At 60.1% G+C, this 54,554-nt stretch carries 57 protein-coding genes and 1 tRNA gene (2 of these 58 cut by a window edge); 30 read left to right on the top strand and 28 right to left on the bottom strand.

Features of this window, described 5'->3' with window-relative positions:
* From NXC24_RS02760 to NXC24_RS02745, 4 genes are all read left to right on the top strand, one after another.
* Positions 1–513: the final stretch of an ABC transporter permease gene (locus tag NXC24_RS02760; protein ID WP_104821909.1), read on the top strand. Its footprint begins 654 nt before the window's first position; the window shows 513 of its 1,167 coding nt (coding positions 655–1,167); its start codon lies off the left edge, out of view; the stop codon is at positions 511–513.
* A gap of 5 nt (positions 514–518) precedes the next feature.
* Positions 519–1,457: an ABC transporter ATP-binding protein gene (locus NXC24_RS02755; RefSeq protein WP_245463965.1), complete on the top strand. Its 939-nt coding sequence runs from the start codon at positions 519–521 to the stop codon at positions 1,455–1,457.
* Complete coding sequence (locus NXC24_RS02750; RefSeq protein ID WP_104821907.1) at positions 1,454–2,203, top strand: ABC transporter permease; 750 nt, start codon at positions 1,454–1,456, stop codon at positions 2,201–2,203. The genes NXC24_RS02755 and NXC24_RS02750 overlap by 4 nt, the downstream gene beginning before the upstream one ends.
* 61 nt (positions 2,204–2,264) lie before the next feature.
* Positions 2,265–2,660 carry a VOC family protein gene (locus NXC24_RS02745; RefSeq protein ID WP_104821906.1) on the top strand — a complete coding sequence of 132 codons (396 nt, stop codon included), beginning with the start codon at positions 2,265–2,267 and terminating at the stop codon, positions 2,658–2,660.
* A 62-nt stretch (positions 2,661–2,722) separates the two neighbouring features.
* Here the strand turns inward: NXC24_RS02745 and NXC24_RS02740 are convergent, their stop codons facing one another.
* Positions 2,723–3,118, bottom strand: a complete 396-nt coding sequence (locus NXC24_RS02740; protein WP_104821905.1) for a PRC-barrel domain-containing protein — start codon at positions 3,116–3,118, stop codon at positions 2,723–2,725.
* 360 nt (positions 3,119–3,478) lie between these two features.
* Here NXC24_RS02740 and NXC24_RS02735 point away from each other — a divergent pair, with 360 nt between their 5' ends.
* The gene (locus NXC24_RS02735) at positions 3,479–5,176 is read left to right on the top strand and encodes a long-chain fatty acid--CoA ligase (protein WP_104821904.1); all 1,698 of its coding nucleotides are present in this window, start codon (positions 3,479–3,481) and stop codon (positions 5,174–5,176) included.
* A gap of 188 nt (positions 5,177–5,364) precedes the next feature.
* Positions 5,365–6,990 (top strand): glucose-6-phosphate isomerase, encoded by a 1,626-nt coding sequence (pgi, locus tag NXC24_RS02730; RefSeq protein WP_104821903.1) that lies wholly within the window; start codon positions 5,365–5,367, stop codon positions 6,988–6,990.
* Positions 6,991–7,112: 122 nt separating this feature from the next.
* Here pgi and NXC24_RS02725 read toward each other — a convergent pair whose 3' ends face one another.
* The 3 genes from NXC24_RS02725 to NXC24_RS02715 all read right to left on the bottom strand — a co-directional run bounded on the left by NXC24_RS02725 (position 7,113) and on the right by NXC24_RS02715 (position 9,588).
* Positions 7,113–8,039, bottom strand: a complete 927-nt coding sequence (locus NXC24_RS02725) for a carbohydrate kinase (protein WP_104821902.1) — start codon at positions 8,037–8,039, stop codon at positions 7,113–7,115.
* 75 nt (positions 8,040–8,114) lie between these two features.
* Positions 8,115–8,816, bottom strand: coding sequence for an orotate phosphoribosyltransferase (locus tag NXC24_RS02720; RefSeq protein WP_104821901.1), 702 nt, complete (start codon positions 8,814–8,816; stop codon positions 8,115–8,117).
* A 100-nt stretch (positions 8,817–8,916) separates the two neighbouring features.
* Positions 8,917–9,588, bottom strand: a complete 672-nt coding sequence (locus NXC24_RS02715; RefSeq protein ID WP_104821900.1) for a TetR/AcrR family transcriptional regulator — start codon at positions 9,586–9,588, stop codon at positions 8,917–8,919.
* A 158-nt stretch (positions 9,589–9,746) separates the two neighbouring features.
* On the opposite strand from NXC24_RS02715, the gene NXC24_RS02710 reads away from it, so the two are divergent.
* Positions 9,747–10,226, top strand: a complete 480-nt coding sequence (locus NXC24_RS02710) for an anthrone oxygenase family protein (protein ID WP_104821899.1) — start codon at positions 9,747–9,749, stop codon at positions 10,224–10,226.
* A gap of 7 nt (positions 10,227–10,233) precedes the next feature.
* Here the strand turns inward: NXC24_RS02710 and NXC24_RS02705 are convergent, their stop codons facing one another.
* The 6 genes from NXC24_RS02705 to NXC24_RS02680 form a co-directional block, all read right to left on the bottom strand.
* Positions 10,234–11,412: a GGDEF domain-containing protein gene (locus tag NXC24_RS02705; protein ID WP_104821898.1), complete on the bottom strand. Its 1,179-nt coding sequence runs from the start codon at positions 11,410–11,412 to the stop codon at positions 10,234–10,236.
* A 179-nt stretch (positions 11,413–11,591) separates the two neighbouring features.
* A complete protein-coding gene (gene pyrC, locus NXC24_RS02700) occupies positions 11,592–12,632 on the bottom strand; it encodes a dihydroorotase (RefSeq protein WP_104821897.1) in 1,041 nt (346 codons plus the stop codon).
* A 97-nt stretch (positions 12,633–12,729) separates the two neighbouring features.
* A complete protein-coding gene (locus tag NXC24_RS02695) occupies positions 12,730–13,362 on the bottom strand; it encodes a nucleoside triphosphate hydrolase (protein WP_104821896.1) in 633 nt (210 codons plus the stop codon).
* Positions 13,359–14,168: an ATP-binding cassette domain-containing protein gene (locus NXC24_RS02690; RefSeq protein ID WP_199773513.1), complete on the bottom strand. Its 810-nt coding sequence runs from the start codon at positions 14,166–14,168 to the stop codon at positions 13,359–13,361. Before NXC24_RS02690 ends, NXC24_RS02695 begins: the two co-directional genes overlap by 4 nt.
* Positions 14,144–15,208, bottom strand: coding sequence for an ABC transporter permease (locus tag NXC24_RS02685; protein WP_104821895.1), 1,065 nt, complete (start codon positions 15,206–15,208; stop codon positions 14,144–14,146). The genes NXC24_RS02690 and NXC24_RS02685 overlap by 25 nt, the downstream gene beginning before the upstream one ends.
* 174 nt (positions 15,209–15,382) lie before the next feature.
* Positions 15,383–16,408, bottom strand: coding sequence for a sugar ABC transporter substrate-binding protein (locus tag NXC24_RS02680; RefSeq protein ID WP_104821894.1), 1,026 nt, complete (start codon positions 16,406–16,408; stop codon positions 15,383–15,385).
* A 254-nt stretch (positions 16,409–16,662) separates the two neighbouring features.
* On the opposite strand from NXC24_RS02680, the gene NXC24_RS02675 reads away from it, so the two are divergent.
* The 4 genes from NXC24_RS02675 to NXC24_RS02660 all read left to right on the top strand — a co-directional run bounded on the left by NXC24_RS02675 (position 16,663) and on the right by NXC24_RS02660 (position 19,100).
* Positions 16,663–17,910, top strand: coding sequence for an ROK family transcriptional regulator (locus NXC24_RS02675; RefSeq protein WP_104821893.1), 1,248 nt, complete (start codon positions 16,663–16,665; stop codon positions 17,908–17,910).
* Positions 17,894–18,325 carry an RbsD/FucU family protein gene (locus tag NXC24_RS02670; RefSeq protein WP_104821892.1) on the top strand — a complete coding sequence of 144 codons (432 nt, stop codon included), beginning with the start codon at positions 17,894–17,896 and terminating at the stop codon, positions 18,323–18,325. The genes NXC24_RS02675 and NXC24_RS02670 overlap by 17 nt, the downstream gene beginning before the upstream one ends.
* A 155-nt stretch (positions 18,326–18,480) precedes the next feature.
* Positions 18,481–18,708 carry a type II toxin-antitoxin system HigB family toxin gene (locus NXC24_RS02665; RefSeq protein WP_245463921.1) on the top strand — a complete coding sequence of 76 codons (228 nt, stop codon included), beginning with the start codon at positions 18,481–18,483 and terminating at the stop codon, positions 18,706–18,708.
* Between the two features lie 14 nt (positions 18,709–18,722).
* Positions 18,723–19,100 carry a transcriptional regulator gene (locus NXC24_RS02660; RefSeq protein ID WP_245463920.1) on the top strand — a complete coding sequence of 126 codons (378 nt, stop codon included), beginning with the start codon at positions 18,723–18,725 and terminating at the stop codon, positions 19,098–19,100.
* A 46-nt stretch (positions 19,101–19,146) separates the two neighbouring features.
* Here the strand turns inward: NXC24_RS02660 and NXC24_RS02655 are convergent, their stop codons facing one another.
* From NXC24_RS02655 to NXC24_RS02625, 6 genes are all read right to left on the bottom strand, one after another.
* On the bottom strand, positions 19,147–20,190 hold the full coding sequence (locus NXC24_RS02655; protein ID WP_104821889.1) for a 4-hydroxyproline epimerase: 1,044 nt from the start codon (positions 20,188–20,190) through the stop codon (positions 19,147–19,149).
* A gap of 14 nt (positions 20,191–20,204) precedes the next feature.
* Positions 20,205–20,915 carry an SDR family oxidoreductase gene (locus NXC24_RS02650; RefSeq protein ID WP_104821888.1) on the bottom strand — a complete coding sequence of 237 codons (711 nt, stop codon included), beginning with the start codon at positions 20,913–20,915 and terminating at the stop codon, positions 20,205–20,207.
* Between the two features lie 10 nt (positions 20,916–20,925).
* On the bottom strand, positions 20,926–22,173 hold the full coding sequence (locus NXC24_RS02645) for an FAD-dependent oxidoreductase (RefSeq protein WP_104821887.1): 1,248 nt from the start codon (positions 22,171–22,173) through the stop codon (positions 20,926–20,928).
* Positions 22,174–22,313: 140 nt separating this feature from the next.
* Positions 22,314–23,618, bottom strand: coding sequence for an alpha/beta hydrolase (locus tag NXC24_RS02640; protein ID WP_104824969.1), 1,305 nt, complete (start codon positions 23,616–23,618; stop codon positions 22,314–22,316).
* Between the two features lie 682 nt (positions 23,619–24,300).
* Positions 24,301–25,182: an aldo/keto reductase gene (locus NXC24_RS02630; RefSeq protein WP_104821885.1), complete on the bottom strand. Its 882-nt coding sequence runs from the start codon at positions 25,180–25,182 to the stop codon at positions 24,301–24,303.
* Positions 25,183–25,210: 28 nt separating this feature from the next.
* A complete protein-coding gene (locus NXC24_RS02625) occupies positions 25,211–26,059 on the bottom strand; it encodes an oxidoreductase (RefSeq protein ID WP_104821884.1) in 849 nt (282 codons plus the stop codon).
* Positions 26,060–26,193: 134 nt separating this feature from the next.
* Between NXC24_RS02625 and NXC24_RS02620 the strand changes: the two genes are divergently transcribed.
* On the top strand, positions 26,194–27,123 hold the full coding sequence (locus tag NXC24_RS02620) for a LysR family transcriptional regulator (RefSeq protein WP_104821883.1): 930 nt from the start codon (positions 26,194–26,196) through the stop codon (positions 27,121–27,123).
* A 2-nt stretch (positions 27,124–27,125) separates the two neighbouring features.
* Here the strand turns inward: NXC24_RS02620 and NXC24_RS02615 are convergent, their stop codons facing one another.
* Both NXC24_RS02615 and NXC24_RS02610 read right to left on the bottom strand, forming a co-directional pair.
* Positions 27,126–27,779, bottom strand: coding sequence for a TetR family transcriptional regulator (locus NXC24_RS02615; protein ID WP_104821882.1), 654 nt, complete (start codon positions 27,777–27,779; stop codon positions 27,126–27,128).
* Positions 27,780–27,790: 11 nt separating this feature from the next.
* On the bottom strand, positions 27,791–28,483 hold the full coding sequence (locus tag NXC24_RS02610) for a methyltransferase domain-containing protein (RefSeq protein WP_104824968.1): 693 nt from the start codon (positions 28,481–28,483) through the stop codon (positions 27,791–27,793).
* A gap of 294 nt (positions 28,484–28,777) precedes the next feature.
* Between NXC24_RS02610 and NXC24_RS02605 the strand changes: the two genes are divergently transcribed.
* The 6 genes from NXC24_RS02605 to NXC24_RS02580 all read left to right on the top strand — a co-directional run bounded on the left by NXC24_RS02605 (position 28,778) and on the right by NXC24_RS02580 (position 34,844).
* Positions 28,778–29,227 carry a MarR family transcriptional regulator gene (locus NXC24_RS02605; RefSeq protein ID WP_104821881.1) on the top strand — a complete coding sequence of 150 codons (450 nt, stop codon included), beginning with the start codon at positions 28,778–28,780 and terminating at the stop codon, positions 29,225–29,227.
* Positions 29,224–30,774: an MDR family MFS transporter gene (locus NXC24_RS02600; protein WP_104821880.1), complete on the top strand. Its 1,551-nt coding sequence runs from the start codon at positions 29,224–29,226 to the stop codon at positions 30,772–30,774. The genes NXC24_RS02605 and NXC24_RS02600 overlap by 4 nt, the downstream gene beginning before the upstream one ends.
* A 149-nt stretch (positions 30,775–30,923) precedes the next feature.
* Positions 30,924–31,601: a hypothetical protein gene (locus NXC24_RS02595; RefSeq protein ID WP_104821879.1), complete on the top strand. Its 678-nt coding sequence runs from the start codon at positions 30,924–30,926 to the stop codon at positions 31,599–31,601.
* A 323-nt stretch (positions 31,602–31,924) separates the two neighbouring features.
* Complete coding sequence (locus NXC24_RS02590; protein WP_104821878.1) at positions 31,925–32,881, top strand: transcription factor; 957 nt, start codon at positions 31,925–31,927, stop codon at positions 32,879–32,881.
* Between the two features lie 193 nt (positions 32,882–33,074).
* Positions 33,075–33,887 (top strand): class I SAM-dependent methyltransferase, encoded by an 813-nt coding sequence (locus tag NXC24_RS02585; RefSeq protein WP_104821877.1) that lies wholly within the window; start codon positions 33,075–33,077, stop codon positions 33,885–33,887.
* Between the two features lie 54 nt (positions 33,888–33,941).
* On the top strand, positions 33,942–34,844 hold the full coding sequence (locus tag NXC24_RS02580; RefSeq protein WP_104821876.1) for a GNAT family N-acetyltransferase: 903 nt from the start codon (positions 33,942–33,944) through the stop codon (positions 34,842–34,844).
* A gap of 129 nt (positions 34,845–34,973) precedes the next feature.
* Here NXC24_RS02580 and NXC24_RS02575 read toward each other — a convergent pair whose 3' ends face one another.
* Positions 34,974–35,393 (bottom strand): SgcJ/EcaC family oxidoreductase, encoded by a 420-nt coding sequence (locus NXC24_RS02575; protein WP_104821875.1) that lies wholly within the window; start codon positions 35,391–35,393, stop codon positions 34,974–34,976.
* A gap of 61 nt (positions 35,394–35,454) precedes the next feature.
* On the opposite strand from NXC24_RS02575, the gene NXC24_RS02570 reads away from it, so the two are divergent.
* Positions 35,455–35,895: a MarR family winged helix-turn-helix transcriptional regulator gene (locus NXC24_RS02570; RefSeq protein WP_104821874.1), complete on the top strand. Its 441-nt coding sequence runs from the start codon at positions 35,455–35,457 to the stop codon at positions 35,893–35,895.
* A gap of 154 nt (positions 35,896–36,049) precedes the next feature.
* Here the strand turns inward: NXC24_RS02570 and NXC24_RS02565 are convergent.
* The 3 genes from NXC24_RS02565 to NXC24_RS02555 form a co-directional block, all read right to left on the bottom strand.
* Positions 36,050–36,126 (bottom strand) — tRNA-Arg (locus NXC24_RS02565).
* A 125-nt stretch (positions 36,127–36,251) separates the two neighbouring features.
* A complete protein-coding gene (locus tag NXC24_RS02560; protein WP_104821873.1) occupies positions 36,252–37,772 on the bottom strand; it encodes a HAMP domain-containing sensor histidine kinase in 1,521 nt (506 codons plus the stop codon).
* Positions 37,773–37,941: 169 nt separating this feature from the next.
* Positions 37,942–39,951, bottom strand: coding sequence for a methyl-accepting chemotaxis protein (locus tag NXC24_RS02555; protein ID WP_104821872.1), 2,010 nt, complete (start codon positions 39,949–39,951; stop codon positions 37,942–37,944).
* A gap of 430 nt (positions 39,952–40,381) precedes the next feature.
* Here NXC24_RS02555 and rpmH point away from each other — a divergent pair, with 430 nt between their 5' ends.
* Genes rpmH through yidC form a run of 3 tightly spaced genes read left to right on the top strand, consistent with a single transcriptional unit; the run spans position 40,382 to position 42,752 of the window.
* Positions 40,382–40,516 carry a 50S ribosomal protein L34 gene (gene rpmH / locus NXC24_RS02550; protein ID WP_041677194.1) on the top strand — a complete coding sequence of 45 codons (135 nt, stop codon included), beginning with the start codon at positions 40,382–40,384 and terminating at the stop codon, positions 40,514–40,516.
* Positions 40,517–40,536: 20 nt separating this feature from the next.
* Positions 40,537–40,938, top strand: coding sequence for a ribonuclease P protein component (gene rnpA / locus NXC24_RS02545; RefSeq protein WP_104821871.1), 402 nt, complete (start codon positions 40,537–40,539; stop codon positions 40,936–40,938).
* Positions 40,938–42,752 carry a membrane protein insertase YidC gene (yidC, locus tag NXC24_RS02540; protein ID WP_104821870.1) on the top strand — a complete coding sequence of 605 codons (1,815 nt, stop codon included), beginning with the start codon at positions 40,938–40,940 and terminating at the stop codon, positions 42,750–42,752. Before rnpA ends, yidC begins: the two co-directional genes overlap by 1 nt.
* A 178-nt stretch (positions 42,753–42,930) precedes the next feature.
* Here the strand turns inward: yidC and NXC24_RS02535 are convergent, their stop codons facing one another.
* Positions 42,931–43,539 (bottom strand): LysE/ArgO family amino acid transporter, encoded by a 609-nt coding sequence (locus tag NXC24_RS02535; protein ID WP_104821869.1) that lies wholly within the window; start codon positions 43,537–43,539, stop codon positions 42,931–42,933.
* A 98-nt stretch (positions 43,540–43,637) separates the two neighbouring features.
* Here NXC24_RS02535 and NXC24_RS02530 point away from each other — a divergent pair, with 98 nt between their 5' ends.
* The gene (locus NXC24_RS02530) at positions 43,638–44,540 is read left to right on the top strand and encodes a LysR family transcriptional regulator ArgP (RefSeq protein ID WP_104821868.1); all 903 of its coding nucleotides are present in this window, start codon (positions 43,638–43,640) and stop codon (positions 44,538–44,540) included.
* A gap of 110 nt (positions 44,541–44,650) precedes the next feature.
* A complete protein-coding gene (gene yihA / locus NXC24_RS02525) occupies positions 44,651–45,310 on the top strand; it encodes a ribosome biogenesis GTP-binding protein YihA/YsxC (protein ID WP_104821867.1) in 660 nt (219 codons plus the stop codon).
* A 57-nt stretch (positions 45,311–45,367) separates the two neighbouring features.
* Here the strand turns inward: yihA and NXC24_RS02520 are convergent, their stop codons facing one another.
* From NXC24_RS02520 to NXC24_RS02510, 3 genes are all read right to left on the bottom strand, one after another.
* Positions 45,368–45,925, bottom strand: coding sequence for a fasciclin domain-containing protein (locus NXC24_RS02520; protein WP_104821866.1), 558 nt, complete (start codon positions 45,923–45,925; stop codon positions 45,368–45,370).
* Between the two features lie 108 nt (positions 45,926–46,033).
* On the bottom strand, positions 46,034–46,744 hold the full coding sequence (locus NXC24_RS02515) for an anti-sigma factor (protein ID WP_104821865.1): 711 nt from the start codon (positions 46,742–46,744) through the stop codon (positions 46,034–46,036).
* On the bottom strand, positions 46,741–47,280 hold the full coding sequence (locus NXC24_RS02510) for a sigma-70 family RNA polymerase sigma factor (protein ID WP_104821864.1): 540 nt from the start codon (positions 47,278–47,280) through the stop codon (positions 46,741–46,743). Before NXC24_RS02510 ends, NXC24_RS02515 begins: the two co-directional genes overlap by 4 nt.
* Before the next feature lie 182 nt (positions 47,281–47,462).
* Between NXC24_RS02510 and argB the strand changes: the two genes are divergently transcribed.
* Positions 47,463–48,350 (top strand): acetylglutamate kinase, encoded by an 888-nt coding sequence (gene argB, locus NXC24_RS02505; RefSeq protein WP_104821863.1) that lies wholly within the window; start codon positions 47,463–47,465, stop codon positions 48,348–48,350.
* Between the two features lie 111 nt (positions 48,351–48,461).
* Here the strand turns inward: argB and NXC24_RS02500 are convergent, their stop codons facing one another.
* Complete coding sequence (locus NXC24_RS02500) at positions 48,462–49,232, bottom strand: isocitrate lyase/phosphoenolpyruvate mutase family protein (RefSeq protein WP_104821862.1); 771 nt, start codon at positions 49,230–49,232, stop codon at positions 48,462–48,464.
* 215 nt (positions 49,233–49,447) lie between these two features.
* On the opposite strand from NXC24_RS02500, the gene NXC24_RS02495 reads away from it, so the two are divergent.
* Both NXC24_RS02495 and NXC24_RS02490 read left to right on the top strand, forming a co-directional pair.
* Positions 49,448–50,152, top strand: coding sequence for a pyrimidine 5'-nucleotidase (locus NXC24_RS02495; protein WP_104821861.1), 705 nt, complete (start codon positions 49,448–49,450; stop codon positions 50,150–50,152).
* Positions 50,153–50,265: 113 nt separating this feature from the next.
* Positions 50,266–50,937 carry an EF-hand domain-containing protein gene (locus tag NXC24_RS02490; RefSeq protein ID WP_104821860.1) on the top strand — a complete coding sequence of 224 codons (672 nt, stop codon included), beginning with the start codon at positions 50,266–50,268 and terminating at the stop codon, positions 50,935–50,937.
* A 117-nt stretch (positions 50,938–51,054) separates the two neighbouring features.
* Here NXC24_RS02490 and NXC24_RS02485 read toward each other — a convergent pair whose 3' ends face one another.
* Entirely contained in the window at positions 51,055–51,927 is an 873-nt protein-coding gene (locus NXC24_RS02485; RefSeq protein ID WP_104821859.1) for an LOG family protein, read from the bottom strand.
* Between the two features lie 210 nt (positions 51,928–52,137).
* Here NXC24_RS02485 and dapD point away from each other — a divergent pair, with 210 nt between their 5' ends.
* From dapD to NXC24_RS02470, 3 genes are all read left to right on the top strand, one after another.
* Positions 52,138–52,995: a 2,3,4,5-tetrahydropyridine-2,6-dicarboxylate N-succinyltransferase gene (dapD, locus tag NXC24_RS02480; RefSeq protein WP_104821858.1), complete on the top strand. Its 858-nt coding sequence runs from the start codon at positions 52,138–52,140 to the stop codon at positions 52,993–52,995.
* A gap of 158 nt (positions 52,996–53,153) precedes the next feature.
* On the top strand, positions 53,154–54,347 hold the full coding sequence (gene dapE, locus NXC24_RS02475) for a succinyl-diaminopimelate desuccinylase (RefSeq protein ID WP_104821857.1): 1,194 nt from the start codon (positions 53,154–53,156) through the stop codon (positions 54,345–54,347).
* Positions 54,334–54,554, top strand: the start of a protein-coding gene (locus NXC24_RS02470) for a hypothetical protein (protein ID WP_104821856.1). It continues 379 nt past the right edge of the window; 221 of the gene's 600 nt are visible here — the first part of the coding sequence; it begins with the start codon at positions 54,334–54,336; its stop codon lies off the right edge, out of view. The genes dapE and NXC24_RS02470 overlap by 14 nt, the downstream gene beginning before the upstream one ends.

Below are 54,554 nucleotides of genomic sequence, written 5' to 3'. Positions count from 1 at the left end.
GGCCTGAGCCTGGTGCAGACCATTCCTAGCCTCGCTTTGTTCGGCATTCTTATGCTGCCGCTCGGCTATATCGCGGCGCACGTCCCTTTCGCGGCCGCGATCGGCGTTCAAGGCATCGGCACCGCGCCGGCGCTGGTGGCGCTGGTGATCTATTCGCTGCTGCCGATCGTCGCCAACACCGTCGTCGGGCTTGCCGGCGTCGACCCGTCGGTGCGCGATGCCGCTGCCGGCATGGGGCTGACACGCCGGCAGATCCTGACCGGCATCGACCTGCCGCTCGCCTTCCCGGTCATCCTGACGGGTATCCGCATCGTGCTGGTGCAGGCGATCGGCCTCGTCACCGTCGCGGCGTTGATCGGCGGTGGCGGTTTCGGTCTCTTCATTTTCCAGGGCATCGGCCAGACGGCCAATGATCTGGTGCTGCTCGGCGCCGTGCCGACGGTCTTTCTCGCATTCTCATCGGCCGTCATCCTCGATGCGGTCATCGACAGCATCCGAGGGCAACACGCATGACCGCCATGATCGAGCTGAAGGACGTAACCAAGCGCTATGGCAACGCCACCGTGGTCGATAATGTCAGCATGAGCATGGAAAAAGGCACGATCACCGTCATTGTCGGCACCTCCGGCTCCGGCAAGTCGACGCTGGTGCGCATGATCAACCGGCTGGTGCCGATCTCCCTCGGCCAGATTTTGGTCGACGGCCGGGATGTCATGAGCGTGCCGGCGACCGAGCTTCGCCGCCGCATCGGCTATGCCATCCAGGGCCACGGCCTGTTTCCGCATCGCACCGTGGCGCAGAACATCGCAACCGTGCCGCAACTGCTCGGCTGGGACAAGGCGCGCATCGACCGGCGCGTCGAGGAGCTGCTCAATCTCTTCCATCTCGATCCCGGCACCTTCGCGGCGAAATATCCGAGCCAGCTTTCCGGGGGCCAGCAACAGCGCGTCGGTGTTGCTCGTGCGCTTGCGGCCGAACCGGAAGTCCTGCTGATGGACGAACCCTTCGGCGCACTCGATCCCGTCATCCGCGGCAAGGCCCAGGACGACCTTCTGGCCATCCAGAAACAGTTCGGCACGACCATCGTGCTCGTCACCCACGATATGGACGAAGCCTTCCATCTCGGCGACCAGATCGCGGTGATGAGCGAAGGCAAGCTGCTGCAATGTTCGGAACCGGGGAAGATCCTCACCGAGCCCGCCGATCCCTTCGTGCAGCAACTGACCGGTACCTCCGACCGGGCGCTGAAGCTGATGTCGCTGCTGCCGCTCAAGGAAAGCATGCAGCCGCTGCGACCGGGCATTGGCTACAGCCTGCCGCAGACGCTCAATCTGCGCGATGCACTGGCCGAGATGATCTGGCAGGGCGCGGACGAGGCGACCGTCGAAGACGACAGCAAGGTCCCAGTCGGCTCGATCTCCATGCGGCATTTGATCGAACTGGGCCGCAAAGCATGAAGTTTCTGACCGCCAACATCTTCCGGTTTTTGGCGCTGGCGTTGCTGCTGGTGCTGCTATTCCGGCCGGAATGGCTGATGCCGATCCTGGCACCGCTCACCAAATTCGGAGCATCGCCGATCTATACGCAGAACAGCCTGGTCGGTCTCGCGATCAGCCATATGGAGCTGATCCTCGTCTCGATCGCCGCCAGCGGCATTCTCGCCGTGCTCGGCGGCATCTTCGTCACCCGCAAGAGCGGCGCCGATTTCCTGCCGCTATCGCGGGCGATCGCCAATGCCGGCCAGACCTTTCCTCCTGTCGCAGTATTGGCGCTCGCCATCTCCACCACCGGCTTCGGCGCGGTGCCGACACTGATCGCGCTTTTCCTCTATGCGCTGCTGCCGATCTTCGAAAATACCGTCGCCGGCCTGCAGCAGGTGCCGGCCTCCGTGCTCGACGCCGCCGACGGCATGGGCATGAACGGCTGGCAGCGGCTGTTTCGGGTCGAGCTGCCGCTCGCTCTGCCGCTGATCATCGAAGGGCTGAAGATCGCCACGGTCATCAATATCGGCACGGCGACGATCGGCTCGACCGTTGCGGCGAAGGGGCTTGGAGAAGTCATCATCGCCGGCCTGATCAACGACAACACCGCCTTCATCCTGCAGGGCGGCTTGATCGTCGGCTTGATGGCGGTGCTGATCTATGACGGCATGGAATTGATCGAAACCGCAGTCACGCGCAAAATCGGCTTGCAGCCGCACTGATTTAGCCTTGGCGGCTCCGGAGCATGATCTTGGCCCCGCCTTTAACGACAGGGAGGCGCACATGGCGAAAATGATCCATTCGATGATCCGAGTGCTCGATGAAGCGCGCGCGGTCGATTTCTACGGCAAGGCTTTCGGGCTCGCGGTCGCCGACCGCGTCACCTTTCCGACCTTTACACTGATCTATCTCAGCAATGCCGAGACCGGTTTCGAATTGGAATTGACCGTCAATCAGGGCCGCATCGAACCCTATGCACTCGGGGAAGGCTATGGCCATCTTGCTGTTTCGGTCGATGAACTCCGGGACGAGCACGCGCGCTTCACCGAGCTTGGTCTCAATCCCGGCAAGATCGTTGAACTCAATCGCGATGGAAGACTTTTCGCCCTCTTCTTCTTCGTCAGCGATCCCGATGGCTACAGGATCGAAGTCATGCAAAGGAACGGGCGGTTTCAGTAAAAGCCGCATAAACCAAAGCCCCGTGAAAACGGGGCCAGTTTCTGGCTTTCCTATATGTGTGCCTACATCCAGTAGGGTGGCACGCCGAAATAGTCATGGCTCTTATGGCCATTATCCTTGTGGGCGACGATGTCGTCCTTGCTGGCGAAACGGCGGGCTTTTTCGATGTCATTCTTGGTCATATTGATACGATAGCCATCGATGCGAGCATCATAGCGTAGCTTTTCCCACGGCAGCCGGTAGTGATCCTGGCCGATGCCGAAAAAGCCGCCGAAGCTCAGAATGATGAAAGCGATGCGACCATCGCTTTTTTCCAGCATCAGGCGCTCAATATGACCGATCTGCTTGCCATCGGACCCGAAGACCTTGGACCCCTCGACCCGGTCGCATGCGACCAGCATCGACATGTCCTTGACATAGAGTTCGCGGCTAATCGTCTCGGCACTCTCTTTATGCATGTGCGCACCTCCTCTTGGATACGCTTCACATAAAACTCTTGAGCATCCGACCCCGCCCCGGAGTACCGTGCGGGCAGCACGATGCGTTCGGTGAGGCCCTCGCTCACCGCGCATTAACGCGCTGTTGTCACAAAAGTTCCAGTACTTTTTTCAAACTTATTAAAAAATAGTTAACGCTCAGGTATTATTGACGTTTACGTCAAAGTCAGTATAGCTTTCTTTGTTGCTCTACGTCTTTAGGTGAGGGCAAAAGCGGCAGCGGTGCGAAAAGCGGGAGACTTTTCCACCAAGCAGTGCCACGCTACAAAGCCGCGGCTCGCCGAAGGCGGGGCGTGATGATGCGTCAAGGAGGAAGTACGCATGAATTCAGTTTCCGCTCCTTCGGATAGACCGCTGGTCAAAAAGATTTGGCTCGCATCTTACCCGGATATCGTGCCGGCCGAACTGCCGCCGTTGGAGCATGCATCGCTCGTTGAATTGCTGGAGGAAAGCTGCGCGCGCTATGGCGACAAGCTCGCCTTCACCAGCATGGGCAAATCGATCACCTATCGCGATCTCGATACGCAAACGCGCAAGATCGCCGCATGGCTGCAAAGCCTCGGCCTTCAGAAGGGCGACCGCGTCGCCGTCATGATGCCGAACGTGCTGCAAAACCCGATCACCGTTTATGGCATACTTCGTGCCGGTCTTGTCGTCGTCAATGTCAATCCGCTCTACACGCCGCGCGAGCTGGAACACCAGCTTCGCGATTGCGGCGCCAGGGCGATCTTCGTGCTTGAAAACTTCGCCCATACGGTGGAGCAGGTTCTGGCGCATACGGATGTGCGCCATGTCGTGGTCACCGCACTTGGCGACATGCTCGGCATCAAGGGCCACATCGTCAACTTCATCGTTCGCAAGGTGAAGAAACTCGTACCGGCATGGTCCATTCCCGGCCATCGCAGCTTCAAGGGCGTGCTCTCCGAAGGGGCGCGGCTGCCGTTGAAGCCATCCGAGCTCACCAGAAGCGACATCGCCTTCCTGCAATATACCGGCGGCACGACCGGCGTTGCCAAGGGCGCGATCCTGACGCATTCCAACCTGCTCGCCAACCAGCAGCAATTGCTGCTCTGGCTGCAATCGGCCTATATCAACAAGCCGCGTCCCGAGCAGCTCACCTTCGTCTGCGCCTTGCCGCTCTATCACATCTTCGCGCTCACGGTGAATTCGCTGATGGGCATGTCGCTCGGCGGACATAATGTCCTGATCGCCAATCCGCGCGACATACCCGCCTTCATCAAGGAGCTGGGCAAGTACAAGTTCGACATGTTCCCCGGCCTCAACACACTGTTCAATGCGCTGATGAACAATCCGGAATTTGCCAAGCTCGATCTCTCCAACACAGCGACTCTCGCCGGCGGCATGGCGGTGCAGCGGCCGGTCGCCGAGCGCTGGCAGAAGATGACGGGGGCCTGGATCACCGAGGGCTACGGTCTTTCCGAGACATCGCCGGTCGCAAGCGCCAATCGTTTCGACAGCCCGGAATTCACCGGCACGATCGGCCTGCCGATAACAGGAACCGATTTCGACATTCGCGACGAGAACGGCAAATCGCTGCCGCTCGGTGAGGTCGGCGAGATCTGCATCCGCGGGCCGCAGGTCATGGCGGGCTATTGGAAACAGCCGGCCGAAACCGCGCGCGTGATGACATCGGACGGCTTCTTCCGCAGCGGCGACATGGGCTTCATGAACGAGCACGGCTACACCAAGATCGTCGACCGCAAGAAGGACATGATCCTGGTTTCGGGCTTCAACGTCTATCCGAACGAGATCGAAGAAGTCGCCGCCATGCATCCCGGCATTCTCGAAGCCGCCGCCATTGGCGTGCCGGACGAACATTCGGGCGAAGCCGTCAAGCTTTTCATCGTCAAGAAGGACCAGGCGTTGACCGAGGCCGATGTCAAGGCGCATTGCGTTGCAAACCTCACCAACTACAAGCGGCCACGCTTCATCGAATTCCGCAGCGAACTGCCGAAATCGAATGTCGGCAAAATCTTGCGCAAGGAATTGCGCAACTGACATAATTCGATGTCATTATTCCCTGCCATTCGGGAAGCCGCCCGCCTTCATCCGCGGGCGGCTTTTTTCGCTTTTACGTGCGCGCGAACTTGATTTACCCCTCACAAAGCGAATAGTTTCCGCGACTAACTCAGAGTGCCCCCGCCCTCGCCAGACGGCCAGCGGCGCGAACCGCAAGGAGCCCCTCCATGAACGCCCTCGTCGAACAACTGAAGAGCACCGCAGCGGCCACCAAGGCCACCGATATCCGCGCCGCCTTCGCCGCCGACGCCCAACGTTTCTCCCGCTTCAGCACCTCGCTTGACGACCTGCTGATGGACTATTCCAAGACCGCGGTGAACGACGAGATCTTCGCGCTTCTCGAGAAGCTCGCAACCGAAGGCGGCATCGCAGCCAAGCGCGACGAGATGTTCTCGGGCGTTGCCATCAACTTCACCGAAAACCGCGCCGTTCTGCACACCGCGCTGCGCAATCGCTCCAACACGCCTGTTCTCGTCGACGGCAAGGATGTGATGCCCGACGTCAACGGCGTCTTGGCGGCCATGGGCAAATTTGCCGACGGCATCCGCTCTGGCACGCTAAAGGGCGCGACCGGCAAGGCGATCACTGACGTCATCAATATCGGCATCGGCGGCTCCGACCTCGGTCCGGTCATGGCGACCTTGGCGCTAGCTCCCTTCCATGACGGCCCGCGCGCGCATTTCGTCTCCAACATCGACGGCGCCCATATCGCCGACATCCTGAAGCTCGTTTCGCCGGAAACGACGCTGTTCATCATTGCGTCCAAGACCTTCACCACCATCGAGACGATGACGAACGCCCAGACGGCGCGCAACTTCATCGCCAAGGCGCTTGGCGAAGCAGCCGTTCAGCATCACTTCGCCGCCGTTTCGACCGCGCTCGACAAGGTTGCCGCCTTCGGCATCGACAGCGAGCGCGTCTTCGGCTTCTGGGATTGGGTTGGCGGCCGCTACTCGATCTGGTCAGCCATCGGCCTGCCGCTGATGATCGCCGTCGGTCCGGAGAACTTCGGCAAGTTTCTCGACGGCGCGCATGCGATGGACAACCATTTTCGCAAGGCGCCCTTCAAGGAAAACCTGCCGATGCTGCTTGGCCTCATCGGCTTCTACCATCGCAACGTGCTGGGCTACACCACCCGCGCCATCCTGCCCTATGACCAGCGCCTGTCGCGCTTCCCGGCCTATCTGCAGCAGCTCGACATGGAATCGAACGGCAAGGGGGTCACCATCGACGGCACGCCGGTCGAGGGCAATTCCGGTCCCGTCGTCTGGGGCGAGCCGGGCACCAACGGCCAGCATGCCTTCTACCAGCTCATCCACCAGGGCACGAGCATCATCCCGGCCGAATTCATGATTGCCGCCAATGCCTTCGAACCGGATCTGCGTCACCAGCACCAATTGCTGATGGCGAACTGCGTGGCACAGTCGGAAGCCCTGATGAAGGGCCGCACCTTCGCGGAAGCCAAGGCCCAGCTCACCGCCAAGGGCATGGACGACAAGAAGGCCGATTTCATCGCGCCGCATCGCGTCTTCACCGGCAACCGTCCGTCGATCACCTTTGTCTACGACAAGCTGACGCCTTATGCGCTCGGCCGCCTGATCGCTCTCTATGAACACCGCGTTTTTGTCGAAGGCGTGCTGTTCCGCATCAACTCCTTCGACCAGTGGGGCGTCGAGCTCGGCAAGGAGCTGGCAACCGGCCTGCTGCCGGTCATCGAAGGCAAGGAAAGCGCTGCCGGCCATGATTCGTCGACACAGGGCCTGGTGGCTGCGCTGGCAAGCCGGGCGAAGTAACTCTCTTCGACCAAAAATAAGATGGCCCCGTCTGCTGCGTCAGGCGGGGCTTTTTTGTTGGTGATAGACTTACGCGGCAATCGCGATGGTTATCCCGCCCGCCAGGGGCGGGATAGGACCCCTTACAGCCCAATCTCACTCGCCCAGGGCGGATTTGCCCCTGCCCTGGAAACCGTAACGGCTGCCGCCTTGGCGCCCAAAGCGAGTGCGTCGCGAAGCGCCTTCTCATCCAGCGAAGCGACCTGCGCCTTGGTCAGCAGATCATTCATCTTCAGCGATGCCAGGATGCCTGCGTCGAACGTGTCGCCTGCTCCCACGGTATCGACCACGGTGACGCGTTCGCTCGGGACCGTAACCTTCAACGACTTCGTGTACCCTGTCGCGCCCTCGGCGCCCTTGGTAACGACGATCAGCTTGGCGCCCTGGTTCAGCCAGTGAGCAGCAAGCTCGTCATGGTTTCCGGGGATGCCGAACCATTCCAGGTCCTCGTCCGAGAATTTCAGGATATCGGACATGGCGGCCATGCGGCTGATACGGCCCATATGCGCGGCCTTGTCCTTGATGAAACCGGGCCGGATGTTCGGATCGAGCGAAATGACGCGGCTTTGGTGCTCGCGCTTCATCAGCGCTTCATAGGTCGCGCCGCAAGGGTTGGGGATTAGGCTGATGGCGCCGAAATGCAGGGCTTCGCAGTCGTCCCCCAAGGTCGGGAGATCGGCCTCGGTGATCATGCGGCCGGCGGAACCTTCGTCGTAGAAGGCATAGGTCGCCTGACCATTGACGAGCTTGACGAAAGCGATCGTGCTCGGACGGGGAGCGATGGCGCAATAGCTGTAATCCACCTTGGCCGCCGAGAGCGTCTCGCGCAGGATATCGCCCATCATGTCGTCGGCAATGCCGGTGAAGAAACCGGTCGGCACGCCCAGGCGGCCAAGCGCAATCGCAGTGTTGAAGATCGCACCGCCGGCATAGGGCGCAAAGGCCTTTTCACCCAGCGTCGTATCTCGCGGCAGCATGTCGATCAAAGCTTCGCCACAGCACAATATCATTCCGGCCTCCTCGAGCGCACGTCTGTCGTCTAGTTCCGTAAATCGATTAGATAACTTTGCGGCAAAAGCAAAGCGTCACTTTGTTGCCAGTTCCGATACACCGCCGTTGCGGCCGGACCAGGCGAGTGGAGCGTCGAGAAAAGCTTCAACTTCTTCGAGCGTTTTGTCGTCGAACAGCTTTTGCGCCTTGGCGACGGCAAGCGCGTCACGCCAGGTGGCGATATGGTGAAGCCGAACCTTGCGATTGGCAAACCGCTCCTCGGCTTCCGGGAAAATGCCGTAGTAAAACAGCGCCATGCCGTGGTCGACGATGCCGCCGGCGGCGCGGATGGCGTCGATGAACGTGAACATGCTGCCGCCCGCCGTCGTCAGATCCTCGATGACCAGCACGCGCGCCCCCTCAGGCATATGGCCCTCGATCTGCGCATTGCGGCCATGGCCCTTCGGCTGCTTGCGGACATAGATCATTGGCAAGTCGAGGCGTTCGGCGAGGAAGGCGGCGAAGGGAATGCCCGCTGTTTCACCGCCGGCGACGCAATCGAACTGCTCGAAACCGGCATCGCGCATGACGATGCTGGCGGCGAAATCCATCACGGTGGAGCGGATGCGCGGGTAGGAAATCAGCTTGCGGCAATCGATATAGACTGGACTCGCCATGCCCGAAGCGAGCTTATATGGTTTGTCGGCGCTGAAATGCACCGCCTTGATCTCCCAAAGCATCTTCGCCACCAATTCGGCCATAACGGCGCGATCGGAAAATGTCATCTGGGTGGTCATGCGGGCCTCCTTCGCTATTTAAGACATTCCTGCGGCAATAGCAGCAAGTGGCCGAGGTTTCCAGACGGATCGCGGGTTTTATGCCCCCCTCCCGAGGCTGCTATTTCATCGAGTTCGGTCTCTCCGAAACGGCGCCGATATCGGCGGGCAGCATTGCCTTGAACAGGGCGATCGCCCTATCGCCCTCCTCTTTCCCGATCGAAATCGCGTAGCGCACGGCGGCTGCAACCAGTTGCATGGTCAGTCGAGCGACCCGAGCCAGCTCCGCGGAATCGCGCGCAGGCCAGAGACGATGGAGAACAGCCAGAAAAGCCTGGGAATGCCACTCCATATCCTCGGCATCGATCTCCTGCAGAAGCTTGTCGGCCTGCGTCGCATGCCAGATATCCCGCATCACCGGCTCATCGCGGAACATCGCATAGTAACCGTCGACGATGCTGCCAAGAGCGCCTTGAAGATCGGCGGTGCTTTTCACGCGAGCCAGTTCGCTTTCCACACATTGCCGCCCCTGTTCATTGAAGCGTTCGGCTAGGACGCGGATGATGGCGGTCTTGTCGGGAAAATATTGATAGAGCGAACCGAAGGATACGCCGGCCTTTTCGACGATCTCGCCCATACGCAACGCGTCGCTGCCGTTCTTTTCGATCAGCTCCATGGCAACGGACAATATCCGCTCGACACGCTCGCGGCCGCGCTGCTGGCTGGGGATTCGGCGCGGCGTCCCCGCCTCCTCCTTGCTGCGCCTGCGCTTAACAACCGGTTCCTGCTTCATGTCACGACTCGTCCAACATTCTTGACAGACGATATAAGAGAGTTTATCACATTTCGCAAATAAGATAATTTATCACATTCCGAGTAGGAAAAGGCCCGATAGGGATTTTCCGATTATGCCCGTGAAACCGCCGCACCCGGCATCTGGAGTGTCCCGTCATGACCTATCCGATCACGAATATCGCTCTCATTACTGCCGCGCTCGGCAGCGGTCTTCTCGCCGGCGTCTACTTTGCCTTCTCGACGTTCATTATGCAGGCCTTTGCCCGTCTTACCGTCGATCAGGGCGTCGCCGCCATGCAATCGATCAATACGACGATTGTGCGTTCACCCTTTATCGTACTGTTCCTGTTGACGGCGGCGCTCTCGGTGTTCATAGCGGTCCTGGCCATCGTGTATTGGCGGGGCGGCGTCAGCATCCTGATGATTGCTGGCGCGGCGCTCTACCTCGTCGCCAGCCTTCTTTCGACCATGGTATTCAACGTTCCTTTGAATGACGCTTTGGATAAGCTCGATGGCCGTACGGCGGAAGCAGCTCAGCTATGGAGCACCTATCTCACCGATTGGACGAGATGGAACCATGTGCGCACCGTGGCGTCGCTGCTTGCTTCCTGCGCCTTCGTCCGGGCTCTCTTTTAGCTGACCATCAGGACGCCGTGCGGGAAACGTCCGGCGAGACGGCGTGCAGATAGGCCGTAACCTCGACGCGGTTGCGGCCATTACGCTTGGCGGCATAAAGCGCCTTGTCGGCGGCACTGAGGACGCTGTCGAAGCCCATGCCCTCGGGGGTGCCGAGCGCAATGCCGGCGCTGACCGTGCAGGCGAAAGACTTGCCGTCCACGGTGAACTCGCGGGCCGCAAAAGCATCGCGCACCCGTTCGGCGATCTGCTCGGCCCGGCCCGGCAAGGCATTGTCGAGGACAAGCGCGAATTCTTCGCCGCCGAGACGGGCCACCGTGTCGGAGGCCCGCAGTCCACCCGACAATTCCTTGGCAAAAAGCTTTAGCACTATGTCGCCGGTGGCATGGCCATACTGATCGTTGACGGACTTGAAGCGATCGATGTCGAAGACGATCACCGCCATGGAAGGGCCGAAAGAGCGGTGGCCATAGAGATCGAACAGAGCCCGCCGGTTGAGCAGGCCGGTCAGCGGATCGGTGATGGCCTGCTGACGATGATGCGCCGCCTGACGCCATTGGTGTAGCGCCAGCGACAGGGCGCCGATGCCGGTCATGCCGGCAATGCAGATGGCAAGGCTGACATCTTCGGCCCAATTGTCCGGCGCATGGCCAAGCACGAGTTTGCCGTCCCAGATCAAGACTCCTGCACACAGCGCGAAGGAAATAGCAGTCAATGTGTAAAGCGCGGTGATGCCGTAGAGCGGCGTCGGCGCCTCCTGACGGCTTAGCCAATATTCGCGCGCCGTTAGCAGGAGGAGCACTGCGACGACGATATTGTCGCACATGAAAGCGAGGCCATCATAACCGGCGAGCATGGCCGGCACGGAAGCGGCAATACCGGTCAGGCTTCCCAACAGAGCGCGGGCCTTGGAAAACCGGCGCGTGCGGAACTGATATCCCGCCGCCCAGATGACCGAAAAGCCGATGAAAAACAGCACGAAGGTAATAATGGCGAGCGTCGGTCGCGGCTGGTCGACATAAGCACCATAGGTGAAAATCCCGACGACGATTGGTACAAGACCGGCAGAACAGGTCAGCAGGAATGTCTCCGGCCGACGGGAAAACCAGCTTCCACCCAGCGTCACCGCAAGACAGGAGGCGGAAACGCCAAGGGCCAGCAGAAGAGAATTATAATCAAGCTCCATGCTCTTCCTTCGACGGTTTCATTCCACACCGTTAGGGATCGGCATAACGCTACCCCTCAAGGGGTATCAAATTGGTTACGGGATCCGATAAAGATCATGTATTTCAATGAAATATGCCTTTGATATTACGAAAGCAGTTTTCGAACAAAATATTTTCATCGGCGCGCAGAGTTATTTTCTCAGCCCTCGACATCCCAGTGCAAGGGGAACATCGGATCGAAGACGGTAATGGGGCCGGCTCCAGTTTCGATCCTGTCGGGAAAGGCAACCGATTCCGCGCGGCGGATCAGGGTAATGCGATCCTCGTTCGCCGCAAGCCCATACCAGGCGGGACCGTTCAGCGAAGCGAAAGCCTCGAGCTTGTCGAGCGCGCCTTCTTGTTCAAAAACATGCGCCAGGCAGCTCATGGTGTTGAGCGACGTATAGATGCCGGCGCAGCCACAGGCGCATTCCTTCAGCGGATCGACATGCGGGGCGGAATCGGTGCCGAGGAAGAATTTAGCGTCGCCGCTCGTGGCGGCCGCACGCAGCGCCAGGCGGTGGCTTTCGCGCTTGGCGACCGGCAGGCAGTAATAATGCGGCCGGATGCCGCCGACGAGGATGGCGTTGCGGTTGATGATCAGGTGATGCGTGGTGATCGAGCCGGCGAGATTGGCCTTTGCCGACTTGATGTAGTCGATGCCATCAGATGTCGTCACGTGCTCCATGGTGACTTTCAGTTCCGGCAGGCGCTGACGCAGCGGATCGAGCACGGTCTCGATGAAAACGGCCTCGCGGTCGAAAATATCGACATCCGGCGACGTCACCTCGCCATGCACGCAGAGCGGCAGGCCGATCTTGGCCATGCGCTCCAGCACCGGCATGGCCTTGTCCATATTCCGAACGCCGCCATGGGAGTTGGTCGTCGCACCGGCGGGATAAAGTTTGACGGCGGTAATGAGGCCGCTTTTCTTGCCTTCCTCGACATCGTCGGGATCGGTGTGCTCGGTGAGATAAAGCGTCATCAGCGGCTGGAAGCGGTCGCCTGCCGGCAATGCCTTCAGAATGCGCTCACGATAGGCAGCCGCATCCGCCGTGGTGACAACCGGCGGCACAAGGTTCGGCATGATGATGGCGCGGGCGAAATGCCTCGAGGTATCGCCGATCACGCCTTCCAGCACGGCGCCATCCCGCAGATGCAGATGCCAATCGTCGGGGCGGCGGATGGTGAGCTTTTGCATGGCGCGAACCTCTGAATGGTCTCAATTTGTCGCGCTTTCGATAGCACCATAAGCCACCGCAAAACAATCAGCGATGACGTGTAAATGACAGCGGAGTTCAGCCCTGCACGATATCGATGGTAAAATCGGCCGGACGGCGGTTCTCGAGGATCAGCCGGCCGTTCGGCAGGTCGTTGCCGTAGACCTTGGCACCGGCGGCCTCGTCGTCGAGGTCATAGCCCCTCCAACGCTCCCAGAGCCGTTGCTCCAAGACCTCGATCGGCGGCGCCAGCATGATCGAATAGTCGAACATGCCTTCCAGCTCCGCCCATTTGCCCTGGCTGAAGAGCAGGTAGTTGCCCTCGATGACGATGAAACGGTGATCGGGGGAGACGATGCGGGCCGACGCGATGGCGATCTCACGTGAGCGATCGAAGACCGGTACCAGCACCTCCTGATCGGCCGCTCGCACCGCTTTGACGATATCGAGAAAGGCGCGGACGTCGAAGCTTTCGGGAACACCCTTGCGCTTCAGCAGACCCTTTTCGATCAGGACGGCATTGTCCATGTGGAAGCCGTCCATCGGCAGGACCTCGGCGCTCTCACCCTTGGCTTTGAGCGCCTTGGCCACATTGTCCGCCAGCGTCGATTTGCCGGCGCCGGGCGGGCCGGCAATCGCGACGAGAAACCGTTTTGCGCCAGCGGCGCGCCCGATAATCTCGTCGGCGATTCCCTCAAGCACCGAACTCATGCGGCGACTGTCTCTGCCGGCGGCGCCTTGGCGCCGGTCATGAAGGCAACGGCATCCGACATGGAATATTCCTTGGGATTGATCACGGTCAGACGACGCCCGAGGCGATGGATATGGATGCGATCCGCCACCTCGAAGACATGCGGCATATTGTGCGAGATCAACACGATCGGCAAGCCACGGGCACGCACGTCCAGAATAAGCTCCAGCACCTTGCGGCTTTCCTTGACGCCAAGAGCGGCCGTCGGCTCGTCCATGATGACGACCTTGGAACCGAAGGCAGCGGCGCGTGCCACCGCCACACCCTGGCGCTGGCCGCCTGAGAGCGTTTCCACCGCCTGGTTGATGTTCTGGATCGTCATCAGGCCGAGCTCGGTGAGCTTGTCGCGGGCGCGCTTTTCCATCGCCGGCCGGTCCAGCATGCGGAACCAGGAGCCAAGGATACCGGGCTTCCGGATCTCGCGGCCGAGGAACATATTGTCCGCGATCGAGAGCGCCGGCGACAGCGCCAGGTTCTGGTACACCGTCTCGATGCCGGCCTCGCGCGCTTCCATCGGCGATCTGAAGTGGACGGGTTTCCCCTCCAGCCTGATCTCGCCTTCATCGGGCGTGGTCGCGCCGGAAATCGCCTTGATCAGCGAGGATTTGCCGGCGCCGTTATCGCCGATGACGGCAAGGATTTCGCCGGGATAGAGGTCGAAATCGGCATTGTCGAGGGCGGTCACGCGTCCATAACGCTTGATGAGGCCGCGGGCTGTGAGAAGGGGTTCGCCAGTCGTGGTCATGCCGACACCTTTCTGATCCATTGATCGATCGCGACGGCGCCGATGATCAGCACGCCAGTCAGAAGAACCTTCCACTGCGGGTCAGCTCCGAGCATGTTGAGGCCCATGGACACCACGCCGACGATCATCGCGCCGAACAGCGTGCCGAGGATCGAACCGCGGCCACCGAAGAGCGAGATGCCGCCGATCACGGTCGCGGTAATTGCCTGAAGATTGAAATCCGTCACGGCCGAGGATGGCGAGATCGAACCGTTGCGGCCGATCGAGACCCAAGCGGCAAACGCTGCGATCAGTCCCGAAACACCATAGACGGCAAGCAGCACCTTCTTGGTCTGGATACCGGACAATTTTGCCGCTTCCGGATCGTCGCCGACGGCATAGACATGCCGGCCCCAAGCCGTGTGATTGAGCACATACCATAGGCCCACTACCAGGAGCACCATGGCGATGACGCCGAGCGTCAGCACCGCGCCGCCAAGGCGGAAGCTGATGGCGAAGAAATGCAGGAGCGGCGCTTGTTCGTCGACATCGGTGTCGCGAATGGTCTCATTGGCGGAATAGATGAAATTCGTCGCCATGACGATGTTCCAGGTGCCGAGCGTCACGATGAACGGCGGCAGCTTCATGGTGGCGACAAGGAAACCGTTGAGCAACCCGCACACGCCGCCCGCGAGCATGCCGGCAAGAACGGCAATCGGCGTCGGCATGCCATAGGTTATGGCGCAGTTGCCCATGATGACAGCGGAAATGACCATGATCACGCCGATCGACAGATCGATGCCGGCGGTCAGGATGACCAGCGTCTGCGCCGCGCCGAGAATACCGACGACAGCGATCTGCTGCAGGACGAGAGTCAGCGTGTAGGCGGAGAAGAAGCGCCCGCCGATGGCAATGCCGAAGACGATGATTGCCACCACCAATACGATCAATGGCACCGCGGCCGGCGTCGAATGCAAGAAATGCTGTGTGCGTTTGAGAATAGTGACATCCTGGTGCTCGAACGAGGCAACGTTCTTGTCGCTGCCGTCGAGAACACGCTCGAATTCCTGTGCTCCGGTCATTGTTTTCCTCCGCAACCGCGCCGAACTACGCGGAAACCGCCGGGTGTTGAAACCGGCCGAAGCTCAAGCCCGGCCGGCGTTGGTATGACGAAGGCATAGCCCCAATCCGAAGAGCCGCATCAGTGGATGTGAAAACGGCCTTCGGACAGGATCATGCCAAACCCAGGACGAGGCTTAGCCCCAGCACTTCGCGGTGCCTTCCTTGGTGTCGATGGATTTCAGGCCGGTAACCGGCTTGTCCGTCACCAGCGAAACGCCGGTGTCGAAGAAGGACTTGCCTGGGGTCGGCTTCGGCTTCTCGCCGGTGTCGGCGAACTTCTTGATCGCTTCGACGCCGAGAGCGGCCATCATCAGCGGATACTGCTGCGAAGTCGCACCGATCACGCCATCCTTGACCGACTTGACGCCCGGGCAACCGCCGTCAACCGAGACGATCAGGACCTGCTTTTCCAGGCCAACGGCCTTCAGCGCCTGATAGGCACCGATAGCGGCCGGCTCGTTGATCGTGTGGATGACGTTGATGCTGGAGTCCTTCTGCAGAAGGTTTTCCATGGCCTTGCGGCCGCCTTCTTCGTTGCCGTTGGTGACGTCATGACCGACGATACGCGGATCATTCTCGTCGCCGATCTTGTTCGGGTCCTTCGGGTCGATGCCGAAGCCGATCATGAAGCCCTGGTCGCGCAGGACGTCGACGGTCGGCTGCGACGGCGTCAGGTCGAGGAAGCCGATCTTGGCGTCCTTGGCCTTAGCGCCGAGGGTCTTGTTGGCCCACTCGCCAATCAGCTTGCCGGCGAGAAGATTGTCGGTGGCGAAAGTCGCGTCGGCGGCGTCAGCCGGATCCAGCGGCGTGTCGAGCGCGATGACCAGGAGGCCCGCGTCACGCGCCTTCTTGACCGTCGGTACGATGCCCTTGGTATCGGAAGCGGCGATCAGAATGCCCTTGGCGCCTTCGGCGATGCAGCTTTCGACCGCAGCGACCTGGCTTTCGCTGTCACCGTCGATCTTGCCGGCATAGGACTTCAGCGTCACGCCGAGTTCCTTGGCCTTGGCGGTAGCACCTTCCTTCATCTTAACGAAGAAGGGGTTCGTGTCCGTCTTGGTGATGAGGCAGGCGGAAACGTTGGCAGCGTTGGCCGGCGCGGCAAAGACGACACCGATCGCCAGAGCGGCGAATGCTGCGGAAACAACTGATTTCTTCATTCAATCCTCCCAAAATTTGAATAGACCGGAACTTTTCCGGTTGCCCCGGCTCGCTCGGAGTCCGGATAAAGACGCACCATGCCTGCTTAGATTTCTTCCAGATTGGCCGCCTCCAAGGCCATGGCACGTCCTCCAACGCCCACATCTGAACCTAAAGATTTCGTCCTGTCAATAAATAAATCGGATTGAATTATTAATTGGATGTGGCATGTTGCTGAAAAATGCGGCATGGCCATGATGGAAGGAGCGGGCCAATGTCTCCCCTGCAAGACCCGGCGGATACACCGACATCACCCTCGATTCTCGACCCCAGCGGGGGCGCGAACCAGGTGCGCGTGCGCGCGCATAACGAACGGCTGGTGTTGTCGCTGGTGCGCCGTCACGGCGCGCTGTCGAAGGCGGAGATTGCGCGGCGCAGCGGGCTGTCGGCGCAGACGGTCTCCGTCATTATGCGGGCGCTGGAGAAAGACGGGCTGCTGTCGCGCGGTGATCCCGTGCGCGGGCGCGTGGGGCAACCTTCCATTCCGATGCGGCTCAATCCGGATGCAGTGCTCTCCTTCGGCGTCAAGATCGGCAGGCGCAGCGCCGATCTCGTGCTGATGGATTTCGTCGGCCACATACGAATGCAGCTTCACCAGATCTACCCTTACCCACTGCCGCAGGACATTATGTCCTTCGTCACGTCAGGCATTGCGGAACTTGAAGCGCGCCTCAGCAGCGAGGAGCGTCGCCGGCTTGCCGGAGTCGGCATCGCTGCCCCCTTCGAACTCTGGAACTGGGCGGAAGAAGTCGGTGCACCCGATGGAGCGATGGAGGCCTGGCGCGGGTTCGACCTGCAGGCGGAGGTCGCCGCCCGCGTGCCCTATCTCGTCTATCTGCAGAACGACGCCACCAGCGCCTGCGGCGCCGAACTCGTCTTCGGCGTCGGCCCGCGCTATCCGGATTTCGTCTATCTTTTCATCGGTTCCTTCCTCGGCGGCGGCATCGTTCTGAACTCCTCGATTTTCGTGGGGCGGACCGGAACGGCGGGTGCGCTCGGCCCCCTGCCTGTGCGAGGGCGCAATGGCGAAACTCGGCAGTTGCTCGACATCGCCTCGATCTTCGTGCTCGAAAACCTGCTGAGGGATCGCGGCTTCGATCCGAGGCCGCTCTGGTATTCGGCGGACAACTGGATCGACTTCGGCGAGCCGCTGGAAACCTGGATCCAGGACACCGCCAAGGCGCTGGCGCAGGCGATCGTCGCCGCCGCATCCATTATCGATTTCAGCGCTGCCATCATCGACGGCGGCTTTCCCGACTGGGTGCGCGAACGGGTCGTGCGCGCCACCATCAAAGCGGCCTCGGACCTCGACCTGCAAGGCGTCGTCATGCCGGAAATTATCGAAGGCGCAGTGGGGCCGCAGGCGCGTGCCATCGGCGGCGCCAGCCTGCCGATTTTCGCGCGCTATCTCATCGACCAAAACATACTTTTCAAGGAGATAGACCATGTTGAAGGGCATTGACCCACTATTGAGCCCCGACCTCCTGGCGACGCTGCGCGCCATGGGACACGGCGATGAAATCGCCCTCGTCGACGGCAATTATCCGGGTCTCGAACATGCCCGCCGCCTGATCCGCCTCGATGGCCACGACGTCGTCCGGGTGCTCGATGCCGTGCTGAGCGTGCTGCCGATCGACGATTTCGTACCGCAGGCGATTTTCCGCGCGACGGTCAAGCAGGACCGCGATGCCCTCGATCCCGTGCATGTGGAAATGGTCGACGTTTGCGCGCGGCATGTTCCCGACATCAAGGTGGTGCCGCTGCTGCCGGCTGAATTCTACGAGCGGGTGAAGCAGGCGCATGCGCTGGTGCAGACCAGCGAGCCGCGGCTTTATGGAAATATCATTCTGCGCAAGGGTGTGATCTATCCCCGCTAAACTCGGCTATAGTCATGATTCCCAAAATGGAAACTACTCTTGTTTCCATTTTGGGAACACTCTATAGATGAACAATGCGAGTCATTGCCAAATCCGCACTGATCAAATTTTGCGCGCGGCTTCCGAAAGGGCAGCAAGCGACCGCAGAGGCGGCAATGGCAGATTGGCATACGACGACATCGGACGCCGACTGGAACAACTTCTCCGAGTTGAAGGCGACATTCAATTCCGCCGACTATGTGACGAATGGCAAAATCGTCTTCGATGTGGGCGGCAATAAGTATCGGATCGTTGGTCTTGTCGGATTTCGCACAAAGCGCGTGTTTATCCTGTTCGTTGGAACACATGCTGAATATGACGCCATAGACGTGGCAAAATTGTAAGGGAGGCCGCTATGATGGATCTCGGTGCCCTTCGCACCTTGCAGACTGAAGAGGAATATGAAGCCGCGCTGAAGGCGGTACGGCCATATTTCGAAAATGAACCTGAAGCCGATACTCCTGAAGCCGCACATTTCGATGCGCTCGTGCTGTTTATCGAAGAATACGAGGCAAAGCATTATCCAATCCCACGCGCCTCGCCGGTCGATGTGATCAAATCCGTAATGATGACAAACAACTACACCCGCGCGGATCTCGTCGAAATCATTGGCTCAAAGGCCAGGGTTGCCGACCTCCTGAACGGCCGTCGGGAAATCAACCTCGATCAGATCAAGAAGATTAGCCGTGCCTGGCATATTCCAGTGGGCGCGCTTGTGGGCGATCTGGTCGCGTGAGGTGATCCAAAGCGGATCGCTTCGGATCACCGGATATCCAGATATATTATCCCTTGATATCCCCCGCCGACGGCCCCCAGACGTCCGTCATGGCAAAACCGTTCGCCATTGGATCGAAGGGATCGAGCGCCACCTGGCTGAGACCGAAGGTGAAGCCGCGGCCGGTGATGGTGGGGATGATGGCAGGTTTGCCGGCAACTTCCGTGACCGCGTGCAAGCCGACCTCGAATTCCGAGCCGATGATCGAGCGGGATTTGAAGATATCGCCGACCTTGGCCTTGCCGCGGGCATGCAGCGTGGCGAGGTTGGCGGAACTGCCCGTGCCGCAGGGCGAACGGTCGGCGCGGCCGGGCCACATGGTCGTGCAGGTGCGGACCGCGCCATCGGCATCGACATCCCGGAACATGACATAGGCGACGCCGGAGATCGCCGGAATTTCCGGATGCACCACTGGGATTGCGCGATTGATCAGGTCCTTCAGGATCATGCCGGCCTGCACGAGCGATGCGGCGTTGGCCTTCTCGATCGTCAGATTGACCTGACCGACATCGACCAGCGCGTAAAAAATGCCGCCATAGCAGAGGTCGAGCTCGATCCTGCCCCAATGCGGCGTGTCGATCTGCACGTCCAGCTCATGCACAAAGGACGGAACCATGGTAAGCCGCACCTTCTCGCAGCGGCCTTCACAGCAGGTGGCGGTCGCCCGCACCAGGCCAGCGGCGGTGTCGAGCGTAACCACAGTTTCCGGTTCTTTCATCTCGACGATGCCGGATTCGAGCAGCGCCGTCGTCACGCAGATTGAATTGGAGCCGGAGCTCGCATGTGCCTGATCTGGCTGCAGGATGATGAAGCCGGCATCAGCATCGGGATGCTTGGCTGACAGCAGCAGGTTGACGGAGCCGATCGGTGCGCCGCGCGGCTCCAGCACCAGGAAGCGGCGCAATTCCTCGCCCTTCGGATCGGTGTTCAACCATTGTAGCTGCTCGGCGATCGTATTGCCGGGGATCTTCGGCACGCCGCCGATCGCGACCTTGCCGATTTCACCTTCGCAATGAACGTCGAGCAACTGGATCGTGCGCTTCCATCTCATGTCGGTAACTCCAATCAGACGTGACGGGTGATGCCGCCATCGACGCGGATATTCTGGCCGGTGATATAGCCGGCGCCGTCGGAAAGCAGGAAGGCCGCGGTCTTGGCGATCTCGCTCATCAGGCCGATACGCTTCATCGGCACCTTGTCGGCGGTTTCCGGCTTGTGATTCAGGCTGTCGATGTAGCCGGGCAGAATGCAGTTCATGCGGATATTATCGGCCGCATACCGATCCGAATAAAGCTTGGTGAAGGCGCCGGCCGCGGCGCGGTAGGTGCAGGAGACCGGGAAAATCAAAGAGGGTTCGTAGGCCGCGAACGTGGTAATGTTGACGAAAGCGCCCTTGCCCTGCTTCAGCATGACCGGCGTGACCAGCCTCGCCATACGCACTAGCGACAGGATCATCATATCGGAACCAAGCGTCCAGCTCTCGTCCGAGATATCGAGCAGATCGCCCTTCGGCGGGTGGCCGGTATGGTTGACCACGGCGTCGATGCGGCCGTAGCTCTTCATCGTCAGGTCGAAGATCGCCTGGATATCCTCGGCTTTTTCGGCGACGCCGCGCGAGGCGACACCGCCGAGTTCAGAGGCCAGCTTCTCGCAGCTTTCCGAGGGCGACATCAACGCGAGACGATAGCCGCTCGCCGAGAGTTCGCGAGCGATGGCTTCGCCCATGCCGCGGCCGCCGCCGGTGATTAGCGCAACAGGCTTTTCGGTTTCGGACATCTGTTTCCTCCTAATAGCGATTGATACGGAACGGGGTCATGTCGACCTCGGGCGTGACGCCTGTCATCATATCGGCCATCAACCTTGCTGTCGTCGCCGAAAAGGTCAGTCCCAGATGGCCGTGGCCGGTGGCATACCAGACGCCGGGAATGCGCGAGGACGGCGAGATGATCGGGATCGTGTCGGGCAGCGCCGGGCGATGGCCCATCCAGTCCTTGGCATCCTCCACCTGCAGCCCCGGCAGCGCCCGCTGGGCGTGACGGACGAGGATGCGCGGGCGGCGAAAATCCGGGGGCGCGTCAAGGCCCGCCAATTCGACATTGCCGCCGACGCGAATGCCGCCGGCCGTTGGGGTCACCATGAAGGCGCGGTGCGGCCAGATGATCGAATAGCGCATGGCAATGCCAGGCTTCATAATCTGCGTGTGATAGCCGCGTTCTGTCTCGAGCGGGATCGGCTCGCCAAGCGCCGACGCGATAAAGCGCGTATGGACACCGGCGGCGAGTACGACATCATTGGCCTCCAGCCGACGCCCGCCTTCGAGAAGCACCGAGACCGCGCCATTTGCCTGGCGCTCGGCGGTCTGGACCGCGCCGGAGGTGAAGGTGACACCGAGCGCCTTTGCGGCATCCACCAGCTTGAGGACGAGCTGATAGGGATCGCGGATCGACTTGTTATCCGGCAGCAGCACCGCCTTGGCGATCTTCGGCGACAGAGCCGGTTCATAGCCGCGGATTTCCGTGCCGGAGAGAACCTTGTGCTCGAAACCATAACGCCGCATTAGCTCGATATGGCCACGGTCGCCGGCAAACTCCGATTCGGTCTCGTAGATGGCCAGGCAGCCTTCTTCCGTCATCAGGTCCAGGGCACCGATGGCATCGAGCATCGTCCTGAAATCGCCGAGAGCGTGGCGAGACAGGCTCATGCCGGCATCTTCGATCTCCCTCAACCGAGAGGGCCGACCGGCGGCGACGAAGCGCAGGAACCAGGGTAGCATCTTCAGCGCATAGGACGGCCTCAGCCAAACCGGACCTTCCGGGTCCAGCAGCCAGCCCGGAATTTTCGCCCAAGTGGACGGGCCGGAACTGGCAGCGAAATCGAGGGCGATGCTCGCCATATTGCCGAAGGAGGCGCCCTCACCTGGCTCGCCCTTGTCCACGAGCGTCACCTGCCGGCCGCGCCGCTGCAATTCGAAGGCGATCGCCACGCCAATAATGCCGGCGCCGACAACGACGACCGCCCGCCTGTTTTCGTCCATTCCTCAAATCCACCCGCAGAGCGTCAGCTCGATTTGACGCGATTCCGTGATATATCAGATCAGGAGGTGTGGCTATGAGGTTTTTGCTGGAGAACGACCGGCCACGCGCAAATCCATGGCCGGTGGATACACGAGAATAACTATTGGCCGATCACCGTGCCGACGCTGCTGCCGGTCGTCTCAACGCTGTCGCCGACAGAGCCGACGGTATTGCCGGCGGATGCGCCAAGGCGGCGGATCTGCTCGCCGTAATTCTGGCGGGTGCGCGGATCGAAGATGGCGATCGGCGCACTGACGGCGACGCTGGCCGCGCTACCGACCGTCTGCGCCGCACCGATGGCAACCGCGCCGACCGCTTCGCCGATGCCGACATCGGAATCGGTGATGGTCTGTCCCTCGATCAGCCGGTCGCCGATCAGCTTGACCACTTCCGGGCTCTCGGCGAATTTGCCGTGGTTCAGACTGTCGCCGGTCTTGAGCTTGGTGAGATCGAGCACGGTGATGCCCTCTTTTTCCAGAGCGCTGCGATAGGGCTCGGCGCTCGGGTCGATCTGGCCAAGGCGGTCGACATTGCCGGAGATGCGGCGCGACAGCGAGAGCGCCCGGTCATCGCGCGAGACGAATAGGGTAAAATGCGGCCTGTCCTTGCCGAGCGCCCTAAATTGCTGGCCGAAGACATCAACGTCGAGGTCGGGAGACGCGAGGATGACATTCTTGATCTTCGGCGCGACACGGCCGTCGCGGATCGCCATCTGCCTCAAGGCCTCGACAGCGAGCCAGGTGCCCATGGAGTGGGCCATGACGGTGATATCGCCGACAGAGGGATTGGAGGAGGCGCGACGCAGCAGTTCTTCCAGCGCGTCGCGGGAATAATTGGCGCTTTCCTTGTCGTAGGCATAGTCGAAAATGCTGGCCCGCGACGGCCAGGTGAAAACGACCGGCGCGACATCGGCATGAGAGTCATGGACGATCTGAGCGAAGCGATAGACCGAATCCTCATAGCGGTTGTTGAATCCGTGCACGAAAATCAGCACGCGCTTGTTCTTCGGCAGATGCGTGCGCAGCCAGGCCTGATTGTCGGCCACACTCATCAGCGGCTGGACGGAGGTGGTGACGAAATTCTTTAGGGGATTGCCGGGCAGACGGCTCGGCCATTGTACCTGACCGACCTTGCGATTGGCCTCCGGCGGGATAGAGACGCTGACCGCATCCACCTTCAAGCCAGGGCCGCGCTCTCCTGAAAACAAGATCGCCGGATCCTCATCCGGCAGGCGCGTGGTGGCGACTAGCAGATCGACCTTTGAGGTGCCCGGAATATTGTCGGCGACCGGCTGCATGACGCCGATCGGACGGCCGCCGCAGGCGGTCAGAGACAGCGCCGCAATGACGGCGATCGCCCGGAAGAGGGCCTTCCCCCATTGGCCAGCATCTTCCATGCGCTGCATCGCGCCAACCCTCTTCATCGCAGCTCCAATATCGCCGTTAACATACCTATGGAAGGTAACGGTGCAAGCGGCGTTCGCTGTCTTTGCAACGTGACGAGGCGCTAATTCACAACAGCGAGGCAAAGGCGCAACGGTGGGTTGGAAAGATTGCGGCCGTCAAGACGTCGGCGGGAACCCGAGAAACCCGGAAAATAAAAAGAGCCCGATGCGGGAGGAGGATGCATCGGGCTCTTGATCCTGATTGGCAACTGGGAGGAGGAGGAGTGTTGCCAATCGATGAAGGAGCGCTGGGAGGAGGAGGTGCGCTGCCTTCGAGGTAGTAGATATAACCGTCTGGCAGGCATTAACAGACCGGCTTTCGCAATGCAGCAATGCGCCGAACGCAAAGCTTTTATCCAGAAGGCCCGGAAATGCCGCATATCATGTGCAATTTCGCATTTCTCCGCCTATTTTGCAGTCGTAAAATGGGAACGCATGACATTCACATCGTCGTGATTCGTCATCTTACGGCACGCGCTGCCGAATCTGGTGGCATCGTCGCCGCTGAAATAGCGCGGGCGATCGCTCTCATCCGTCACTGATTCGCGGCGATGGAGCGGCGAGTTTCTACGTCGGGTCGATATGATCAAAAAAGAGCGGCCGCTTCGTCAGCGGCCGCTCTTTCATTCAGTCCAGGCAGCCATCAAGCAGCGGCAAATGCCTTCTTGCCTTCGGCATCCAGCGCCGAAAACTCTTCATACGACAGCGTGATATTTACCGCCGCCGTGTTCTCTTCTAGATGTTTGACCTTGCCGGTGCCGGGGATAGGCAGCATGACCGGGCTGCGCTTCAGGACCCAGGCGAGCGCGATCTGGCTCGGAGCAGCGCCATGCTTCTTTGCGATGATGTCGAGCAGCGAGCCTTCCTTGGCGAGGTCGCCAGCGGCAAGCGGGAACCAGGGGATGAAGCCGATATTGTGCCTTGTGCAATAATCGAGCACGTCTTCGCTGGTGCGGTCGACGAGATTGTAGCGGTTCTGGACCGTCGCCACCTTGAAACGCTTCGAAGCGGCTTCGATGTCGGCGACCGACACTTCGCTGAGGCCCGCATGACGGATGATCTTGGCATCGAGCAGCGACTTGACGGCGTCGAACTGTTCGGCGGCGGGCACCTTGGGGTCGATGCGGTGAAGCTGCCAGAGATCAATCTGTTCGACACCGAGATTGCGCAGGCTCTTATGCGCCTGCTGAATCAGATATTCCGGGCGGCCCAGAGGAATCCACACGTCGGGGCCGGTGCGGGTCAGACCTCCCTTGGTGGCGATGACTACCTTGTCGCCATAGGGGTGGAGGGCTTCCTTGATCAGACGTTCGGAGACGTCAGGGCCATAGGAATCAGCCGTATCGATGAAGTCTATGCCGAGTTCCGGTAGGCGCTTCAGGGTGCGTATGGATTCATCGTGGTCCGCCGGCTCGCCCCATATGCCGGAACCGGTGATGCGCATAGCGCCGAAACCGAGACGATTGACGGTGAGGTCGCCGCCGATCTTGAATTGACCGGACTTGGCTGCGTTTAAATCTGTCATGATTTTCGTCCCTATAGTCTGGTTGACGTTATTCGAAATCCGTGGAAGCCGAGACCTGTTCCCAGGCGTCGAACTCGGTCTTGAGCAGGCCGAGCTTTTCGCGAACGAGACTGATGGCGTCGCGACCTAACAGAAGATGGGTCGGTGGGTTTTCCGATGCAATGAGCTGCAGCATAACTTGTGCCGCCTTCTTCGGGTCACCGGGCTGCTTGCCGCTGCGTTCGAGGCGGCGCTGGCGCAGCGGTTCGAAGATTTCGTCGTAATCGGGGATCGAGCGCTCGGCACGCACCATCGAGCGGCCGGCCCAATCGGTGCGGAAGCCGCCCGGCTCGATGGCAGTTACATGGATGCCGAAACTCTTGACCTCTTTGCCGAGGCTTTCGGAAATTCCTTCCAAAGCGAATTTGCTGCCATGATAGAAGGAAATGCCGGGTAGCGTGATGAGGCCGCCCATCGAGGTGATGTTAAGGATACGGCCGGCCCGGCGCTTGCGCATATAGGGCAGCACCGCCTGGATGACGGCGACAGGACCGAAGACGTTGACCTCGAACTGACGGCGCAGCTCATCGATCGTCGATTCCTCGACCAGACCCTCATGCCCATAGCCGGCATTGTTGACGAGAACGTCGATTGCGCCGATCTCCTTCTCGACCTCAGCGATGACGGGCGCAATGGCGGCGGTGTCGGTGACGTCGAGCAGTTTGCCGAAGGCGAAGCCCGGCTTCAGCGCTTCGAATGCCGCGCGGTCGGCTTCCTTGCGCAGCGTGCCGACGACCTTATGGCCGGCGGCAAGGGCGGCTTCGGCCAGCGCCCGGCCGAAACCGGAGGAAACGCCGGTGATGAAAAGTATTTGGGTATCGGACTTTGTATCGGACATGGCGATATCTCCGTGCTGAGTGCGATCAAGATAGGCCGAGATGACATTTTCGATAATCTCATCAATCCAAGATGACCCTTTTAGAAAAACTGATTAATCTCGGAGGAAAACGAGGCGTCGTTCGGAGAGCGCATATGCGTCAGGACGTGTTGGACGGGCTGGTGACCTTCGTCATCGTCGCGGAGGAAAAGAGCTTTTCGGCAGCCGCCGTGCGGCTCGGCGTGTCGCCCTCGGCGGTCAGCCAGTCGATCAGCAAACTGGAAGGCCGAATGCGGCTTGCACTTTTCAATCGCACCACCCGCAGCGTTAGCCTGACCGAGGCAGGCCAGCGCTATCTCGAACGCGTCGTCCCCGCCGTGCACGATCTGACGGCGGCCGCCCAGGAACTTGGCGACTCGGTCGACAGGCCCGCCGGACTGCTGCGCATCAATATGGCGCGCGCCGGCTATATGATCGCGCTTCAACCGATCCTAAGGGATTTCCTCGATGCCTATCCGGAAATCGAGCTGGAGGTGCGCATCGAGGGTTCCTTGGTCGATATAGTCGGCCAGGGCTTCGACGCCGGCATCCGCTTCGGCGATCTGGTGCAGCGCGACATGGTAGCCGTGAAGATCGGGCCGGCGATATCAGCCCATATCATTGCCGCGCCCAGCTATCTCGGACGATACGGAATTCCGAAACATCCGCACGATCTGCTCAACCACAATTGCATCGGCTTTCGCCATTCCTCCAGCGGGCAGGTCGAGCGCTGGGAATTCGAGAAGAATGGCGAGAAGATCGAACTTGCGGTCAACGGCCGGCTGATCCTCAACGATTCCGCCGCGCTGACGCAGGCAGCATTGGACGGTATCGGCATCGCTTATATGATCAACGGCTATATCGACCGCTTTCTGGACGACGGGCGGCTGGTGCGCATCTTGTCCGATTGGAGCCCGGCGCTTGCCGGCTTGACGCTATACTACGCCGACCGCCGCCGCGTACCGGCAAAGCTCAGGGCGCTCATCGACTTCCTGCGTCAACGGCGGCAGGTCGAACCGCCGCAGACGGCGGGCGCTCTGACCTGAAATCAGCGATCGGGATTGCGTTGCCGCAACAGCGTGCCGAACTCGGCAAGCGCGGTCCAGAGCTCTTCGAACACGCGATGGGCGTAATCCTGCAGTGACAGCTCCTGCGGCCGCTCATTCCAGCGCTCCCCGCCGACGCGCAACGTGCTGACCACGATCGCCGACAGCAGGCGCAGACGGAACTGCTCCTCATCGCCGCCGCCGAAGCGGGCACAAAGCGCATCCGTCAGCTTTTGTTCAAGCTTGGCATATTTCAACTGGTCGCGGGCACAAAGCGCCGGCGTCTCGCGGATCAAGGCGGCTATGGCGAAGTTCTGCTGATCCGACGAGGCGGCAAGCACTGCCGAGGTTAAAGCGCCTTCAATGACCTCGACGATCGACGCGTTCTTAGGCTGTGCGGCGATGGCATCGGCCAGTTCATCCGAGAAGCTGTCTTGCCAGGCGAAGACCACCTCTTCCTTGCTCGGGAAATAATCGAAGAAGCTGCGCTTGGAGACATCGGCCGCCTCTGTGATGTCCTCGATCGTCGTGCCGTCGAAGCCGCGCTGGAGGAACAGCGACAACGCCGCCGCTTCGATGCGCTCGCGCGTCTGGCGGCGCTTGCGTTCGCGCCGGCCTTCCTTCACTTCGCCGTCGATCCCGTTCGCGTCCGCCATGAACTACCCCGCTATGCACCCGCTTCCGGCCGTCCCAGATCGGCCGCGCCGGTTTCGGCAGCATAGGCTGCGAGCCCGGCATTACCGCTCTGACATTTGGAGCGGTCGATCGAGATCTCCAACGGTTTTCTACGTGAAATCCGGTAGACGCCCGCTGGCGGAATGTTACGCACCGTGCTGCCGATGCGCACCGCTTTCAGGCCGAGACGATCGAGGATCGACCGCGACACCGGGCAACGCGGGCCGTAGGTGAATTGATAGAAAGCGCCGCCGGACCTCATAGTGGCAAAGGCGCCGCCGACGATTGCGGCGATCTTGTCGGGGGACATGGAGAGCAACGGCAGGCCGCTGATGACGGCGCCGAAGGGCGCGTCGGCAAACAGGCCGCATTGGTCAAGCTGCGCCGCATCCATTTGCACCACGCGCGTCTCGGGAAAGCGGCCGCGCAATCGAGCGGCAAATTCTTCGCCAAACTCAATCAGCGTCAAGTCACTCTCGGAAAGGCCGCGGGCGAGCAGCGCGCGCGTGAAGACGCCGGTGCCGGGGCCGAGCTCGAGGATCGGTCCGTCGAGCGGTTCGATCTCCTGCGTCATCAGCCGGGCCAACCGCTCGCCGGACGGCGCAATCGCTGCGACGCGCATGGGATCGCTTACCCAGGACCGGAAGAACTGCACGAAATCAGCGCATGTCGTCTTTGTCGTCATCCCAGGAATCCAATCTAAAGCAAAGAAATCGAATATGCCGCGATTCAGGTCCGAGCAGAGTGGCAATTCGAAGGCACAGCCAGCAATTGCGCGGCCAATATTGCCGATACGCAAACCACAATTGCGATCCCAGGGCAATGCATTTTTTTAATTATTGTATTTTTGCGTTTAGTGCAAATTTATCTGGCGGCGCCTTTAAGAAGTGAAAAAGCTCGAAAGGACTCGACCGCTTGCGCAAGTAGAAAGCGTGGGTTATGTATATAGATAGGAAGCCTATCTATCTTTTGGATCGTCATGCGCGACAGCGGACATCTTCAGGAACTTGAAGAGGCAATGGCGCTTGCCGAAGCGCTGCGGCCTGCCCTTCATCGCCTTTATCGACAATTACGACGCGAAAACGACGAGCCCGGCATCTCGCCGCTGCAGGCGCTTCTTCTCGTCGCCATCCTCCAGCAGCCGGGCATTGGCGTCGCGGAGCTGGCGCGGCTGGAGAAGCTGCGCGGGCCGACGATATCGGGACATATCAAGGCAATGGAACGTGAGGGCCTCGTCACCCGCTCCGCGCCCGATCCGGAAGACCGGCGGCGCAGCGGTCTAATCGCCACGGACAAAGGGCGGGCGCTGATTCAAGGCATAAAGCAGCGGCGGACCGATTGGCTCGCCTTCGAACTTGCCAAATTATCACCTGAGGCGCGCGCTGCCATCCGTGCCGCCATCGGCCCGCTCGGAGACATCGGACAATGACCCAACACGTTCAACAGGTCGCGCCGCGGCCGGCAGCCACCGAAGGCGATACGCCTGACCGCCGTGAAATCCGTGCTGTCATCCTTGGCCTGATGATCGTGCTTGGCCTCGGCGCCATCGATCAGAGCATCGTCGCCACCGCCCTGCCGCGCATCGTCAGCGATCTCGGTGGCGTCACGCATCTCTCCTGGGTGGTCAGCGCCTATGTGCTGGCCTCGACCAGTACCATGCCGCTCTACGGCAAGCTCAGCGACCAATATGGCCGCAAGCCGATGATCTACGCGGCAATCCTCATCTTCCTTCTCGGCTCGGTGTTGAGCGGCATGGCGCAAACGCTGCTGCAGCTCATCATCTTCCGGGCCATTCAGGGCCTTGGCGCCGGCGGGCTGCTGCCCCTGGCACAAATCATCATCGGCGACCTCGTGCCGCCGGCCAGGCGCGGCCGCAATCAAGGCTCCATCGCCGCCGTCTTCGCCGTCTGCAGCGTGATCGGCCCGATCCTTGGCGGTATCATCACCGACCTCCTCTCCTGGCATTGGATCTTCTACGTCAACCTGCCGATCGGCGCAGTGGCGCTCGTCATGATCGGCCGCGCCTTGAAGCGGCGGCATCAAACCCGCAGCCGCCGCATCGACTATCTTGGCGCCATGCTGCTGACCGCCTGCACCACCAGCTTCCTGCTGGCGCTCGCGCTCGGCGGCAATGAATGGCCGTGGGATTCGCCGCAAATTCTCGGTCTTTGCGCCGCGGCCCTTATCCTCGGAATTCTCTTCGTCCTCCACATCAGGCATGAGCCGGAGCCGGTGCTGCCACCCGATCTCTTCCGCAACCGACTGTTTGTCATCGCCTGCCTCGTACTGGCCCTGACCTTCATGGGCATGCTCGGCGCGACCCTGTTCTTCCCGTTGTTCTTCCAGTTGGTGATGGGCGTCACCCCCTCGCATTCCGGCTTCCTGACGGGACCGCTGATGATCGGCTTCGTCATCTCCTCCATGCTCAACGGCCGCGTGCTGCTGCAGCGTTCCGGTCGCTACAAGCCGGCCCAGCTTTGCGGCCTCGGCCTTGCGACGGCGGCCTTCGCCACGCTCTCTTGGGCCATTGCGACCAGCAAGGGATTCGCGATCATCGAGCCGCCGATCTTCGCGCTCGGCCTGGGGCTCGGGCTGGTGATGCCGACCATGACGGTGGCGGTGCAGAATGCGCTGCCCCTTGCCCATCGCGGCGTCGGCACGGCAACGCTTGCCTTCTTCCGTTCGCTCGGCGGCCTCATTGGTGTCACCGGCTCCGGTGCGATCCTCGCCTATCGCGTGCGGCAGGCGACGGGCTCGTCCGACGGTCTATCGTCGCTGACCGAAGGCGGCCTCAAGCAGCTCGCCACCGCATCGCCGGAAGCCCACACCGCGGCCATAGCGCTTTACCGCCACGCCATCGCCATGACCTTCGCCACCGGAACCGCCATCGTCGCGCTGGCCTTGATTGCGCTGCTGTTCCTGCCGGAATTGCCGCTGAAGGCGCATCACGGCGATGGCGCCCAGCCGCCGCGCTGAAACCGACGCACAAGCCCCGGGTAAGTCCTTCGTCCTACAGTCGGCGGCATCTCTGATGCGCCGCCGGTCCGGCGTGCGTTCACCGACCGTCAAAGGCAGCTTCCGGCGCGATGGCCGCCGGAACCAGCCATATTGGGAAGGAACGACCTATGGTCTCCGCATTGACCACGACCCGCTTGCTCTCATCGCAAATGGCGCTGCAATTGCTGCAGACACCAGACGCTTCGCAGGATTCGAGCGACGATCCCCTTTTGGACGACAGCAGTAGCAGCAGCGATCTCTCCAGCCTGCCGTCGCAATCACAGGCATCGCTTACAAGCATGCTCAACGGCCTGTCGGCAAATCAAACCGACAGTTCCGCGGCAACGCAATCCGATCCGGACATGACCAGCAGCTCGTTCATGGATATTCTGAAACAAAACCTGCAGGACGCCGTCAAAAACGAAGGCAAGGGAGGCCAGGCTCAGGCCATGCTCGACGCCCTCGACAACGGCACGCTGACGGTTTCCGATCCGACGAAAGGCGTTTCGATCCAGGCGTGGGATGTCGATGCCGATAGCGAGCAGGGCACGACCAGCAAGACTGCCGACACGATCCCCACCACCGATTGGAACGACTTCCTGAAGGCTCATCTTGAGCGCGGCTCCGACGCAACCTTCGTGAAGAACGCCGACGGCAGTTTCGTCGACAAGACCACCGGCAACGAGGCCTATTTCGGCCAGGTCGGATCGCAGTACTACTACATCACCTGGCCGTCGGCATCAGCCGCTTCGGACACGAGTGCGTCGAACTCGGAAGTATCCGCGTCCGAAGAGACGAGCGCCTAAGCGTCCTTGAGGCAGGGGCGGCGTGATCCAAGGCGCATGGGGTGACCATGCCGCCGGCCATCAGCGGCGGGGGCACCGAGGACCGGGTAAGGACAAGCCTACCTTAGCCACGCCACAGAACTATTCCCCTCCCCGATCATCCGCCTGATATTCTTTAGAAAAATCGAAATGATTGTGTCAGCGCATGGCCTACACCCGATTGGGAATGAGGTGATCCAATCGAAGGATATCCGTCGCCTATTGGACTAGATGACAAAAATGTGAAGGACAATCACAGTTTTGTGAGATTTCCGAGACCTCTGTCATCCCGAAGGATTCCGATCATGCCTACAGCCGTCGTGACGAAGCCCGCTTCCCTCGATACCCGCAATATCGAGGTGAAACCGAACGCTTTCAGAGATGATTTCAATAAAAGGTCATTTCAATTCAGCCACAACTTGGTCGGTCATCGGTTGTTCTCGCTTCCGCGCCTTGCTGAACTTGCGAAATCGTTGCTTGCCGATACGAGCACGAGAAGTGTGCGCTGGCAGGCGGGCGGAGCACCGGTGGATGCCGGCTGGGCCGTGCCGCTGCACGACAAAGTGGAGAGCGTCAACGAAGCGATCTCGAATCTGGCGGAATCAGGTTCGTGGGTGCTGCTCTACAGCGTTCAGCGCGATCCCGAATATCGGGCGTTGCTTGATCAGCTCATGACGGAAATCCTCGCCGACACGGGTTGCTCGCGGGAGGAAGTCACCTGGGAAGACGCCTACATCTTCCTGGCCTCGCCTGAGGCTGTAACACCCTATCACATCGACCATGAAGCAACGTTTCTGTTCCAGATTCACGGCAACCGAACCGCCAACATATGGGACGCAAACGACCGTTCCGTCTTGCCCGACAACGAAATCGAAAAATACTACATCGGCGATCTCAACGCCGCCAAATATACCATCGAGAAACAAAGCAAGGCGACGGTCTATGCCTTGAACCAGGGCACCGGCGTCCACCACCCCTCGAAAGCGCCGCATGCTTTCAAGAACGGTGATATCTATTCGATCGCTCTCGGCATTCATTTCTGCGTGCGCGATTGCGACAGGCAAGCGGCCGTCTACCAGATGAACTATCTCCTACGGCGCTGCGGCCTGAAGCCGACATCGCCCGGCAAGTCCCAATGGCGCGACAAATTGAAGACCTCGATCATCGGAATGTTTTCCGACAAGAACCCTAAGACCAAGCACGACATGCTGCGCTCCGGCTTCAAGAAGCTGACCGCGCCGCTGCGCATCGTTCTGAAGTAAAGGTGGAGGGGCTGGGGAGCGCCGAACAGTTTTCGGCGCTTCCCAGCCATTCATTTCCGATGGGGTATGACGAAGGGGAATTGAATGCGGGATGAGGTCGCCGCCGCCGACTTCATCCGTTCATGGTTAAGCGGGCACAATCGCAGTATGCTGAAGCGCATCTTTATTCCTCAACGGCTTTGTGAGGTGCCCCATGAGCGAAGATACGGCCCGTTTCGTCGGCGATATTCCGCAGCACTACGATACCGGCCTTGGGCCGGTTATCTTTACCGATTATGCGGCCGATACCGCGCGACGCACCGCCGCCTGCAATCCACAGCGGGTTCTTGAGATCGCCGCAGGCACCGGGATCGTCACACGCTGCCTGCGCGATGCCTTGCCCGCCGGCGTGTCCCTGACCGCGACTGATTTCAATGCGCCGATGCTGGACATCGCCCGCACCAAATTCGGCGCTGCCGACCAGGTAGACTTCCAGACCGCCGACGCCACGCAGCTCCCCTTTGCAGACGACAGCTTTGACGCGGTCGTATGCCAATTCGGCCTGATGTTTTTTCCCGACAAGGACAAGGCCCACCGCGAAGCGCATCGTGTTCTTTCCTCCGGCGGCACCTATCTGCTCAACGTCTGGGACCGGATGGACTATAATCCCTACTCCGTCATCGCCCACGGGGTCCTCGGGCGCTTTTTCCCCGCCGATCCGCCACAGTTTTACACCGTGCCGTTTTCCTGTGCGCAAATCGACCCGATCAAGGAATCGCTCATCAACGCCGGTTTCTCCGACATCACGATTTCCGTCATAAGAGTGGAAAAGGAAATCGCCGATACCGCTGCCTTCGCCCGCGGCCTCGTCTATGGCAATCCCGCTGCCGAACAGATCCGCTCGCGCCAGGGCGCCGAACCCGAACAGGTCTTCGAGGCGATCCTGCAGGAACTTCGCCGCAGCTTCGGCAATAGCCAGCGGCGCATGCCTATGCAGTCCATTATGTTTTCGGCGAGGAAATTGTGATTTGGGCTGCGTTGCGGCTCGCATTCTCCCGTAAACCTTTGCCGGAGTTATCCGATGTCGCTTGTTTACAGACCTGCTCGGGCGGAGGATTTGCCAGCGACCGATGCTCTGGTGGTTGCCAGCATCAATGATCTTACCGTTCGGCACGGCTTCGGCCCGATGGCGGCAGCAAGTCCTCCCAGCTTTCAGATATTTTCGCTCAAGGATGACCCTGATGGCCTGTGGGTCGCAGAAGATGGCGGGGAAATTCTCGGCTTTGCCTGGAGTTGGGTTTGCGGCAATGTCTGGTTCCTCGCCCAACTGTTCGTCGATCCCGCCCGACAAGGCCAAGGCATCGGAAATGAACTATTGGAACGAACCATGGAGCATGCCCGGAAATCGGGGGCGACTGACAAGGCGCTGATTACTTTCACCTTCAATCGTGTCTCGCAGGGCCTCTACATGCGGCACGGCCTCTTTCCCAACATGCCGATTTACTTTTTCAGTGTGGCACGCGAACGGGTGAGGCAGACGCTGCCGGAACCGCCATTGCGTGCCATCGCGATCGACAACAGCACCGCGACCATGGAAGACCTTGTCGAGATCGATTCGCGTGCCATAGGCGTCTCGCGGGAGAAACACCACCGCTACTTGCTCGACGACCCGGCGACTACGGGGGTTTTGCTCTGCGCCGGCAGCGATCCTGTCGGCTACAGCTATATTGCCTCCAATGGGCACATCGGGCCGCTCGCGGTCACGCGGCCCGACTTTCTTCATGATGCCTTTGCGACTGCGTTGAAGCTGGCGGCAGATGGTTCCGCTGAGAATATATCGGCGTTCCTTCCAGGCACATGCGACAGCGCCTTGAGCCTTGCGGTCAAGCAAGGCATGCGGATCACCTTTCCGATGCTGTTGATGGCTTCGCCCGGCTATGGAGACTGGACGCAGTATCTGCCGCGAAATCCTGGCTTTATGTGATCCGACATCTGCCGGCAGCGCAACGGATTCGATTGCTGGCGGGCAGCTCGCCACCATCATCGTGGCTCGCCGCACGTAGCCCACATCTTGGCTGTGAAGAGCGCGTCAACTCTGCAGCTTACGCTGAGCTTACGCTTTGCCGTCCGCGGGCAAGTCCATGTTGTGCATGACAGCAATTGACCAGACGTCTTGTTCGCGCACGATCACCATGTTGATCAGCCCGTGGCGCTCTGGCCATTCATTCCCTCTCGGATCACGCGCGCCCGTCATGCTCCAGTGAATGTCGAGCGCGACAACATCGGGCCGGATAGGACGAATTTGCGTTTCGGTTGCTTCGAGCTGACTATCCTTGAACATCGTCTCGAATATGGGCCTGTGAAACTGCTCGATCGATGACCGGCCTCTTGCCTTCATTCCAAATACGTTCGTGAAATCAGCATCTTGCGCAAATATCGCGGAAAAGGCCCTGGCATCGTGGCTATTCCATGCGGCGACGAACGCATCAACGATCTGTTGCGCGGCTTGTCCAACGTCAGGATACAGTGACATCTCAAGTCCCCTATCTTAATATGGCTTCCATACTATATGGCAACCGGAATTAATTGGAAATATGGTAACGCCTTACACGCAGTCACTTCTGCTCTATGCCTATCAGGCCTCCGCACACGCGCTCACCGAGACGCTGCACAAGCGCGGCCATCCAGCCATTCGGCCGAAGCATGGCGCAATCTTTGCCAATATTGATGAAGAAGGAACCCGAGCCAGTCTGCTTGCCGAGAGGGCAGGTATGGGCAAGGCCGCGATGGGCGAACTGATTGATGATCTGGAACGCCTTGGCTATGTCGAGCGGGCGCCCGACCCTACGGACAGGCGCGCTAAGCTCGTCACCGCCGGTCCGAAGGCGCGACAGGTGATGCAGATCGTTCACGAATTTAACGACGGGAACGAACGACGATATCGTGAGCTTTTGGGAGAGCAAGCCTATCAGATATTGCGCACCGCCCTGCGGACCATCGCGGCAAAGGATGACATGCAGCCGAGGATGGGTTGAGGCAAAGCAGCAAGGGATGCCGGAAAGTGTGGGCGGTTTTCGGCGGAGTCCCGCTCCAACTACGTGATCGAGATCAGGCTGATTTTGGGCCGATCGGGCTTAAAATCATCTCGATCGAGATTGATGCCCGGCTGTTCCGGAATGATGGAGAAAATGGCGCACCCGAAGAGATTCGAACTCCTGACCCCCAGATTCGTAGTCTGGTGCTCTATCCAGCTGAGCTACGGGTGCGTGGCCGAAACGGAAGGAACCGTTGGCGTGGGCGGTTCTCTAAAGCGTCCTTCCGGGGAATGCAAGTGGATTTGTGAAAAAGATTGCGATTTTCGCTACGAGTATCGCGAAGAGGCTGAAAACGCTCAGTTTTCGTGAAAGCTGCGGCTGCGGTAGTCGTCGAGCGAAACCGGGCGGTCGGGAATTTCGATGCGGAATTGGGTGCCGGCGGCGGGTTTTTCCACCAGCGCGATGGTACCGCCATGGGCAAGCACCAGTTCGCGGGCGATCGCCAGCCCCAAACCGGTGCCGCCGGAGCGGGCGGAGCCGCGGAAGGCAGTGAAGAGGTTTTCCCGCGCCTTCTGCGGCATGCCCGGGCCGGTATCGTCGACGGTGATGCTGACGACGCTGCCAATGCGACGCGCAGACACCGTGATTCGTCGGATGCTGTCGGGCGCGGTCTCGGCAAAGGCGACCAGGGCCTGATGGGCGTTGCGGCAGAGATTGTGGATGATGCGGAACAGTTGCTCGCTGTCGGCATCGACCTCCAGATCCGGGCTCATCTGCACGACGAATTCGATGCCGCTATCAGGGTCGATTGCCAAGATATCGCGCACCTCGTCGATGAGTTCGAGCAGATGCACGCGGCGGCGGCGCGGGGCGGATTCGGAGGTCTGGCCGAAGGACAGCACCTCGGTCGTATAGCCGACGGCGCGGTCGATAGTGCGCAGCAGCTTTGGCGCAAAGCGCTTGACCATCGGGTCGTCGACATCGACCAGGCGGTCGGACATCAGTTGCGCGGCCGACAGGATGTTGCGCATGTCGTGATTGATCTTCGACACGGCGAGACCGAGAGCGGCGAGGTTCTTCTGCTGCTTCAGCGTCTTCTGCAACTGCGACTGCATGGAGGCGAGATGGCGGCCGGCCACGGCCAATTCGTCGCGTCCACCGTCCGGCACCAACACGCGGGCGGGGTCTTCTGGATCATCCGAATAGGTTTGCATGCTGTCGGTCAGGCGCCGGATTGGGCGGATCATCATGCGATTGATGGCAAAGAAGATCAGGGTCGCGGTGAACAGCGAAATCAGGATCGAGACGAAAAGGACACTGCCGGAATAGGCAAGCATGGCGCTGCGCAGCCTTGTGTCCTTCAGCACCACTTCGATGCCGGTGCCGGTGTCGCCGCCAACCGGACCGAAGACGCGGATGATGCGGTTGCCGCCGAACAGCAGCGTGTCCAGCGCATCGCGCATCGCTGTCGGCAGCGAGACGTCGCTCAAATCATATTGCTCGTCGACGGAAGCCGGCATCTCGGCGGTCGCCAACAGCCGCGAGGTGCCGTCCTTGCGCAACACGATGGCACGCGTACCCGTCGCCATCAGCGTTTCCTTCTGAAGCGCGCGGGGCAGTTCGACCGGTTGCAAGCCATCGATGACAATGGCGGCGGCGGCGGCCGTGTTCAGCCGGTCCTCCAGCCAGCGCAAGCGCATGTTGGCGACGGAGGGAACAAAGATCAGCACTTCGGCAAGCAGGATGAAAACGACCGTGAGCATCAGGAGCTTGCCGGAAAGGCCGCCGAAAATGCCAGTGGGGCGGTAGAAACGCGAGTGACCCCGAGCCTCGGCCTTGCTGCCTTCGCCGACGTTGCTGTCTTGCTCACTATCCATTTCGGCTGTCCCGCTTTGTTTCAAAGCGATCTGATGACGACATATCGAAGCAGATAATAGGAGATTGTGACAGTTTTTCCAATCGCCTCTATGGCAGCACGGCGGATTGGTTATGTCAAAAGACAGGAAAGGCGCGTCGCCGCGCCCTTCCGTCAGAACCCGGGCCGGATCAGAATTCCTCCCAGCCCTGCGCTGCCGGTGCTGCTGCCGTAGCGGCACCGCCCGCAAAGGCGCCAGCGACCTTGCCGAGCATTCGGCGTGCCGGCGATGCGACGGGACGATGCGTTTCGGTGCGCGCAGCCACCGGAGCGGAGGTAGCGCCCGTGTCGACCTTGAAGCGGGCAACGAGGCTGACGAGACCATCGGCCTCGGCCGAGAGGCGATGGGTAGCTGCGGAGGTTTCCTCGACCATGGCAGCGTTGCGCTGCGTCACTTCGTCCATCTGATTGACGGCTTTATTCACTTCCGTCAGGCCAGTCGATTGTTCGCGGGCGGCCGTTGCGATCGAATGGATATGATCGTTGATCTTCAAGACCCGCGCCTCAATCGCCGCCAGCGCCTCGCCCGTTGCCTGCACCAGCTTGACGCCCACTTGCACCTGATCGCCCGACTTGCTGATCAGCGCCTTGATATCCTTGGCGGCGGTGGCGGAGCGCTGCGCCAATTCCCGCACTTCCTGGGCGACGACGGCGAAGCCCTTACCGGCTTCACCGGCACGGGCAGCCTCAACGCCGGCATTCAACGCCAGCAGATTGGTCTGGAAGGCGATCTCGTCGATGACGCCGATGATCTGGCTGATCTCGCCGGATGCTTGTTCGATGCGGCCCATGGCCTCGACGGCGTTGCGAACCACCATGCCGGAATGAGCGGCGTTCTCCTTGGCTTCCGTCACCATGACGCTCGCCTCCTGTGCCCGCTCGGTCGAGCTTTGCACAACGGCGGTGATCTGGTCGAGCGCCGCCGAGGTCTCTTCCAGGGCAGCGGCCTGCTGTTCGGTGCGCTTGGAGAGATCGTCGCTGGCGCTGCGCAGTTCGTTGGTATTGGTGTTGATGGAGCCGGTCGTCTCGCGCACTTCGCGCATGGTGCTCTTAAGGGTCGCAAAGGTACTGTTGACGTTCTGCTGCAGCTCGGCGAAGGCACCGTGGAACTCGCCTCGCATCGTCTGGGTCAGATCGCCTTCGGCAAGGCTCGCAAGGACGCGGCGGACCTCGCCGACACCGGTGTCGACACTCGTCAGAAGTTCGTTGATGTTGCCGGCAAAACGATTGAGGTTGACGTCGCCATAATCCTTTTCGATGCGGCGGCTGAAATCGCCGGCCGCGGCAGCGGAAACGACGAGCGACATGCTGGACTGCAGGTCGTCGCTCTTGGCGCGCATCGCGGTCTCCTCGGCATTCATGCGGCGCACGGCATTGCCGTTCTGCTTGAATACGTCGACGGCGGCGGCCATCTCGCCGATTTCGTCGGCGCGTCCGGCAAAAGGAACCTCGATATCGAAATTGCCGTCAGCCACTTGCTTGATGGTCTCGGTCACCTTGCGGATCGGCCGGCTGAGATGCGCGGTGCCAATGTACATGCCGAGGCCGGCGCCGGCGCCGATCCCCGCCACCATCATGCCGAGCACGGCCCACATGACCGTCTGGCGGAAAGCCGTGACCTCGTCATCGACAACATCAAGCGCTGCCTTGTCGGTCTGAACGACCGCATCGATCTCAGCCTGGAATGCCTTGCGATTGGCGCGGTTGGCGTCGTTGTTGCCCTGTTTGTTGGCGGCCTCCGGACTTTCCGCTACACCGAGCCGAGCGGTCTCGGTTCTAAATGTGCGGAATTCCTTCGCGCGATCCTGCAATTTGGTGAATTCGGCTTTCTGCTCTTCGGGGACCAACGGCGACCAGGCGGCAATCACCTTGTCGATCTCGTCAAGATCTTTCATCAATCCGTCGGCGAAGTTCTTGGCATCCTTGGTGGTACTGGAAGCATAGATGCCGCGCGATTCCATCACGACCGCGGTGACGTAGCGGTTCAGGCGCTCGCCCATATAGGCGCGGCTTGACGCAAGCTCATAGGCATCGAGCTGCCCGTCATATTGATCGACCGCATAAAGAGCGGTTGCGCCGATCAAAAGCGCGGCACCAGCCATCACGGATACGAGCAGATTGATTTTACCACGAATCTTCAACGATATGCTCCCTAGAAGCGGAAGACCCCCAAAAAGCCAGGGCTTTTCCCGACATATCTCTAGATATCGACTAAAATCATTAATGTTGTCTTGCGATATCTTTAATATAAATTTCGAAACACTTTCAATGAGCTAGCAAACTCCTAGCAACAACCACGTTTAATATTGGAAACTTATTAGTTAATCCGGTTGCCTGCGACTTTCATCGCGCTCACGCACTGGTTGAGCAAAGTATCTTTTGACGAGAGAAGCCGGATTCTGAGAATCTGCGCCGGTATAATTGACTTCCGGGGCCTTGATCCTTATAAGCCCGCGCACGTCCGGTCATGGAGCCTGCCTTTGCAGGCCAAGCCCGTTCGCCATAATCAACAACGCTCCTTGCTTTTAAAGCAAAGCTCAAGAAGGGCCGCACTCCGCGGTGTTTAAATAAATGAAGCGTACCTATCAACCATCCAAGCTTGTCCGCAAGCGTCGTCACGGTTTCCGTGCGCGCATGGCTACCAAGGGCGGCCGCGCGGTTCTCTCCGCTCGCCGTAACCGCGGTCGCAAGCGTCTTTCGGCCTAAGGGCCGGAATGCCCGATAAGATGGCGGGCGAATTGACGAATGAACGACCCAAAAAGACTGTCGGGCGGCTGAAAAGCCGGCCGCAGTTTCTTGTAGTCCGTGAAGGCGAAAAACGCAGGGGAAGCCTCTTCCTCATTGAAGTGCTGGACCGCAAGCTCACCGACGCCGAACCTCGCGTTGGTTTTACCGTCACCAAAAAACATGGCAACGCGGTCGAACGCAACCGCATGCGGCGCAGGCTGAAAGAAGCCGTGCGGCTTCATGCGGGGTTTGCAATGCAGCCCGGACACGACTATGTGGTTGTCGCGCGGCGCGATGTGCTGACCGCACCTTTCGAGAAACTGGCGAGCGAACTCGTCAGCCGCATCGAAACCAGGCCGAAACACCGGCGGCCGGAAACGGACCGCTCCAGGAAAGTATGATGGAAAACAACCGCAATTACTTCATAGCAATTGCCCTGTCTGTGCTGATTGTTCTCGCCTGGCAGTTTTTCTACATGAACCCGCGTCTCGACGCGCAGCGCCAGGCCGAGCAGGCCGCCAAGCTGCAGCAGCAGACGCAGCAGGCTCAGTCGACGCAGACGCAGACGCAGGCCCCGGCCGCAGGCACCCCCGTGAACGGCTCGTTGCCCGCGAACGACCAGACCGCACCGACGACCCTCAACCGCGATCAATCGGTTGCCAAAACGTCGTCCTCGCGCGTCGCCATCGACACCGCCGCGCTTGCCGGTTCCATCAATCTGGAAGGTGCACGCCTCGACGATCTGCAGCTCAAGACCTATCACGAGACGGTCGACAAGAGCAGCCCGATCATCACGCTGTTCAGCCCGGCCGACACCAAGGACGGCTATTTCACCGAGCTCGGCTATATCGGCAGCGACGCGACCGGCGCCGTTCCAGGCCCCTCGACGATCTGGACCCTTTCCGGCGGCGACAAGCTGACTGAGAAGACGCCGGTGACGCTCTCCTACACCAACGACAAGGGCATCACCTTTACCCGCACCATTTCGGTCGACGATCATTACATGTTCACGATCACCGACAAGGTCGCCAATGCCGGTCAGGCGCCGGTGTCGCTGTCGAGCTATGGCCGCGTGACCCGCTACAACAAGCCGACCACGCCGACGGCCTATGTCCTGCATGAAGGCTTCATCGGCGTCATCGGCGATGACGGGCTGATCGAGACCAAATATACCGCCGCTGAAAAGGAAGCCGTCAATCCTGCGAAGGCGACCGGCGGCTGGCTCGGCATCACGGACAAGTACTGGGCCGCAACGATCGTGCCGCCGCAGTCGACCGCCTACGATGCTCACTTCTCGCATTTCACCGACGGTCAGCCGCGCTACCAGGCCGACTATAAGCAGGATGCCATCACCATCGCTCCTGGCCAGTCGCAGGAACTGAAGAGCCTGGTCTTCGCCGGCGCCAAGGAAGTGCCCGTCATCGACCGCTACGAGACGAGCTATTCGATCCCGCGTTTCGACCGCCTGATCGACTGGGGCTGGTTCTATTTCATCACCAAGCCGATGTTCAAGTTGATGGATTTCTTCTTCCACTTCTTCGGCAATTTCGGTGTCGCGATCCTCTGCACGACCATCGTCGTCAAGGCGCTGTTCTTCCCGCTCGCCAGCAAGCAATATGCCTCGATGGCGAACATGAAGCGCATGCAGCCGAAGATGGAAGAGCTGAAGGCCAAGTTCGGCGACGATCGCATGGGGCTGCAGCAGGCAACGATGCAGCTCTACAAGGAAGAGAAGATCAACCCGATCGCGGGCTGCTGGCCCGTGCTCTTGCAGATCCCGATCTTCTTCTCGCTGTACAAGGTGATCTACATCACCATCGAGATGCGCCACGCGCCGTTCTTTGGCTGGATCCAGGATCTTTCCGCTCCCGATCCGACCTCGATCGTCAACCTGTTCGGCCTGCTGCCGTTCGCCGCTCCGACTATCCTGCATCTCGGCGTCTGGCCGCTGATCATGGGCGTTACCATGTTCCTGCAGATGCGCATGAACCCGACGCCGCCCGACCCGACGCAGGCGATGATCTTCAACTGGATGCCGCTGGTATTCATGTTCATGCTGTCGAGCTTCCCGGCCGGCCTCGTGATCTACTGGGCCTGGAACAACACGCTCTCGGTCATCCAGCAGTCGATCATCATGAAGCGCCATGGCGTGAAAGTGGAACTCTTCGACAATCTGAAGGGCCTGTTCAAACGAAAACCGGCGCCCTCGAAATGACGATACAAGCCCCGCTCCGGCGGGGCTTTTTCGTTATTGGGTGGCAAGTGCCGTCAACTGCGATCGCCGAGAGGGCGAAAGCGTACGAGAAAGCGCCGCGCTGGGGCAGTTTATGCAGTAAAAAGCCGATGCACGTCATACAAGATGGCGCTCTTCTCGTCCGCCATCCCGGCGAACTTCACATCCCGCCGAGAAGTTTGAAAGCGATCAGCCACATGACGCAGGCAATGATTGCCTCGAGAATGCGCCATGATGCCGGCCGCGAAAAGATGGGCTTCAGTCGGGTCGCGCCGTATCCCAGTGAAAAGAAGAACAGGAACGACCCTGTCGTGGCCCCTGCGGCAAACTCCGCCTGATGACCTGGAAAGCGCGTCGCGATCGTTCCGAGAAGCACAACGGTGTCGAGGTAAACGTGAGGATTGAGCCAAGTCAGTGCAAGGCACATGGCCATGGTCTTACCGAAGCTCGCCGAATTGCTCTTCGCCACCGACAGAGCGCCGGTGGATCGCAGCGCGGATAACAGGCTTTTCGCCCCATACCAGACCAAGAACGCGGTCCCGCCGTAGCGCATGAGGGGATCGAGCCATGGCAGCACGTCGACGACCTGCTTTAAACTCGTGACCCCGATCACGATGAGGACAGCGTCCGACAGTGCGCAGGCAAGGCAGACCGCGAAGACGTACTCGTGGCGCAAACCTTGGCGAAGGATGAACGCATTCTGCGCGCCAATGGCGACGATGAGACTTAGCCCCATCGTCATTCCGGTAAAATATGTCGAGAAATCCATGCCGATATTGCCCGCCTCAAAAGCCTCGCGGCTCCATAGACCCGATCGCCGATTTAGGATACTTAAACCTCCTTACACTGATTAAGCGTAGCTTATCCATGATAGACTACCCGGCTCTTCGCGTTCTCTCCGCCGTTGTTCAAACCGGCAGCTTCGAAAAAGCGGCTGCGGTACTGAACGTTTCGCCGTCGGCCATTTCTCAGCGGATCAAGCAACTCGAAGAACGGGTCGGCACTGCGCTCGTCATCAGGGGGACGCCTTGTATCGCCACGGAACAGGGCGACTGGCTTTGCCGGCACATGGAAAACGTCGGCATTCTGGAAAGCGAATTGCTCGAACATCTCCCCTCTCTCAGCGAGCGTGGAAAACCTCAGCAGCGGGTCACGCTTCAGGTCGCGACGAACGCCGATAGTCTTGGAACCTGGTTTCTGGAAGCGACGGCGCGCTTCGCCAACACGTCGGATTATCTTCTCAATATCTCGGTTGATGATCAGGATTACACCGCGGACTGGCTTCAGCGCGGAAGGGTCATTGCTGCCGTCACCAGCATGGAACAACCGATTTCCGGGTGCCGCCGCTATTCCTTGGGTGCTATGCGCTACCATGCCACAGCAAGCCCCGACTTTGTTCGACGGTATTTTCCCCATGGCGTGACACCGGAGGCCATAGCCGTCGCGCCTTCATTGATCTTCAGTCAGAAGGATCGCCTCCAAATCGATTGGCTCCAACGTGTGTTCGGAGTCCACAGTAACGTGCCAACACACTGGTTGCCCTCTACACAAGGCTTCGTCGAAGCCAGCCTGCTGGGGATGGGATGGGGAATGAACCCGGTTCATCTCATTGAAGACCATGTTCGGGCTGGGCGGCTGGTCGAACTGGTGCCGGACACGCCTCTGGATGTGACCCTCTACTGGCAGATTAGCCGTCTCGCCGCAGACCGGCTTGCCCTGCTTACCCAAACCGTTATCGATGTTGCAAAAAGATCGCTTATTCCGTCCTGACGACTGCTTTGGAACGCCAGCCGCCAACGAAGAGCTGACGATCAAAACTTGACTTTCCCAGCCAAAACCCCGAAGCCAGTCAGCCAGTTGAACCGGAAGACCGCGAGCGCATGGCAGATCAGACGATAAAAGACGACAAGCCGCTTTTCGGGCGCCCATGGATCTTCATCCGCGGCGTGCCGGCGATGAAATTCCTGCCGCCCGAGGGGCCGCTGGAAGTGGCTTTCGCCGGGCGCTCGAATGTCGGCAAGTCGTCGCTGATCAATGCGCTGGTCGGCCAGAAGGGTCTGGCACGCACCTCGAATACGCCGGGCCGCACGCAGGAACTCAACTATTTCGTTCCCGACGGTTTTTCCGGCGAAGGAACCGACCTGCCGCCGATGGCCTTGGTGGACATGCCCGGCTACGGCTATGCCGAAGCGCCGAAGGAGCAGGTGGATGCCTGGACGAAACTGGTTTTCGACTATCTGCGCGGAAGGTCGACGCTGAAGCGTGTCTATGTGCTGATCGACAGCCGCCACGGCATCAAGAAAAATGACGAAGAGGTTCTGTCGCTGCTCGACAAGGCCGCGGTTTCCTATCAGATCGTCTTGACCAAAACCGACAAGATCAAGGCTGCGGGCCTGCCGAAGCTGGTGGCCGATACGGCCGAAAAGATCCGCAAGCGCCCCGCCGCCTATCCCGGCATCCTCGCCACCTCCTCGGAGAAGGCCGAGGGCCTACAGGAGTTGCGTCAGGCGATCGGCCTGACGGTCGGCATCGCCGTCTGACAAAAGAGGCCGCCACCCTCGACGTTAGAAAAGTGGCGGCCATGCTGCCGATGGTCGTTACATTTTCGGCAATAACACCTTGTCGACCACGTGGATCACGCCGTTCGACTGCTTAACGTCGGCAATGGTGATGTGAGCGGTGCCGCCGGCCTCGTCGGTCAACGTCAGCTTGCCGCCCATTTCCGTGGCCTTGATCGTGCAGCCGCCGACCGTTTTCAGATCATATTCGCCGCCATTGCCCATCGACATTTTCCTGATGGCGGCGGCCATGTCATCGCCGGCGACGACATGGCAGGTCAGGATCTTCGTCAGCATCGCCTTGTTCTCCGGCTTCAGCAGCGTCTCGACCGTGCCGGGCGGCAGCTTCTTGAAGGCTTCATTGGTGGGCGCAAAGACGGTGAAGGGGCCTTTGCCCTCCAGCGTATCGACAAGGCCGGCGGCCTTGACGGCGGCGACCAGCGTCGTGTGGTCCTTCGAGTTGACGGCATTTTCGATGATGTTCTTGCTGGCGAACATCGGCGCGCCACCGACGGTCGGGTTCTTCGCATAGGCGAGGCCGGTCGCGGCCGAAAGCGTTACGGCCACTGCGGCGATGCGGATTGCGGTCTTCATCATGGCTTGTCCTCTTCCTCTTTTGCCCCGATCACATGGGGTCAGAGCAAGGTACGGAGGCGCCGAAGGAAGAGTTTCAGCCGCGATTCTTTTTTCGGAAGAAAGATGCTTTCAGGGCAAATGGATCGTGCCGGAGGCAATGACATCGCCCGTGGGCTTGCCCGTCGGCGAACCGCCGAAGGGCTCGACGCTGACGGCGATGATCGCGCCTTCCGTCAGCTTACCGTGGATCTCCTGCGGCAGGACGATCTCGCCCTCGCCGGTCTGCGGCAGGACGCCGAGCGCCTCGGCCGGCTCGCTGCCGCGGATCAGCCAGAGTTCCAATGATTTTTCCTGAGGCTGGCCGGCAGCGACCGGCGTCACCTTCAGTCGTCCGCTTGTGACGTCATAATCCGCCAGCAAATTGATGGGGCTGTTCTGTCCGGTAAGAGATGCGGTGAGCTGCCTGCCCGGCTGCGGCTTCGAGACGTTGTTCGTGACGGTGAAAACCAGAACGCCGGCTGCGAGAAACAAGGAACCGAAGGCGACGGACCGCCAGAGCAACAAAGAATTCCAGAGATTGGCGCCGAAAGCGGCTTCTCCAAAAATGCGCCTTTCGATCTTGGGAAAGACGGAGGCGGCCGGCGGGACCATGTCGTAATCGTCGTTGAATCCCGAAAGATTCTGCTCCCAGCGGCTGACGATGGCGGCGAACTGCCGATCGCTGCGCATGCGCCGCTCTACCTTCTGCCGATCCTCCAATGACAACACGCCGAGCACATATTCTCCGGCCAGGACTTCATCTCGGGAGCGACCTCCCTTGCTTTGATCGGGCGTACTCATCTGTCCATGCACTCTCTCAGTCTAATCAGGCTTCGGCGCAGCCAGGTGCGCATGGTATTCAAAGGCACCGCATATTGCTCGGCAAGTTCCTGGTAGCTTAGGCCATCCACATAGGCGCTGCGAACAGCCCGCGCCCGATCAGCTTCCAACTCTTCCATGCACCTGTCAATCCGCCTTCCCTCTCCCTTCACTATTGCCTGCTCTTCGGGTCCAGGTTCGGTATCAGCAAGATCATAGGCCGTATCAATTTCGTCTGCGACAGGTTTTCGGGCACGGATAGCATCGATCGATTGATTGCGCGCAATCGTGGTCAGCCACGGGATCGCCGGCCCTTCCGAGGCGATAAAGCGCTCCGCCCGCTGCCAGATTTTCACATAAACTTCCTGCAAAATCTCCTCGGCGTCCGTTCTATTGCCGAGGATACGCAGACACACGGCATAGAGTTTCGGACTCGTCTTCTTATAGAGCGCGACAAAGGCTTTCTGGTCGCGCATCGCGACCCGGCCGATGAGCGCCTCTATCTCCTCACTCGCCATCCGATCCCCCGATCGCGGCTTATTCAAGATATCTTAGGGGAAAAGCATCGGGCGGCAAGCTCACTCAAAGGATGATAATGGGCGGGGCGCGATATGACGCAGGAAAAACTAATCCTGTCACCATTATTCCCTCTGTCAAAAACTTGAGATAAAAGGCCGCGATCAATTTTACGGGGTGCCCCATGTCCGAATCCCAAAGCGAACTTCAAGCCAGCCTGCTCGCTCAGGCCCTACCCTATATGCAGCGTTATGAAAACAAGACCATCGTGGTGAAATACGGTGGTCATGCCATGGGCAATGCGGAGCTCGGCAAGGCGTTTGCGGCCGATATCGCGCTTCTGAAACAGTCAGGCGTCAACCCGATCGTCGTCCATGGCGGCGGTCCGCAGATCGGCTCCATGCTGACGAAGATGGGCATCGAATCGAAATTCGAAGGCGGCCTGCGCGTGACCGACGCCAAGACCGTCGAGATCGTCGAAATGGTGCTGGCCGGCTCGATCAACAAGGAAATCGTTGCGCTGATCAACCAGACTGGCGAATGGGCGATCGGCCTTTGCGGCAAGGACGGCAACATGGTCTTCGCCGAGAAAGCGCATAAGACCATCAAGGATCCGGATTCCAATATCGAGCGCGTGCTCGATCTCGGCTTTGTCGGCGAAGTGGTCGAAGTCGACCGCACGCTGCTCGACCTCTTGGCAAAGTCGGAAATGATCCCGGTCATCGCGCCGGTCGCTCCCGGCCGCGACGGCGCCACCTACAACATCAATGCCGACACCTTCGCCGGCGCCATCGCCGGCGCGCTCAGCGCCACCCGCCTGCTCTTCTTGACCGACGTTCCGGGCGTGCTCGACAAGCAAGGCCAATTGATCAAGGAACTCTCCGTCGCCCAGGCGCATGCGCTGATTGCCGACGGCACGATTTCCGGCGGTATGATCCCGAAGGTCGAGACCTGCATCGACGCGATCAAGGCAGGTGTCCAGGGCGTCGTCATCCTCAACGGCAAGACTGCCCATTCCGTGCTGCTCGAGATCTTCACCGAACGCGGCGCCGGTACGCTGATTGTCCCTTAAGGAAAAACACGCCCTCCCCAAGTTGGGAAGGCGTGGTTCTCTCATTGTCGGCAACTGCGCGTTCAACCGAAATCAGTAGAGCGCGTGTTTGCGCAGAAAAAGCCAGGATGATCAGGTCTGCTGATAGAGCGCCTCGGCCTCGCTCTTCAGCATTCCCATCACGGTCCTATAGGGCGCGGGGCCGTAGCTGATGCGGCTGACGCCGAGCCTGCCCATGGTGATGTTATCGGGCGTTGTCGGACGCACCATGATGTTGACCGGCAGAGGTGAGCGATCGCAGACGGCTTCGATGAATTCCGCGTCGACGAGCCCCGGCGCGAAAAAGCCGCTGGCGCCGGCCTCGGCAAAAGCGTCGGCGCGGCGGTAAGCTTCCTCCAGCAGAATCTGATGATGGGCCGTATCGCTTTCCTGCAGGAAAAGATCGGTGCGGGCGTTGATGAACAGCGGCATTTCCCGCCGGTCGGCCATCTCCCGGATGGCGCGGATGCGGGCCACCTGCATCTCAATCGGATGAACGCCGCGGCCGCCGACCACTTGATCCTCGAAATTGATGCCGATTGCGCCATGATCCATGATCTTTTCGACATTCGCGGCGACGGCATCCGGCTCTATGGCATAGCCGCCTTCGAAATCGACGGAGACCGGCAGGGGGCTCGTGACCGAAATCAGGCGGGTAATGACCGCCAGCAGCGACAGCGGTATTGCCTCGCCATCGCCGAAACCATTGGCCGCGGCGACCGACCAACTCCCCGTTGCCAGCGCTTTGGCGCCTGCTTCGGTGACTACCTTGGCCGAGCCGGCATCCCAGATATTGAAGAGGATCAGCGGATCGCCCTTCCGATGCAGCCTGGCGAACTCTGCCGCCTTTTCCACCTGACTCATACTATCCCCCTCCTGAAAAACCTCACCGGGCGCATTTGTCCTTGGTAACCGAAGAGGCACAGACTCCTCTCTAGCCGGCAAATAGCGCAGAACCCTAAAAATCAATCGGCAAAACCATAGCCTGCATTAGGATAGCCGACAATGTCTGCGATGTTTCTCATATACGCGGCATATTTTCCTTTTCCTCAGGCAATAGCACATGCCATAAGGCCGCCATGACCCAAACAAGAACGCTGCCTCAACCCGCCGATTTCTCGGATATCCGCGACTGGGTATTCGATCTCGACAACACGCTCTATCCGCATCATGTCGATCTCTTCTCGCAGATCGACAAGAACATGACGGCCTATGTTTCCGCACTCCTCCAGATGGAGCGGGACGAGGCGCGAAAGCTGCAGAAGCAATATTACCTCGAGCATGGCACGACATTGCAGGGGCTGATGATCCATCATCGCATTGACCCCAATGATTTCCTGGAGAAGGCGCATGCGATCGATTATTCGGCACTGATGCCCCAGCCGGAGCTCGCCGCCGCCATCAAGGCGCTGCCGGGCCGCAAATTCATTTTCACCAACGGCAGCGTCAAGCATGCGCAGGCGACCGCCGGCGCGCTCGGCATCCTCGATAACTTCGACGATATTTTCGACATCGTCGCGGCCGACTACGTGCCGAAGCCGGCAGGCAGCACCTACGACAAGTTCATGAGCCTCAATCGGGTGGACACGAAGCGCGCTGCCATGTTCGAGGACCTGCCGCGCAATCTTACCGTGCCGAAAGCGCTCGGCATGAAGACCGTGCTGCTCGTGCCGCAGAATCTCGAAGGCACAGTGATCGAATGGTGGGAGAAGACGAGCGGCGAGGACGATCATATCGACTATGTGACCGACGATCTGACCGCTTTTCTCAAGACCCTCGTTTAATGGTTTTTTAGGATCGGGTTACGAAAGTTTCATCCGCCTTACCGATGTTTAATTGGTCGTTTTTTGCCTTCAGCCGTATCGTTTGACCATTCTTCAGTACGAAAGGAAAAACGATGAACGGGAAAAAACTTCTTCTGGCAGGACTTTCCGCAACTCTTCTGGTCGGCGCCGCCGTCCAGGCAAGTTTTGCCGCTCCGCAGGCCCATGACGGCATGGGCGGCCCCGGCGGTCGCTGGCATCGCCCGGGCTTTTCGCCGGAAGTCGTCTATGTGCGCATGCTCAAGCAGTTCGATACCAACGGCGACATGAAGATTTCCAAGGACGAGGTCAAGGCCGGCGTCGACAAGATCTTTGACCAGATCGACACGAATAAGGACGGCGAGATCACCCCCGGCGAACTGCGCGCCTATCGCAAGGAGCGCATCAAGGAGTGGAAGGCCGAACGCGCCAAGGGCGCCGAGGATCAAGCTCAAGCCGATCAGGCCAAGGGGGATCAAGGCAAGGGCGACCAGGGCAAGGGCGACCAGGCTCAAGCGGATCAGGCTCCGAGCGGCGACAACCAGGATGCGGGCAAGCATCACGGTCACCACCCGCGCGGCCGCTTCATGCACGAAGCTGCTCTAATGCGCACGAGCCTGTTGTTCCAACGCGTCGATACGGATGAAAACGGCCAGATCAGCAAGCAGGAGGCCGAAGACGCCGCCAACAAGCTCTTCGACCGCATGGACCGCAACCATGACGGCGTGATCTCGCTGGACGACATGCCGAACCGTCCCCTGCTCTGAATGTTCGGTTGGGCACGATCCTATCCGAAAACCGCTTCATAGTTTTCGGGATCATTCCAGGCCATCGTCCCATGCTGAAAAGGCCCGCCCCGCAGACGCGACGGCGGGCCTTTCGTTTCAGTGTCCGTTATCGTGCTCGTAGAAGTCCGCGACGATCTTCCAGGCTTCGTCGGCGGTATCGACGAAGCTGATCAGCTTGACATCGTCAGGCGCGATGGTGCCGAATTCGGCGAGCGCATCGAAATTGATGATTTCGCGCCAGAACTTTTCACCGAACAGGATCAGCGGCAGGCGTTCCATGCGGCCTGTCTGGATGAGTGTCAGGCATTCGAACAGCTCGTCCAGCGTGCCGAAACCGCCCGGGAATACCGCGATCGCCTTGGCGCGCACCATGAAATGCATCTTGCGGATCGCGAAATAGTGGAAATTGAAGCTGAGTTCCGGCGTCACGTAGACATTCGGCGCCTGCTCGTGCGGCAGCACGATGTTGAGGCCGATGGAGGGCGCCCCCTCTTCTGAAGCGCCGCGATTGCCGGCCTCCATGACGCCGGGGCCGCCGCCGGTGACCACGACATATTCATGGAAGTCAAAGCCGGCGGAGTAGCGCGCGCAAAGCCGGGCGAATTTGCGGGCTTCCTCGTAGTAAACGGATGCCGCCTCGAGATTGGCGCGCTGCACATCATTGCGCGCCGCCCAGGCGCTGGTGCCGGGGGCTGGAATACGCGCGCCACCGAACATAACCACTGTTGAGTTGATGCCGCGTTCGGTAAGATACATCTCGGTCTTCAACAGTTCGAGCTGCAGCCGGATCGGCCGCAATTCCTCGCGGCAGAGGAAATCCTCGTCGGCATAGGCGAGCCGATAGGACGGCGACATGGATTGCGGCGTCTTCGGCACGGATTCGGCGCGCTTCTTGTCGGCCGAGCTCGACTTCAGAGGGTCCCATACCCCATCCTTGCGTCTCAGCCTGCCGTTCTTCCCCTTGCTCATCTACTGATGCCTTTCAAATCGATCATGACTGGCGTTCCAACAACTGACAGGAAGACCAAGCTCTTGCATATGCCCTACAATGCCTTGAATCCAAGCTCAATCGGCGCGGAAAAGACATTCCATTTTCGAGACCCATGCTATAGGACCAGTCAACTGCTTCCGGACCATTTCCGGAAATTACGATAGGCACCGACGTTTTAAGGAATTCCCATGAGCGCTACCGATCTCGTTTCTCTCGAAAAGACCCTCGAGGCTGCCTTCGAAAATCGCGATAACGTGAACGCGTCGACGCGCGGCGAAGTTCGCGACGCCGTCGAGACGGCACTCAACCTGCTCGATAGCGGCAAGGTCCGCGTCGCCGAACGTGGTTCCGACGGCAATTGGACGGTCAATCAGTGGCTCAAGAAAGCGGTGCTGCTCTCCTTCCGCCTGAACGACATGCAGATCGTCGACGGCGGCCCCGGCGGCTCGACCTGGTGGGACAAGGTGCCGTCGAAGTTCGAAGGCTGGGGTGAGAACCGCTTCCGCGAGGCCGGCTTCCGCGCCGTGCCGAACGCCGTCGTCCGCCGCTCGGCCTATATCGCCCCGAACGCCATCCTGATGCCTTCCTTCGTCAATCTCGGCGCCTATGTCGGCGAAGGTACCATGGTCGACACCTGGGCGACCGTCGGTTCCTGCGCCCAGATCGGTAAGCATGTACATCTCTCGGGCGGTGTCGGCATCGGCGGCGTGCTGGAGCCGATGCAGGCCGGCCCGACGATCATTGAGGACAACTGCTTCATCGGCGCCCGCTCGGAAGTCGTCGAAGGCTGCATCGTCCGCGAAGGTTCCGTGCTCGGCATGGGCGTCTTCATCGGCAAGTCCACGAAGATCGTCGATCGCGCCACCGGCGAAATCACCTATGGCGAAGTGCCGCCCTACTCCGTCGTCGTCGCCGGCGCGCTGCCGAGCGGCAACACGATGGCGAACGGCCAGCCCGCTCCCAGCCTCTACTGCGCCGTCATCGTCAAGCGCGTCGACGAAAAGACCCGCTCGAAGACTGGCATCAACGAGCTGCTGCGCGACTGATTTACAATTTTTTGGAAGCGCGGTTGTCACATCGCGCTTCCCTTATGCTTGCCGGGTGCGCATGCCTGTGCGATTGCTGCAATCGTGGCAAAGATTTTCGACTCATCGCCGATCCTTTGCCATCGCTTTGCCATTTCTCGCCGGATAAGTTGCCTCCGATGACCGTTACCAATCCCGTCACCAATCTGCAGACCCTCATTCGCTGTGCGTCTGTCACACCCGCCGAAGGCGGCGCACTGACCGCGCTTGCCGATATGCTGCTGCCGCTGGGCTTCAAAGTCGAGCGCATGACGGCGAGCGAGCCGGGAACGCCCGATATCGAAAACCTTTATGCCCGCCTCGGCACAGAGGGTCCGCATCTAATGTTTGCCGGCCATACGGATGTCGTGCCAGTCGGCGATGCCGCATCCTGGAGCCATCCGCCCTTTGCTGCCGAAATCGCTGGTGATGAGCTTTTCGGCCGCGGCGCCGTCGATATGAAGGGTGGCATTGCCTGTTTCGCCGCCGCAGTCGCCCGCCATATCGAGAAACATGGTGCCCCTACCGGCTCCATTTCCTTCCTGATCACCGGTGACGAAGAAGGCCCGGCCATCAACGGTACGGTCAAGCTGTTGCAATGGGCCGCCGAGCGGGGCGAGCAATGGGACGCCTCGCTGGTCGGCGAGCCGACCAATCCCGACCAGCTCGGCGACATGATCAAGATCGGCCGCCGCGGTTCGATATCCGGTTTCATCACGGTTCATGGCGTGCAGGGCCATGCCGCTTATCCGCACCTGGCCGACAATCCGGTGCGCAGCATCGTCAAACTGACCGAAGCGCTGCTCCATCCGCCCTTCGACGCCGGCACCGACAATTTCCAGCCGTCGAACCTCGAAGTGACGACGATCGACGTCGGCAACGCCGCAACCAACGTCATCCCCGCCAAGGCGACGGCTGTTTTCAATATCCGTTTCAACGACACATGGAGCGTCGAGACGCTGAAGGCGGAAATCCTTGCCCGCCTCGATGCCGCCGCAGCAGACCAAACGCTGCGGCCAGGTCGTGAGCCGACTAAATATGACATTGTCTGGTCCGAACGTCCAAGCCAGGTTTTCCTGACGCGCAACAATGCCCTGATCGCTTCGCTATCGTCGGCAATTGAAAATGTCACCGGACGCACACCGAAGCTTTCCACCACCGGCGGCACCTCGGATGCACGCTACATCAAGGATTATTGCCCTGTCGTGGAATTCGGTCTTGTCGGCCAGACCATGCACATGGTCGATGAGCGGGTGGCGCTATCGGATCTCGAAACCCTGACCGAGATCTACGAGACCTTCATCCAGCGCTGGTTTGCGAATGCCGACCTTTAGGGAAGTCCAATACTATCTGGCGGGCCTGTGGCTTTTGATTCGGATGGACGCCCGCGGCTTCCAATATCTCGACATATCAGACCGCGGCATGCTGCGATCCTTCTGGGCGATCCTCTGGAGCCTGCCGCCGATCGGCATTTCATGGCTCTGGTGGCAGCAGGCCTATCTCACCGCCATGCCGCCGGAAACCTCGACCGGCATGGCCTT

Origin of the sequence: Rhizobium sp. NXC24 (genome assembly GCF_002944315.1) — a bacterium.
Taxonomy (GTDB): Bacteria; Pseudomonadota; Alphaproteobacteria; order Rhizobiales; family Rhizobiaceae; genus Rhizobium.
Note: the sequence above shows the minus strand (reverse complement) of the source record. Positions and strands in the feature narration are given on the sequence as shown.

What these genes read in the sequence shown, in the direction of transcription:
- yidC (WP_104821870.1), top strand. Translation starts at nt 40,938, where the DNA reads ATGGAAAACAACCGCAATTACTTCATAGCAATTGCCCTGTCTGTGCTG.
- NXC24_RS02590 (WP_104821878.1), top strand. Translation starts at nt 31,925, where the DNA reads ATGCCTACAGCCGTCGTGACGAAGCCCGCTTCCCTCGATACCCGCAAT.
- NXC24_RS02615 (WP_104821882.1), bottom strand. Translation starts at nt 27,779, where the DNA reads ATGGCGGACGCGAACGGGATCGACGGCGAAGTGAAGGAAGGCCGGCGC.
- NXC24_RS02630 (WP_104821885.1), bottom strand. Translation starts at nt 25,182, where the DNA reads ATGACAGATTTAAACGCAGCCAAGTCCGGTCAATTCAAGATCGGCGGC.
- NXC24_RS02725 (WP_104821902.1), bottom strand. Translation starts at nt 8,039, where the DNA reads ATGATATTGTGCTGTGGCGAAGCTTTGATCGACATGCTGCCGCGAGAT.
- NXC24_RS02640 (WP_104824969.1), bottom strand. Translation starts at nt 23,618, where the DNA reads ATGCAGCGCATGGAAGATGCTGGCCAATGGGGGAAGGCCCTCTTCCGG.
- NXC24_RS02580 (WP_104821876.1), top strand. Translation starts at nt 33,942, where the DNA reads ATGTCGCTTGTTTACAGACCTGCTCGGGCGGAGGATTTGCCAGCGACC.
- NXC24_RS02600 (WP_104821880.1), top strand. Translation starts at nt 29,224, where the DNA reads ATGACCCAACACGTTCAACAGGTCGCGCCGCGGCCGGCAGCCACCGAA.
- NXC24_RS02585 (WP_104821877.1), top strand. Translation starts at nt 33,075, where the DNA reads ATGAGCGAAGATACGGCCCGTTTCGTCGGCGATATTCCGCAGCACTAC.
- NXC24_RS02720 (WP_104821901.1), bottom strand. Translation starts at nt 8,816, where the DNA reads ATGACCACCCAGATGACATTTTCCGATCGCGCCGTTATGGCCGAATTG.
- NXC24_RS02655 (WP_104821889.1), bottom strand. Translation starts at nt 20,190, where the DNA reads ATGAGATGGAAGCGCACGATCCAGTTGCTCGACGTTCATTGCGAAGGT.
- NXC24_RS02755 (WP_245463965.1), top strand. Translation starts at nt 519, where the DNA reads ATGATCGAGCTGAAGGACGTAACCAAGCGCTATGGCAACGCCACCGTG.
- NXC24_RS02705 (WP_104821898.1), bottom strand. Translation starts at nt 11,412, where the DNA reads ATGGAGCTTGATTATAATTCTCTTCTGCTGGCCCTTGGCGTTTCCGCC.
- NXC24_RS02570 (WP_104821874.1), top strand. Translation starts at nt 35,455, where the DNA reads ATGGTAACGCCTTACACGCAGTCACTTCTGCTCTATGCCTATCAGGCC.
- NXC24_RS02735 (WP_104821904.1), top strand. Translation starts at nt 3,479, where the DNA reads ATGAATTCAGTTTCCGCTCCTTCGGATAGACCGCTGGTCAAAAAGATT.
- NXC24_RS02665 (WP_245463921.1), top strand. Translation starts at nt 18,481, where the DNA reads ATGGCAGATTGGCATACGACGACATCGGACGCCGACTGGAACAACTTC.
- NXC24_RS02645 (WP_104821887.1), bottom strand. Translation starts at nt 22,173, where the DNA reads ATGGACGAAAACAGGCGGGCGGTCGTCGTTGTCGGCGCCGGCATTATT.
- argB (WP_104821863.1), top strand. Translation starts at nt 47,463, where the DNA reads ATGTCCGAATCCCAAAGCGAACTTCAAGCCAGCCTGCTCGCTCAGGCC.
- NXC24_RS02530 (WP_104821868.1), top strand. Translation starts at nt 43,638, where the DNA reads ATGATAGACTACCCGGCTCTTCGCGTTCTCTCCGCCGTTGTTCAAACC.
- NXC24_RS02610 (WP_104824968.1), bottom strand. Translation starts at nt 28,483, where the DNA reads ATGACGACAAAGACGACATGCGCTGATTTCGTGCAGTTCTTCCGGTCC.
- yihA (WP_104821867.1), top strand. Translation starts at nt 44,651, where the DNA reads ATGGCAGATCAGACGATAAAAGACGACAAGCCGCTTTTCGGGCGCCCA.
- NXC24_RS02500 (WP_104821862.1), bottom strand. Translation starts at nt 49,232, where the DNA reads ATGAGTCAGGTGGAAAAGGCGGCAGAGTTCGCCAGGCTGCATCGGAAG.
- NXC24_RS02485 (WP_104821859.1), bottom strand. Translation starts at nt 51,927, where the DNA reads ATGAGCAAGGGGAAGAACGGCAGGCTGAGACGCAAGGATGGGGTATGG.
- dapE (WP_104821857.1), top strand. Translation starts at nt 53,154, where the DNA reads ATGACCGTTACCAATCCCGTCACCAATCTGCAGACCCTCATTCGCTGT.
- rnpA (WP_104821871.1), top strand. Translation starts at nt 40,537, where the DNA reads ATGGCGGGCGAATTGACGAATGAACGACCCAAAAAGACTGTCGGGCGG.
- NXC24_RS02520 (WP_104821866.1), bottom strand. Translation starts at nt 45,925, where the DNA reads ATGATGAAGACCGCAATCCGCATCGCCGCAGTGGCCGTAACGCTTTCG.
- rpmH (WP_041677194.1), top strand. Translation starts at nt 40,382, where the DNA reads ATGAAGCGTACCTATCAACCATCCAAGCTTGTCCGCAAGCGTCGTCAC.
- NXC24_RS02595 (WP_104821879.1), top strand. Translation starts at nt 30,924, where the DNA reads ATGGTCTCCGCATTGACCACGACCCGCTTGCTCTCATCGCAAATGGCG.
- NXC24_RS02575 (WP_104821875.1), bottom strand. Translation starts at nt 35,393, where the DNA reads ATGTCACTGTATCCTGACGTTGGACAAGCCGCGCAACAGATCGTTGAT.
- NXC24_RS02675 (WP_104821893.1), top strand. Translation starts at nt 16,663, where the DNA reads ATGTCTCCCCTGCAAGACCCGGCGGATACACCGACATCACCCTCGATT.
- NXC24_RS02510 (WP_104821864.1), bottom strand. Translation starts at nt 47,280, where the DNA reads ATGGCGAGTGAGGAGATAGAGGCGCTCATCGGCCGGGTCGCGATGCGC.
- NXC24_RS02685 (WP_104821895.1), bottom strand. Translation starts at nt 15,208, where the DNA reads ATGACCGGAGCACAGGAATTCGAGCGTGTTCTCGACGGCAGCGACAAG.
- NXC24_RS02750 (WP_104821907.1), top strand. Translation starts at nt 1,454, where the DNA reads ATGAAGTTTCTGACCGCCAACATCTTCCGGTTTTTGGCGCTGGCGTTG.
- NXC24_RS02745 (WP_104821906.1), top strand. Translation starts at nt 2,265, where the DNA reads ATGGCGAAAATGATCCATTCGATGATCCGAGTGCTCGATGAAGCGCGC.
- NXC24_RS02490 (WP_104821860.1), top strand. Translation starts at nt 50,266, where the DNA reads ATGAACGGGAAAAAACTTCTTCTGGCAGGACTTTCCGCAACTCTTCTG.
- NXC24_RS02660 (WP_245463920.1), top strand. Translation starts at nt 18,723, where the DNA reads ATGGATCTCGGTGCCCTTCGCACCTTGCAGACTGAAGAGGAATATGAA.
- NXC24_RS02740 (WP_104821905.1), bottom strand. Translation starts at nt 3,118, where the DNA reads ATGCATAAAGAGAGTGCCGAGACGATTAGCCGCGAACTCTATGTCAAG.
- NXC24_RS02620 (WP_104821883.1), top strand. Translation starts at nt 26,194, where the DNA reads ATGCGTCAGGACGTGTTGGACGGGCTGGTGACCTTCGTCATCGTCGCG.
- NXC24_RS02535 (WP_104821869.1), bottom strand. Translation starts at nt 43,539, where the DNA reads ATGGATTTCTCGACATATTTTACCGGAATGACGATGGGGCTAAGTCTC.
- NXC24_RS02515 (WP_104821865.1), bottom strand. Translation starts at nt 46,744, where the DNA reads ATGAGTACGCCCGATCAAAGCAAGGGAGGTCGCTCCCGAGATGAAGTC.
- NXC24_RS02605 (WP_104821881.1), top strand. Translation starts at nt 28,778, where the DNA reads ATGCGCGACAGCGGACATCTTCAGGAACTTGAAGAGGCAATGGCGCTT.
- NXC24_RS02670 (WP_104821892.1), top strand. Translation starts at nt 17,894, where the DNA reads ATGTTGAAGGGCATTGACCCACTATTGAGCCCCGACCTCCTGGCGACG.
- NXC24_RS02690 (WP_199773513.1), bottom strand. Translation starts at nt 14,168, where the DNA reads ATGGATCAGAAAGGTGTCGGCATGACCACGACTGGCGAACCCCTTCTC.
- NXC24_RS02680 (WP_104821894.1), bottom strand. Translation starts at nt 16,408, where the DNA reads ATGAAGAAATCAGTTGTTTCCGCAGCATTCGCCGCTCTGGCGATCGGT.
- dapD (WP_104821858.1), top strand. Translation starts at nt 52,138, where the DNA reads ATGAGCGCTACCGATCTCGTTTCTCTCGAAAAGACCCTCGAGGCTGCC.
- NXC24_RS02625 (WP_104821884.1), bottom strand. Translation starts at nt 26,059, where the DNA reads ATGTCCGATACAAAGTCCGATACCCAAATACTTTTCATCACCGGCGTT.
- NXC24_RS02715 (WP_104821900.1), bottom strand. Translation starts at nt 9,588, where the DNA reads ATGAAGCAGGAACCGGTTGTTAAGCGCAGGCGCAGCAAGGAGGAGGCG.
- NXC24_RS02560 (WP_104821873.1), bottom strand. Translation starts at nt 37,772, where the DNA reads ATGGATAGTGAGCAAGACAGCAACGTCGGCGAAGGCAGCAAGGCCGAG.
- NXC24_RS02495 (WP_104821861.1), top strand. Translation starts at nt 49,448, where the DNA reads ATGACCCAAACAAGAACGCTGCCTCAACCCGCCGATTTCTCGGATATC.
- NXC24_RS02710 (WP_104821899.1), top strand. Translation starts at nt 9,747, where the DNA reads ATGACCTATCCGATCACGAATATCGCTCTCATTACTGCCGCGCTCGGC.
- pyrC (WP_104821897.1), bottom strand. Translation starts at nt 12,632, where the DNA reads ATGCAAAAGCTCACCATCCGCCGCCCCGACGATTGGCATCTGCATCTG.
- pgi (WP_104821903.1), top strand. Translation starts at nt 5,365, where the DNA reads ATGAACGCCCTCGTCGAACAACTGAAGAGCACCGCAGCGGCCACCAAG.
- NXC24_RS02695 (WP_104821896.1), bottom strand. Translation starts at nt 13,362, where the DNA reads ATGAGTTCGGTGCTTGAGGGAATCGCCGACGAGATTATCGGGCGCGCC.
- NXC24_RS02650 (WP_104821888.1), bottom strand. Translation starts at nt 20,915, where the DNA reads ATGTCCGAAACCGAAAAGCCTGTTGCGCTAATCACCGGCGGCGGCCGC.